At 44.4% G+C, this 57,325-nt stretch carries 41 protein-coding genes and 3 pseudogenes; 17 read left to right on the forward strand and 27 right to left on the reverse strand.

Going from position 1 to position 57,325, the window contains the following annotated elements; translation table 11 throughout:
* The 3 genes from LYNGBM3L_RS37475 to LYNGBM3L_RS30765 all read right to left on the reverse strand — a co-directional run.
* A partial coding sequence (locus tag LYNGBM3L_RS37475; RefSeq protein ID WP_148265623.1) for a helix-turn-helix domain-containing protein occupies window positions 1-221 on the reverse strand: 221 nt, incomplete at its 3' end.
* A 266-nt stretch (window positions 222-487) separates the two neighbouring features.
* Entirely contained in the window at window positions 488-1,027 is a 540-nt protein-coding gene (locus LYNGBM3L_RS30760) for a DUF456 domain-containing protein (RefSeq protein ID WP_008190633.1), read from the reverse strand.
* 720 nt (window positions 1,028-1,747) lie between these two features.
* Entirely contained in the window at window positions 1,748-2,932 is a 1,185-nt protein-coding gene (locus tag LYNGBM3L_RS30765) for an aldo/keto reductase (RefSeq protein ID WP_008190635.1), read from the reverse strand.
* 450 nt (window positions 2,933-3,382) lie between these two features.
* Between LYNGBM3L_RS30765 and LYNGBM3L_RS30770 the strand changes: the two genes are divergently transcribed.
* On the forward strand, window positions 3,383-3,763 hold the full coding sequence (locus LYNGBM3L_RS30770) for a helix-turn-helix domain-containing protein (protein ID WP_008190637.1): 381 nt from the start codon (window positions 3,383-3,385) through the stop codon (window positions 3,761-3,763).
* Between the two features lie 141 nt (window positions 3,764-3,904).
* Here the strand turns inward: LYNGBM3L_RS30770 and LYNGBM3L_RS30775 are convergent, their stop codons facing one another.
* Both LYNGBM3L_RS30775 and LYNGBM3L_RS30780 read right to left on the reverse strand, forming a co-directional pair.
* A complete protein-coding gene (locus LYNGBM3L_RS30775) occupies window positions 3,905-4,783 on the reverse strand; it encodes a hypothetical protein (RefSeq protein WP_008190639.1) in 879 nt (292 codons plus the stop codon).
* 125 nt (window positions 4,784-4,908) lie between these two features.
* Complete coding sequence (locus tag LYNGBM3L_RS30780) at window positions 4,909-6,009, reverse strand: DUF1565 domain-containing protein (protein ID WP_008190641.1); 1,101 nt, start codon at window positions 6,007-6,009, stop codon at window positions 4,909-4,911.
* A 434-nt stretch (window positions 6,010-6,443) separates the two neighbouring features.
* Between LYNGBM3L_RS30780 and LYNGBM3L_RS42235 the strand changes: the two genes are divergently transcribed.
* Window positions 6,444-6,680: a hypothetical protein gene (locus LYNGBM3L_RS42235; protein WP_131827104.1), complete on the forward strand. Its 237-nt coding sequence runs from the start codon at window positions 6,444-6,446 to the stop codon at window positions 6,678-6,680.
* A gap of 87 nt (window positions 6,681-6,767) precedes the next feature.
* Here the strand turns inward: LYNGBM3L_RS42235 and LYNGBM3L_RS30785 are convergent, their stop codons facing one another.
* The 3 genes and pseudogenes from LYNGBM3L_RS30785 to LYNGBM3L_RS30795 form a co-directional block, all read right to left on the reverse strand.
* Window positions 6,768-7,649: a hypothetical protein gene (locus tag LYNGBM3L_RS30785; protein ID WP_008190642.1), complete on the reverse strand. Its 882-nt coding sequence runs from the start codon at window positions 7,647-7,649 to the stop codon at window positions 6,768-6,770.
* A gap of 355 nt (window positions 7,650-8,004) precedes the next feature.
* Window positions 8,005-9,268, reverse strand: a pseudogene (locus LYNGBM3L_RS30790) (RNA-guided endonuclease InsQ/TnpB family protein).
* Between the two features lie 353 nt (window positions 9,269-9,621).
* Window positions 9,622-10,251 carry a L,D-transpeptidase gene (locus LYNGBM3L_RS30795; protein ID WP_008190650.1) on the reverse strand — a complete coding sequence of 210 codons (630 nt, stop codon included), beginning with the start codon at window positions 10,249-10,251 and terminating at the stop codon, window positions 9,622-9,624.
* 222 nt (window positions 10,252-10,473) lie between these two features.
* On the opposite strand from LYNGBM3L_RS30795, the gene LYNGBM3L_RS30800 reads away from it, so the two are divergent.
* Entirely contained in the window at window positions 10,474-10,977 is a 504-nt protein-coding gene (locus LYNGBM3L_RS30800; RefSeq protein WP_131827103.1) for a hypothetical protein, read from the forward strand.
* Window positions 10,978-11,217: 240 nt separating this feature from the next.
* On the opposite strand, the gene LYNGBM3L_RS30805 is transcribed toward LYNGBM3L_RS30800, so the two are convergent.
* The 6 genes from LYNGBM3L_RS30805 to LYNGBM3L_RS30830 form a co-directional block, all read right to left on the reverse strand.
* Complete coding sequence (locus LYNGBM3L_RS30805) at window positions 11,218-12,414, reverse strand: S-layer homology domain-containing protein (RefSeq protein ID WP_081431887.1); 1,197 nt, start codon at window positions 12,412-12,414, stop codon at window positions 11,218-11,220.
* A gap of 103 nt (window positions 12,415-12,517) precedes the next feature.
* Window positions 12,518-13,408 (reverse strand): energy-coupling factor transporter transmembrane component T family protein, encoded by an 891-nt coding sequence (locus LYNGBM3L_RS30815; RefSeq protein WP_008190658.1) that lies wholly within the window; start codon window positions 13,406-13,408, stop codon window positions 12,518-12,520.
* A gap of 46 nt (window positions 13,409-13,454) precedes the next feature.
* Entirely contained in the window at window positions 13,455-14,846 is a 1,392-nt protein-coding gene (gene der, locus LYNGBM3L_RS30820; RefSeq protein WP_008190660.1) for a ribosome biogenesis GTPase Der, read from the reverse strand.
* A 131-nt stretch (window positions 14,847-14,977) separates the two neighbouring features.
* Window positions 14,978-15,112 carry a hypothetical protein gene (locus LYNGBM3L_RS49170; RefSeq protein WP_267872121.1) on the reverse strand — a complete coding sequence of 45 codons (135 nt, stop codon included), beginning with the start codon at window positions 15,110-15,112 and terminating at the stop codon, window positions 14,978-14,980.
* On the reverse strand, window positions 15,084-16,151 hold the full coding sequence (gene ygfZ / locus LYNGBM3L_RS30825; RefSeq protein WP_008190662.1) for a CAF17-like 4Fe-4S cluster assembly/insertion protein YgfZ: 1,068 nt from the start codon (window positions 16,149-16,151) through the stop codon (window positions 15,084-15,086). Before ygfZ ends, LYNGBM3L_RS49170 begins: the two co-directional genes overlap by 29 nt.
* On the reverse strand, window positions 16,141-16,539 hold the full coding sequence (locus LYNGBM3L_RS30830; RefSeq protein WP_008190663.1) for a hypothetical protein: 399 nt from the start codon (window positions 16,537-16,539) through the stop codon (window positions 16,141-16,143). The genes ygfZ and LYNGBM3L_RS30830 overlap by 11 nt, the downstream gene beginning before the upstream one ends.
* A gap of 251 nt (window positions 16,540-16,790) precedes the next feature.
* Here LYNGBM3L_RS30830 and LYNGBM3L_RS46250 point away from each other — a divergent pair.
* From LYNGBM3L_RS46250 to LYNGBM3L_RS44690, 4 genes and pseudogenes are all read left to right on the forward strand, one after another.
* A pseudogene (locus LYNGBM3L_RS46250) lies at window positions 16,791-17,021 on the forward strand (hypothetical protein); the annotation flags it as partial.
* Window positions 17,022-17,351: 330 nt separating this feature from the next.
* Window positions 17,352-19,583, forward strand: a complete 2,232-nt coding sequence (locus LYNGBM3L_RS30840; RefSeq protein ID WP_008190666.1) for a protein kinase domain-containing protein — start codon at window positions 17,352-17,354, stop codon at window positions 19,581-19,583.
* 718 nt (window positions 19,584-20,301) lie between these two features.
* Window positions 20,302-20,541 (forward strand): hypothetical protein, encoded by a 240-nt coding sequence (locus LYNGBM3L_RS30845; RefSeq protein WP_008190671.1) that lies wholly within the window; start codon window positions 20,302-20,304, stop codon window positions 20,539-20,541.
* 347 nt (window positions 20,542-20,888) lie between these two features.
* Entirely contained in the window at window positions 20,889-21,044 is a 156-nt protein-coding gene (locus tag LYNGBM3L_RS44690; protein WP_008190673.1) for a hypothetical protein, read from the forward strand.
* Window positions 21,045-21,314: 270 nt separating this feature from the next.
* On the opposite strand, the pseudogene LYNGBM3L_RS49175 reads toward LYNGBM3L_RS44690, so the two are convergent.
* A pseudogene (locus LYNGBM3L_RS49175) lies at window positions 21,315-22,221 on the reverse strand (IS630 family transposase).
* A 211-nt stretch (window positions 22,222-22,432) separates the two neighbouring features.
* On the opposite strand from LYNGBM3L_RS49175, the gene LYNGBM3L_RS30860 reads away from it, so the two are divergent.
* Window positions 22,433-22,651 carry a hypothetical protein gene (locus tag LYNGBM3L_RS30860; protein WP_202799282.1) on the forward strand — a complete coding sequence of 73 codons (219 nt, stop codon included), beginning with the start codon at window positions 22,433-22,435 and terminating at the stop codon, window positions 22,649-22,651.
* Window positions 22,652-22,834: 183 nt separating this feature from the next.
* Here LYNGBM3L_RS30860 and LYNGBM3L_RS42240 read toward each other — a convergent pair whose 3' ends face one another.
* Window positions 22,835-23,194, reverse strand: a complete 360-nt coding sequence (locus tag LYNGBM3L_RS42240) for a hypothetical protein (protein ID WP_131827102.1) — start codon at window positions 23,192-23,194, stop codon at window positions 22,835-22,837.
* A 1,537-nt stretch (window positions 23,195-24,731) separates the two neighbouring features.
* Here LYNGBM3L_RS42240 and LYNGBM3L_RS30875 point away from each other — a divergent pair.
* Both LYNGBM3L_RS30875 and LYNGBM3L_RS30880 read left to right on the forward strand, forming a co-directional pair.
* A complete protein-coding gene (locus LYNGBM3L_RS30875) occupies window positions 24,732-25,667 on the forward strand; it encodes an iron-containing redox enzyme family protein (protein WP_008190691.1) in 936 nt (311 codons plus the stop codon).
* A gap of 5 nt (window positions 25,668-25,672) precedes the next feature.
* On the forward strand, window positions 25,673-26,800 hold the full coding sequence (locus LYNGBM3L_RS30880; RefSeq protein WP_131827101.1) for an AEC family transporter: 1,128 nt from the start codon (window positions 25,673-25,675) through the stop codon (window positions 26,798-26,800).
* A gap of 92 nt (window positions 26,801-26,892) precedes the next feature.
* Here the strand turns inward: LYNGBM3L_RS30880 and LYNGBM3L_RS30885 are convergent, their stop codons facing one another.
* The 4 genes from LYNGBM3L_RS30885 to proX form a co-directional block, all read right to left on the reverse strand.
* Window positions 26,893-27,345 (reverse strand): helix-turn-helix domain-containing protein, encoded by a 453-nt coding sequence (locus LYNGBM3L_RS30885; RefSeq protein ID WP_008190695.1) that lies wholly within the window; start codon window positions 27,343-27,345, stop codon window positions 26,893-26,895.
* A gap of 147 nt (window positions 27,346-27,492) precedes the next feature.
* Window positions 27,493-28,005 (reverse strand): N-acyl amino acid synthase FeeM domain-containing protein, encoded by a 513-nt coding sequence (locus tag LYNGBM3L_RS30890; RefSeq protein ID WP_008190697.1) that lies wholly within the window; start codon window positions 28,003-28,005, stop codon window positions 27,493-27,495.
* Window positions 28,006-28,188: 183 nt separating this feature from the next.
* Complete coding sequence (locus LYNGBM3L_RS30895; protein ID WP_008190699.1) at window positions 28,189-28,914, reverse strand: class I SAM-dependent methyltransferase; 726 nt, start codon at window positions 28,912-28,914, stop codon at window positions 28,189-28,191.
* A gap of 303 nt (window positions 28,915-29,217) precedes the next feature.
* Window positions 29,218-31,200: a glycine betaine/L-proline ABC transporter substrate-binding protein ProX gene (gene proX / locus LYNGBM3L_RS30900; protein ID WP_229414765.1), complete on the reverse strand. Its 1,983-nt coding sequence runs from the start codon at window positions 31,198-31,200 to the stop codon at window positions 29,218-29,220.
* Window positions 31,201-31,909: 709 nt separating this feature from the next.
* On the opposite strand from proX, the gene iscB reads away from it, so the two are divergent.
* The 3 genes from iscB (at window position 31,910) to LYNGBM3L_RS30915 (ending at window position 35,244) form a co-directional block, all read left to right on the forward strand.
* Entirely contained in the window at window positions 31,910-33,181 is a 1,272-nt protein-coding gene (gene iscB, locus LYNGBM3L_RS30905) for an RNA-guided endonuclease IscB (protein WP_008190703.1), read from the forward strand.
* Window positions 33,182-33,251: 70 nt separating this feature from the next.
* The gene (locus tag LYNGBM3L_RS30910) at window positions 33,252-34,007 is read left to right on the forward strand and encodes a 5'-methylthioadenosine/S-adenosylhomocysteine nucleosidase family protein (RefSeq protein ID WP_008190705.1); all 756 of its coding nucleotides are present in this window, start codon (window positions 33,252-33,254) and stop codon (window positions 34,005-34,007) included.
* An 85-nt stretch (window positions 34,008-34,092) separates the two neighbouring features.
* Window positions 34,093-35,244 carry a SpoIID/LytB domain-containing protein gene (locus LYNGBM3L_RS30915; RefSeq protein WP_008190706.1) on the forward strand — a complete coding sequence of 384 codons (1,152 nt, stop codon included), beginning with the start codon at window positions 34,093-34,095 and terminating at the stop codon, window positions 35,242-35,244.
* On the opposite strand, the gene LYNGBM3L_RS44695 is transcribed toward LYNGBM3L_RS30915, so the two are convergent.
* Window positions 35,216-35,377 (reverse strand): hypothetical protein, encoded by a 162-nt coding sequence (locus LYNGBM3L_RS44695; RefSeq protein WP_154659976.1) that lies wholly within the window; start codon window positions 35,375-35,377, stop codon window positions 35,216-35,218. The genes LYNGBM3L_RS30915 and LYNGBM3L_RS44695 overlap by 29 nt on opposite strands.
* Window positions 35,378-35,558: 181 nt before the next feature.
* On the opposite strand from LYNGBM3L_RS44695, the gene LYNGBM3L_RS35175 reads away from it, so the two are divergent.
* Window positions 35,559-36,656: an endonuclease/exonuclease/phosphatase family protein gene (locus LYNGBM3L_RS35175; protein WP_008190710.1), complete on the forward strand. Its 1,098-nt coding sequence runs from the start codon at window positions 35,559-35,561 to the stop codon at window positions 36,654-36,656.
* A 186-nt stretch (window positions 36,657-36,842) separates the two neighbouring features.
* Here LYNGBM3L_RS35175 and LYNGBM3L_RS30925 read toward each other — a convergent pair whose 3' ends face one another.
* The gene (locus tag LYNGBM3L_RS30925) at window positions 36,843-38,213 is read right to left on the reverse strand and encodes a hypothetical protein (RefSeq protein ID WP_008190711.1); all 1,371 of its coding nucleotides are present in this window, start codon (window positions 38,211-38,213) and stop codon (window positions 36,843-36,845) included.
* Between the two features lie 373 nt (window positions 38,214-38,586).
* Here LYNGBM3L_RS30925 and LYNGBM3L_RS30930 point away from each other — a divergent pair, with 373 nt between their 5' ends.
* The 3 genes from LYNGBM3L_RS30930 (at window position 38,587) to LYNGBM3L_RS30940 (ending at window position 40,390) form a co-directional block, all read left to right on the forward strand.
* A complete protein-coding gene (locus LYNGBM3L_RS30930) occupies window positions 38,587-39,081 on the forward strand; it encodes an NAD(P)H-quinone oxidoreductase subunit N (protein ID WP_008190716.1) in 495 nt (164 codons plus the stop codon).
* A 140-nt stretch (window positions 39,082-39,221) separates the two neighbouring features.
* Window positions 39,222-39,827 carry a vWA domain-containing protein gene (locus LYNGBM3L_RS30935; protein WP_008190718.1) on the forward strand — a complete coding sequence of 202 codons (606 nt, stop codon included), beginning with the start codon at window positions 39,222-39,224 and terminating at the stop codon, window positions 39,825-39,827.
* A 119-nt stretch (window positions 39,828-39,946) separates the two neighbouring features.
* Window positions 39,947-40,390 carry a salt stress protein, Slr1339 family gene (locus tag LYNGBM3L_RS30940; protein ID WP_008190720.1) on the forward strand — a complete coding sequence of 148 codons (444 nt, stop codon included), beginning with the start codon at window positions 39,947-39,949 and terminating at the stop codon, window positions 40,388-40,390.
* A gap of 141 nt (window positions 40,391-40,531) precedes the next feature.
* Here the strand turns inward: LYNGBM3L_RS30940 and LYNGBM3L_RS30945 are convergent, their stop codons facing one another.
* The 5 genes from LYNGBM3L_RS30945 to LYNGBM3L_RS30965 all read right to left on the reverse strand — a co-directional run bounded on the left by LYNGBM3L_RS30945 (window position 40,532) and on the right by LYNGBM3L_RS30965 (window position 57,015).
* Window positions 40,532-41,857, reverse strand: coding sequence for an oligosaccharide flippase family protein (locus LYNGBM3L_RS30945; RefSeq protein ID WP_044495610.1), 1,326 nt, complete (start codon window positions 41,855-41,857; stop codon window positions 40,532-40,534).
* 82 nt (window positions 41,858-41,939) lie between these two features.
* The gene (locus LYNGBM3L_RS30950; RefSeq protein ID WP_008190724.1) at window positions 41,940-42,797 is read right to left on the reverse strand and encodes a sulfotransferase family protein; all 858 of its coding nucleotides are present in this window, start codon (window positions 42,795-42,797) and stop codon (window positions 41,940-41,942) included.
* Between the two features lie 54 nt (window positions 42,798-42,851).
* Window positions 42,852-46,991: a non-ribosomal peptide synthetase gene (locus LYNGBM3L_RS30955; RefSeq protein WP_008190726.1), complete on the reverse strand. Its 4,140-nt coding sequence runs from the start codon at window positions 46,989-46,991 to the stop codon at window positions 42,852-42,854.
* A 201-nt stretch (window positions 46,992-47,192) separates the two neighbouring features.
* Window positions 47,193-50,399, reverse strand: a complete 3,207-nt coding sequence (locus LYNGBM3L_RS30960) for a non-ribosomal peptide synthetase (protein ID WP_008190728.1) — start codon at window positions 50,397-50,399, stop codon at window positions 47,193-47,195.
* Window positions 50,400-50,406: 7 nt separating this feature from the next.
* The gene (locus tag LYNGBM3L_RS30965; protein ID WP_008190729.1) at window positions 50,407-57,015 is read right to left on the reverse strand and encodes a non-ribosomal peptide synthetase; all 6,609 of its coding nucleotides are present in this window, start codon (window positions 57,013-57,015) and stop codon (window positions 50,407-50,409) included.
* Between the last annotated feature and the right edge of the window lie 310 nt (window positions 57,016-57,325).

Raw genomic sequence — 57,325 nt, forward strand, 5'->3', positions numbered from 1 at the left:
GGTAAAGTTTTCTTTTGGCTATAGTAGTTCGGGTTATCTCTTAATTCGGGAAGATGGCAAACAAGGGGGCAAGCGTTAATGGAACAGCGATTATGATCGTACCAGCGAANCCGATCAGCTAACAGATAGTTATATTGAGCGCACAACATTGACAGCCAGTGATCTATCTTGGCTTTTTGCTGTTTTGTAGGTTTTAGTCGGTACTGATCAGCTATTCTCATTTGACTTGCTCTTTAGCTTTATCGACCTATAATATTAACAATAAGTACTGCCAAATGGCAAGTGAAAATGAAAAATAAAAAATTGACAATTAGAGTTACTGAGTTTGAAAGAAGGCAATTGGAACAAGAAGGGAATAGACGTGGAATGACCCAGTCCGAGCTGATCAGAAGTTTAATAGCTCGCTTCCCAGATCCAATAGATCCTGTCCGCGATTCATCCCACACTCATGCTGCGCATTGAGATGTGGGGCTTCTCGCGGAGGAAGCTAAATTCCCATTACCACAGGCCAGGTGGTAAAAACAAAAACAATCACTGTACTCAGAGCCAGCAAGCCTTCAATTAAATTGCCAATCAGCGACCCTACCATAATGCCCACACTTGCTTTTAAGGCTAGCTGAGTTCGTGACGCTAGAGTCCACTCACTGCGATAGAGAAACTCCCCGATAAACGCTCCCAAAACTGGACCGATTATAATACCCAGCAGTGGTCCGCCGAAGGGCAAAGCTGGTAGGAAACCCAAAAATCCCAGTACTAATCCCACAACGGCACCAATTTGACCCCACTTAGATGCTCCCACTTGTTTCGCGCCCCAATAAGTGGCGAGGGGTTCGATGGCTGCGCTTAAGACTAAAATCACAAACAAGATCATCACCGGCCAGCCAATTCCAGCAAAATTCGTGACCATGCACCATACCGCCATCGCCATTAAAATCAAACTTGTGCCAGGTAGACCTGGAAGAGTTGCTCCCAAGACTCCCACAAGCATTAGCCCAATTAGCACCCAGTAGAGAATTGCAAGATTCATCACATTAGTAAATGTTCAGATTAAACACCGATTTCAGCATTGAATGCTCCCCCGCCTAGAGCGATCGCTTAGGTGGAGATTCTGCTCTCCCCTCTCTGCCCACACTACCCCCTCTGGCCACGCTCTTCTAAATTACCCTTAATCATTCCATAATTACCGAAAATTTTGGGTTTAAAGCCCCGTCCTTCCTTCGACGGCTTTCAATGAAAGTTTGTAAGAGATGTGCTATAATGAAAGCATAAACAATAAACTTTAAAAGTAGAGAGATACTATCTAATCATAAGTAGGCAACGTAAAAAATATGTAGAGCGTACATATTGCTCCATTGGGTCTAACGACTTGAACGTCTAGGAAAAAATTAGATCAAAAAAAGTATCTATCTATATAAAAAAAAGGTACGGTGGGGTGGGAAGTTACCTTAGAAGAGTGGAGCCTTTATGGTTAGTCGGCTATGGGTAAAAGAGGTGCGACCCGTGGCGAATTTAATTCGCCGACGGAAAGCGCACCTTTGGTTAAAACTTTATGATTAAGGCTCCACTCTTCTAAGGTTTCGTCTCCGGCACACCGAAACCTAGGTCAAAGACCAACTACGCTTGGGGAGAGGAGACCTCTATTTTTCCTGGCTCCGGCAAGGGATAACAAGTCACCTCGTTGAAACAAGAATCCCCGTCCTTCCAGGGCGGGGAGTGTCAAACAATTAACAATATGCTTCAAACCTATTCATGATTGTTGGGAGAGGCGTTTGACTGGTTCACCCCCTAATAAGTTATGGGCATCTTCCAGAAAAGCTGGTATTTGATCAGCATGAGGACTGTTACGCAAACATTGGCTCAGGTCTAATTCTCTGAGCCGATTGGCTGGGGCACCAGGAAACCAGTGACCCCCATTAGTTAAGAGGTTGTAGCGCATTTTCGCATACTCTACGAGATCGTAAGCGATCGCTAAATTCCTCAACCACAAAATCACTGGAATATTTATACCCCCTGGAGTTTCTGAATGGGTGGGTAAACCAATGTGCCAACTTCGGAACCAGTCTTCTCCCAATTTTGCGATCGCTTCTGACTCCAAACGCTCTAAAATCGGCGGTAATATTTCCTCTGAGCGCTCCAGAAGTTCTACAGCTTTAAGGTGTTCATCAAAATCTGATGGTCGAGATGCCCCTAGACTCAACGTATGCACCTGGGGATGGCTCAAACAAAACAAATCATTAAACACCATTGGGCTAAGGGGAGCACAAAGTTCCACTAACCGTTGTGGTGGTTTATAGAGCATACCCCCTTTATCGGAAGGGCTAATGATGAACACCCCCATATCGTGACGAGTAGCGGCTTCAATGGCAGGCCAATTTAACTGATTAATGTAATACCAGTGCAAGTTAACGTAGTCAAACTGGTCCGTTTCAATGGTTTTAACAATCACATCTGTAGGACCATGAGTCGAGAATCCAATAAACCGTACCTTCCCCTCTGCTTTAAGCTGTCGCGCTACATCTAAATAACCACCAGGACGGATAGTATCATCTAGCAACTCAGGGGTATTAATCCCATGGATTCCCAGTAGGTCAACATAGTCAAGTTGTAATAAAGCTAGGGATTGATTAAACTTACGACGAAATTCTTTGGGGTCAGGCTTAGGATTAACTTTAGTCTGAACAATCAGTTGTTCTCGGGGAAATTTTGGCAAAATCTCTCCTAATTGCATTTCAGAAGTACCGTAGCCACGAGCAGTTTCTATGTGATGAATGCCAAGCTCTAGAGAACGGCGGATTGTTGCTTCCAAATTCTGTTGATGATCTTGGGGAATTTGCTCCTTGGGAACATCCTGCCACTTGAACTGGTATCGCATACCACCACAGGAAAAGACTGGCATCTGTAATTCTGTACGCCCAAATCTTCGATATTGCATCATAAACCTGCTTTGAATCACCCAGCTGCTAGTGTCTGCTCTTTGAGCATCTAACTATTTTTAGATTACTTTACAACGTCAGCATTCAGCCGTTAGCATTCAGCCGTCAGTATTCAGCCGTCAGCTTCAGCCGTCAGCATAGTGTAGCTTACCCATAGCCCATAAGCAGATCAAGTAGTGTGCGCTACTTGATCTGCTACTTGATCTGCTATCAGGTATCAGCCAAAGGCTGTGGCCAAGCTATGGGAATAGTTTATCCCCGTAGTGCATGCTACACCGAACAGCTTTTGAATAAAATAAACTGACAGCTGACAGCTGACGGCACCTCAAATAGCATCTCAAGTAGCGCATATGCTTACCAGGCTCCAATGTTTTGGCATAAAAAAATCTAGCGTTTACCAAGCTAATCAGGTACAATGAGGATAGCTCAGATAATTCTCCTAAAAAACCATGAAAGCCTACTCTGTTGACCTTAGACAAAAAATTATTGATGCTTATAATCAAGGCAATATCTCTCAACGTAAGCTTGCTCAACAGTTTAATGTTGCCTTAAGCTTTGTTCAAAAATTACTCAAACAGTATCGAGAAACCGGAAATATTGCTCCCAAAGTTAGAACTAAACAAACTCCGATAAAACTTACCCCAGAGCAATTAAATATTCTCCGAGATCTTGTCATCAAAAACCAGGATGCTACGTTAGATGAACTCCGGATTTGGTTAGCCGAAGAAACGGGAGTTTTAATTGGTCGTTCCACAGTCGATAGAATGATTAAACGTTTGAATTTAACCCGTAAAAAAAACATTATACGCCACAAAAATAGGCACAAATAAATTCAAAAATAATCTTTATATTTCCTGGATAATGGATACTAGTGCAATGGGGAATCGTGGTCATATTACTGATTCCCCATTACCTCATGCCAATCACCAAAATTTAGGGACTATTTGATAAGTGATTAACCAGACTTAATCTCAAATCTCTTTAGCTGCCTGCTGAATCAGATGACGAGCAACAGTTTGAATCCCAGTATGCTCATAACAATTGGTGCTAGCGTCTAGAAATGCCGCTACATAGTCTAACTTGTCATCAGCAACTTCTATAAAGCCACCCAGACGGTCAAACAGTGACTCAGGGCTTAACCCAGTAGAGGAAATTAAATTATCCATCCAGTCACCAACTGCATCAAACGTGTTACTGATAAATCCCTGTTTATCGGATTCAGGAATTGAGTCACTGATAGCTGCAAAGGCAGGATTGTCTCCTAGAGCGGACTCCCCTCCTTCATCCAGACTATTTCGTACTTTAGACATGAAGTCAGCACCGAGAGGAATTAGACCATCGATGCAAACTAAGGCTACCATCCGCATCAGAGCTTCCTTATGATAGTTTTCTGCCACAGAAGCAGCAAAATCTACCGGATTAAAACCAAGGCCGTGAATCTTGCTATGAGCGATCAGTTCTCCGACTAGTTTTATGCTCAAGTCAACAGATTGAACGGTGTCAGCTTTGGGAGTCAGTCTGTCTAAGAATGGAATCCAGCTGAAGGTATCCCCAACTTTGTCAGCTAAAGCCGCTGCTGCGATCGCTGTGTCAGTCTTGTCAAGAGTTTGGTAAATCCAGATAGCTGTTTGGTATCCCTGATCAGGGTCTTCGTACAGCTCAAGGGCGCGTACGCGAATTGACTCAATCACATCTGGATCTGTTTCCCCTGTAACTGAGCTAATTGTATTGTCAAAACCGACGAGATTTTCCCATTCCCCCGGAACAACAAAATCCAGTACATTCAGGATTTTTACGGTTATATTATCCGTTGGAAGTTCGTCAACTAATTCAATAATTGATTGACCCATTTTCAGTTGTTTTAACTATAAACTTCTCTCAGGAAAACATACACCATTGTAAATGTCAATTGTGAATAAAGTATGAAAACAATCCTAATCTAATCGGCATTGCTTTTGGAGCATACTGAGCCAAACTAATTAACGTCAAAGTCTACAGGAAATTCAGGAGAACTTGGTTCAGCTTCTAGCAGTGCGGCAACTCCATCCCCCTTGAGCTGATTACCAATTACTAATAGCTTTTTGCCAGTAACATTGTAAATGTCATAACGTTCATTGCCTTCAAAAAGGTTATTTCCAGGAGTACTAGCAGTGCCTAAATCTGGCTGAGATTGGCTAATCGCTACCAAGCCATCCCGACTATTGTTGATAATTTGGTTCTCGCGCAGCACAGGACGTGCAGACCCTTCAATCACCACCCCGTCAATGTTGTCACGAATCTGATTATTTACTACCAAGGGTGAACTGTTGCCCCCTATCGCCAAACCATGACCGGTTTGCTCAATAATATTGCCCCGGATTTCTCCTGTTGCTTCCCGAGTTACAGATATACCGTTTCCTTGGTTATTGGCAAAACGATTATTTTCAATCAGAGGGTTTCCTTTACCACTAACAAACACTCCTTCCCGATGGCTATTGATAAAGGTATTGTTGCGAATGATGGGATTGGTGGATTCTACCCACACACCACTCCCTCTGGTATTAGGATTAGTAATAGTTAGTCCCAGAATCTGAGCATCTTGAGCTGCCAATATCGTTACATTCTGACCTGCCCACGTGCGACTGAGGTAAAGACCGCCACCAATTATAACTACTCCTTCACCTCTAGGGGACTTGTTTCCCTGGAGAATCATGCCAGGTTTGAGTTTAAGGGGAAAGGTTTCTCCCTGTTCAACGGTGTACTGACCTGGCGCTAGCTGGATAGTAGCTAAGGGACGAGCTTGCTTTAAGGCATAGGTAATGGTTTTGAAGGGATTAGCAGTGGTTAGACCAGCGTTTTCCGTGTCCGTACCCTGTTGAGAATCCACGTAAAAAACTTGCTTGATCCCTGGTGGCGACTGCCTAGGTTTCGGTCTCGGGAAGGTACGAGTAGGAAAATTGTCTGGTGTTGGTCTACTTATCCGGTCAGATGAATCCCATTGTTCACAGCCTGTTACCGCTAAAGCAATAATTAATCCAGCAGCAACTAATACAAAGTTACGGGACTCAGTTAGCTTAGAAACTTTGTATTGCAGCATTGTCAAGGTCAGTACTCAACTGGATGGAATTAAAATTTTCTTCAAGTATTATTAACTATTATTCTAGTACTATTCTATTGGAGATTTTGTCCCTTTTTGAGTATAGACGTTCCTTGACACTCCCATCACGCTCATCAAAGATTATAGTGTTCGCGTAGCGGCTCCAAAGGAGCTGGGATTCTTAAGAGTAGAAAACCCTTAACGGCTGAGCCAAACAGCCTCTACACCCTCCGACTCAAAAAATCATTGGGCTTACTTTTTCAAGATTACAGTTGGTTTACCCTTTTAGCAGCGATGCAGCGCGGTCTTGGGGAGGCAGCGCGGTCTTGGGGGTCTCCCCCATGACCGCGCTGCCGTGGTTTCCCCCGGAGACGAAACCTGATTACGTTGAGCCTTTATGGTTGGTAGGTTATGCAAAAAAGGGTTAAAACTTATTGATTAAGGCGAGCCTGTCTTACGGTAACTATCGCCAAAGGCGACGCTTGGCCGTAGGCCACGCCAAAGGCGAACGCGAACAAACCACTCGCTATTGCATCAAGACAGAGGCTTTTCAGCTTGCGAATAAACCGGCACTTTTTACGGTGCGATCATACATTTATCTTAGCAAAAACTTTAAGGAAACCCAAGAGATCCAGTCCCCAATTCCCCTCCCGCTAACCCTGCGGGTATAACGGGAGTCCCCTTGGGGTAGATTGATGGAACGTCTATACTGATCTATACTGATCACTGATCATTTAGGGTGAGCAGTTACCACTACCCTAGTCAATTTCTTCAGCGGCACGAAGAATTAAATGACGCGCAACGGTTTGAATGCCAGTATGCTCATAGTAGTTAGTGCTAGCGTCTAGAAATGCCGCCACATAGTCTAACTTGTCATCGGCAATTTCTACAAAGCCCCCCAAACTATCGGACAGTGAATCACGGCTTAATCCAACAGAGGAAACTAAATTATCCATCCAGCCACCAACTGCATCAAAGGTTTGAGTAATGAATCCCTGTTTATCGCCATCTGGGATTGAGTCACTGATGGCTTCAAACTCATCATTGTTGGCAAAGGCTGATTGATCTCCTTCTTCAAGGGTATTTCCTACTTTAGACACAAAGTCTGCACCAAGAGGAATTACCCCATCAATGCAAACTAAAGCTACCATCCGCATCAGAGCAGCTTGATCATAGTTTTCCCGGATAGAACTGGCAAACTCAAAGGGATTCAAGCCAACCTTGTGAATTTTGCTATGGGCAAGTAATTCCCCCACTAATTTCAGACCCAAGTCAACCCCTTGAAGCTTGTCAGCTTTAGGAGTCAGTTTCTCTAAAAACGGGATCCACCTAAAGGTATCCCCGACTTTGTCAGCTAAAGCGGCTGCTGCGATCGCTTTGTCAGTTCTGTCAAACTTTTGATAAATTCCAACGGCTTTTTGGTATCCCTCATTGGGGTCTTCGTAGATGGCGAGGGCGCGATCGCGAATTTTCGTAATCACCTCGTAATCCTCTTCCCCAGTTAGCTTGCGAATGGTGTGGTTAAACCCCACGAGGTTTTCCCACTCCCCTGGGATCACAAAATCCAGTGCGTTCAGTATTTTTACGGTTAGGCTATCTGTTGACAGTTCATCAACTAACTCAATTATTGATTTACTCATAAAAAAACAAGTTTGAAGTTTGGAAACCCCGTTTATGGGGGGCCGGGTCGGAAAAACGAACGTCAAGTGCGGTTTTCACCCTGCTACCTAGCCTCGGAGGCTTGAAGCCCCGTCTAGGCAACAGGGGGGTGCTGACCTTAATATTTTCTCTAGATAGTTTCTCTAGATAGTTTTCGGTTAGTTTAACCTACACCATCATAACTATAACAATCGGATTTGAGTTGTGAAACTCTCCAAGACCGGAAGTGGAGCAACAGACCACAAGTCGAGGTATAGGGGCAATAATTTCACCATTGGTTCTTTGACCCCAAATCAATTGGGAGTGCGCTAAGCGTGGGATCTATTTAACTCATCGCTATCGAAAAATTATTGACACTCCCCGGTCGCGCATACGCGGGGATTCTTCGTTCAACGACCCATCTTGCTCAACCAAACCGGAGTCAGGAAAAGTAGAGGACAGATCTCCGGAAGAGTTCGGATCAATGATCCAGGTTCCGGTGTGCCCCACCGTACCTAAGGCTCTTTCAAGAATATTGATTGCAGCGTTGTGGTCGCGGTCTAATTGACAACCACATTTGCAGGCATGAGTCCTAGTTGATAGAGACTTTTTCACTACCTCGCCACATTGAGAGCAATTCTGGCTAGTATAGGCAGGATTTACTGCTACAGTCACCCTGCCAAACTTCTGACCAAAATGTTCTAGCCATTTTCTGAATTGATACCAACCTGCATCATTAATAGACTTGGCTAGACAGTGATTTTTAACCAAATTCCTGACTCTCAAATCTTGCCTTACGGCACGCTGCGCGAACGTAAGCGACCAAATCGTTAGATTGGACTACGCAACGCGCCAGTCTCTTGGCGTGTTCTTGACGTTGCCTACTTATTTTGAGGTGTGCCCTACCTAGTCTATTAATTGCTTTCTTACGGTTAGCTGAGCCTTTCTTTTTGCGAGATACTCGACGTTGATAAAATTTAAGGTTTTTCTCCCCTTTTCTGTAGAATCGAGGATTAGGTTCGGCATAGCTATTAGAGTCGGTATAGAACTCTTTTAGCCCCACGTCCAAGCCAACAGTATTGCCAGTAGGTCTTAAAGTTTCCGTACAATCAACGGAAACACCAAACTGAACATAATAGCCGTCAGCTCTTTTTACTATCCGAACCCGCTTGATCTGTTTTTTTTCAAAACGCCACAAGTCCCATGTACCCTTTAATCTAAGCCTTCCTATCCCTTTTTTGTCGGTGAATGTAATAGACTTTTTGTCTGGAGATATTTTCCAACCAGATTGCTTATATTCAACAGAACGGCAATGCTTTTGGAATTTGGGAAAGCCTTTTTTGCCAGGTACCTTTTTCTTGCAGTTATCAAAGAAACGAGCAATCGATGACCATGCCCTTTCAGCCGCAGCTTGACGAGCAGTCGAGTTCAGTTCATTGGCAAATGAAAAATTCTTGGCCAAGGTCTTACAATATTTGTTTAAATCATATTTATTTAGACCTTGATTGTCCATCCACAGACGAAGACAGCTATTTCGCACAAACTTGACAGTCCTAATCGCCTCATCAATGGATTGATACTGTCCTTTTTTTCCGTATGCCTTAAACTCAAGTATGATCATCAGAACTCGACCTCTTCTGCTATATTATTATGCTAGCAGACTTAGAACAAAACGACAAGTGGCATTGTTAAGCTGTTCAGCATTTAGATTGGGATACCTAAATCTCTCAAAGGGAACAGCGGATCTGGGAACAGCGGATCTGGGAAAAACCAATTTAAATACGCATCAGCTTACACTTTCTGTAGTGATACAAGATGAAATTCTCCCACTCCTAGAAGGCGCGTCAAGCCGCTATAAGCTTTCATCCCCGCTCGCTTTGTGACGGGGTTTTCAGCTGTTATAATCTTATAATTATGAAGAGCTAAGGGCTCAAGTCTCTAGGTCTCGGGTTTAACCTATTCCCGGAGAGGATGTCAAGGCTGTACGATTACCGGTGTTCCTATAGCCACCTTTTCAAATAAATCTCGGACATCTTTATTGAGCATTCGGATGCAACCGTGAGAAACAGCTTGTCCGACGAGTTCCTCAGCAGTTGTTCCATGAAATCCAATATAATTCTTCCCATTAGTCCAAAAACCAATCCAGCGATCGCCAAGGGGATTATTCGGCCCTGGAGGAATTACTTCACCTGTCCAGGGATGCTCCCAAGCTGGATCCTGAAGCTTTTGGATCACTTCAAAATTGCCTGTTGGTGTTTCCCAACCCGCTTTACCAATGGCAATTGGGTAACTGTTTAGCACTTGAGCCGCTTGATAGACATAAACACGACGTTCACTCAATTTAATCACCAAACGAGTAATTTGAGTAGCCTCTGCTGGGATGTCTTCTTCTAGAGGAAGATATATATCCGGGTCTCCAAGGGGTGGCAATTTTGGGACTTCAATTCCAGGCAATTGATTTTGATGTAAAACCTCTTTGGTAGTAGCGTCAGGACTACTGGTTTTTTCAGAGGCAGCTACCTGCTGTTGCCCATCAAGTATTGGAATTACTATACTCAAGCAGAGTAGCATTAAGCTCCGAGATAGCAATTTACCTCTCACCATTCCTAATGATTTTTTATTTATAACAACTTTATAACATCACTTTAATAGACTTGAAAAGCCACATTACCAAAAACCTTAACACCCAGGTTAGAATTGTTGTTTTTATAAAAAATTAGTAAATTTCCTGATAAATATTCCGGAAAAAATCTATGATTTCCGTAGATTTTACAGTAGATTAGTTAATTTTAAATCCTTCGATTAACATAAATATAAGTTAAGTTGATGATGAAAATTAAAAACTTGAATGTCTGGACAGGGACTACCTTGTCACTGCTGCTGTGTACCCTTGCTATGGCTCCCGCTAAGGCTAATCCAATGGGTGAACAAGCCCAAAACCGGATCCTCAAACAAGATAGGGGGCAAGAGCTTAACAAAGGTACTATCAAGAGTATCGTTGGCAATATGGTAAAGGTTAAGCTTGACAACGGTGAGAGCCAAACTGTTTGGCTACCGACTTCCAAGCTCAGGCAATGGCATTTGATAGAAGGTAAGCAAGTCTTGATGGCTGGGAATCGTATCGTTAATGTTGTTAGTTCAATTGCTTTGGCGAGTTCAGACACTAGGAGGGTTACCAGTAGTGTTAGCGAGGTGTTAGAGTCTCTCCAACAGAGGCGTATCGAACGGATGAACCGTATTCGGAGAACTGTCATTTCCACTCCTGTACAGCCAACAGTGACAACTCCTCCTCGAACCCCAATTGGGATACCTGTCAGAGCACTTTGGTAATGGTTCATGCTTGACAAGGCTTTGTCATAGTAATGAGGTACACAGGATTTTTTTCTTTGTTTCCTACTCCCTGCTCGGAAGCTCCCTATTCCCTGTTTCCTATAACCAATAAGGTAGCCCAATTGAAAATGGCTATCCTACTATTCCCATAAAAAATATTGCCCGGAGTTTTAACTCCGGGCTAATCAATAAAGTTGATTAAAATGGCCTAATCATTACCTGAACGGGTTACCGATAATTCTATTTTGGAGCTACAATATATGGAGAGGAAACCCCTTGAGCCTTATCTGATTTGACCAAAGCCTGATAAAGCATAGAGACCATTTCAGCATGAGTAGCAGGTTCATTGGGTCTGAGCAAGGTTTTGTCACTGTAGTTAACAACTATACCCGCTTCTGTTGCTGCTGCTACTTTATCAATCGCCCACTCAGGAATCTGATTCTTATCTCGGTAAATCTGTAAGGTTTTGGCTGGATTCGATGAAGGTTGAAGATCAAGACCGCTAATCAGGCTAACCAAAACCTGTACACGAGGAACCTTTTGCTCAGGACGGAACTTCTCTCCGGGATATCCTGACATGAAGCCGGTTTCGGTAGCTTCATCAATGGCTTTAGAGGCTGATTTATCAGTAGGTTTATCCTTATAATTTACTCGTTGTCGCTTCTTCTGCTCTTGAAACACTTTTTGAATTTGAGCAGCCAACTCTCCCCTTGTCACGGGTCTGTTCGGTTGAAATTTCTGATCAGGTAAGTTAATTAATAGCTTGTCCTGGGCTAGAGGTATCATGAAAGGACTTGCCCAATGATTATTAGGAATCTCTGCTGGTTGAATGGAGCGGAAATCGCTAACATCTATAGGGATAGTTTGTGATGAGGATTCGGCTTTGTCAGGACCTGTGCTACCGTCAGTAGTGCCATCTGATCCGGCTTTGTCAGAACCTGTGCTACCGTCAGTAGTGCTATCGCCTCGGGCTTTGCCCTTAGCCATGGTGCGGTCGGGATATCCTGTCGATGAGTACCCCGATGAGAATAGCCCCAGGAATTGATTAGTTTCTGAGTCCTCTGGTGAGTTATCTTGTTGAGCTGACCCAAGCATTAAACCGGTAGCTGGATCAGGTGAATATCCCCTAAACAAAGAACGATTTCTTGATTTGGACCATGAGGAACGCGCAGATGATGACTTACCCCCACCCGTGATTGATTTAAGGCTTGGGAATATTGATGATTCCCCCGTTGACTTAGATGATGCTATGGGAGAATCAACGGATTTTAAGCTAAATTTTCCCCGGTTGCCCCTCGTTCCCCAAAACAGAATTAGACCAATAGTAGCGAAGGCTACGATAATTGCCAGTAATTCATCAAGGTCTAGAATTGGTTTACGACTTGGCTGAGGAGCTGTTGGGGGTGATGTCCGCTCGGACGGTGATTGATTTGTCATAGAGATGGCTGAGATACATATCTTTTGACTGTTCCGGTTTTAAAGCCTAGGGATTGCTTTAAGTTACCTAGATTAAACCATAGCTATGTTTTTCACAAAAGATTCAAATTTTCCAACCCCAGGTTAATCTTACTCCCCAAAATACTAGTAAACTTGCCAGTGCTAACCAATCACACCAGCGTAAGCGCAGTTGATGCCACTCCACTTGATGTTCATTGGGACTAGTAAAGCCTCTGACAGTCATGGCACTAGCAATTTGCTCAGCCCGTAACAGCAGATTTTCCAGAAGCTTTTCCGCAACCATTAACCAAACTTGTAGGCTTCGGCTCAGACCGAGTTTTTTCCAGTTGATAGCACGAGTGCGTATGGAACGACCTAAATTCTGTACTTCTTCGAGCACTAGGGGGATAAAGCGCAAGGAAAGGGTTAAGGTCAGCAGAATTTCGGTAACTGGAACATTCAAACGCCGTAAGGGTTTGATTAAGCTTTCTAAACCTGCGGTAATTTCTTCTGGTGCTGTGGTAAGCAGGAAGAGACTTGAACTGTAAACTAGGATAAATAGAGTTGTGCTGATGCGGATCGCTAAATCTATTGAGCGACGAGTAATAGTAACACTAATCATAGTAAAGGCTTTACCACTCCAGATCACATAACGGTAGTCACTAGGTTGAGGTAGGGTGAGTTCTTCAGGTAGTCTGACTTGATGGTCAATGGCCATACCATCTGGAGCGATCGCAGTGATCAGGAAGACAAAACATGCCAGCATCAACAACCAACCCATTTGCTGACGCCACACCCGCCAGGGAATCCTAGCAGATAAGGTGATTAAAATCAGTAACGAGGATAACCCGATCCTAGAGTAGGGATTTGCCAACAGGGGTGCGATCAGAAAACTGGTCAACCAAAACATCTTGACCCTGGAGTCGAGGTGATGCATCCAGGTTACTGGTTGTTCCAAATACAGTCCGATGGGAAGCGATCGCAATAAGTCCATGTTAGTGCTGAGTGCTGAGTGGGGCAGTGGTCGAGGGGGTTAGTTGTCACACACGGGTAGCTCGATTCAGGTTGATTTGAGCTTCTTCTCCATCACGGACTTTTTTACCTCGCCACAGTAAGCGTAGTGGTGTACCGGTGAAATCTAATTGTTGGCGGAACTGACGCTCTATGTAGCGACGGTAGTTTTCTTTGAAGCGTTTGGGGTCGTTAACAAACAGGGCAATAGTGGGGGGTTTAGTTCTTACCTGGGTGCCGTAGTAGATTTTGCCCTGACGCCCTTGGCGATTGGTGGGAGGAGTGTACCAGCTAACGGCTTCTTGTAGGACTTCATTAATTACAGAGGTAGAGACACGACGTCCATGTTGATTGGCAGCGGTGTCAACTAAATCCAAAATTGTTTCGACTCGCTTGCCTGTCATGGCACTAACAAATATGATTTCAGCCCACTCGATAAAACTCAGTCGGTCTTTTACCTGTTTTTGGTAGTCATAGATAGTGTAGGAATCTTTTTCTATGGCATCCCACTTATTGACTACAATTACCGCAGCACGCCCTTCATCCGCAATACGTCCTGCCAGTTTTTGGTCTTGCTCTGTCACGCCATCTATAGCATCAATCACCAGTAGCACTACATCTGAGCGGCGAATGGCTTTGAAGGCACGATTAATACCAAAAAATTCTGGTCCGTAAGTAACGTTTTTCTTTTTGCGAATGCCAGCAGTGTCAATCAAGCGATAGGTTTGGGCTTCAGTACCCTTTTCTGGATCTGCTGACCGTTGTACTACCATATCAATGGCATCACGAGTAGTGCCAGAAATTGGACTGACGATGGAGCGATTTTCCCCAGTGAGGGTGTTCAATAAGCTCGACTTTCCCACATTGGGGCGTCCGACAATAGCGACTTTAATCTCTGGGATTTCTGGGATATTGTCTACATTCGGCAGGTAGGTAACCAGCTTTTCTAGTAATTCTCCTGTACCATTGCCATGAATTGCTGAGACCGGGAAGGGTTCTCCTAAATTCAGTTCCCAAAACTGGGAGGCTAGAATAATTCCTTGCTGGGGAGATTCACATTTATTGACAGCTAGCACAACTGGGGTATTTTGTATACGTAACCATTGTGCGATCGCTTCATCTCCAGCTGTGGGTCCGGCTTGACCATCCACCACCAACACTGCTGCACTAGCTTCAGCCAAAGCTGCCATTGCCTGTTCTCGAATCAAGGGCAAGAACTCGGTATTGTCATCAAAGACTAAGCCGCCAGTATCGACAACCAGGTAGTCTCGGTCTTGCCAGAAAGCAGCGCGATAAGTGCGATCGCGGGTTACTCCTGGTTGGTTGTGGACAATAGCATCGGTCACCCCGGCCAAACGATTGACTAGGGTTGATTTCCCCACATTCGGGCGTCCGATAACTGCAACAATTGGCAGGGCCATAAACTGGATGTCCTCAAAGGAGGAGTGTGAATGCTTTAGTCTTACATTTTATCGCAGTAAGCATTCGCAGGCTCTCAGCCCTCCGCCCTCAGCCCTCAGTCTTGGCCTTTGGGCCACGCTACGGGAATGGCTCAAGCTACGCCCACGCTACGGGAATAGCTGATCGCTGATGGCTGATGGCTGATGGCTGATGGCTGATGGCTGATGGCTGATGGCTGATTGCTGATTGCTGATAACTTACTCAGCACTTGGATCATAATAGTCATGACTCAAGCAAGGTACAGGCACAATTTCCCCTTCGACGTCCCCTAAGAGAACTTTTAACCCTGCACCACCAGCCTTAGTGCGGATATAAGCTAAACCAAACACTCCCTGGTCAGTTTCCGTCAAGCTGGTCAGCTTGCCCACTTTTTCTCCATCTACGGTAATGACACTTCCTAGGTCAGTAGGAGCACTTAAGCGGATACCCCATAGTCGTTGCTTCACTCCTTTGTAGGTATTCAAGCGCGCAATGGTTTCTTGACCAATGTAACAGCCTTTGCTAAAGGAAATGCTTTGCCATAAACCAGCTTCGAGAGGATTGTAATCTTCGGTCAGTTCATGACCTGGCGCAGGGCGTCCCTGTTGGATACGCAACTGTTCCCAAACGCGATCGCCTATGGGGATTGCTCCTGCTGTGGTTAAGGTCTGCCAAACTTGGGCAGCATTCTCGGCAGGGCAAATTACAGTATATCCAGGCATTGCCAAGCAACTCCCGACAGCGATGCGGACTTGATTATCCCCGAGCATCAGTTGCTGGTGACTAGCATCTTCTCCTGATATCTCGACACCCAAGCCTGTTAAGAGGGCATCACTAACCGGTCCAATCAAGGATAAAACAGCATGGTGATCCGATACATCCTGTAATGCCACTTGATCCATGGGAAAGATATAACGATCCAGCCACTCCATGATCTGCTGGCGGCAATTTGGAGAAACTAGTAATAGCACTGAATCTGCTAAGATATAGGCAGTAGCTAAGTCAATAGTCCGAGCTGTAGATGTGACAAAAACCGTCTCACAGCCTTGGCCTGGCCTTCGTGTTTGGAAGTCATTGGTGCTTTGATTGTGTAGATAGCGTAGTCGGTCATCACCAGATACTTTGATCAACCCCCAATGGCAACAATCAACTAAGGCAACTCCCTGACGGGCTGCTTCAATCCCTGCTGCATCATTGCCAAAGCTTACGGGAATCATCCGTGAAGCCACCGACTCAAACTTTGCCCCAGCCAGGCGCTGGGCATCTAGCAATTGGTCATTTGTCATTGGTATCTACCAGTGGCAATCCTGCCACAACTTCTTCTACTAGCTGTTTGGCTTTTGCATCTAGACACTGCCAATCCACCTCACCAGCCTGATCAATCAGCATCGGGTCAATTTCTACTGGCTGAGTGTCTAATTCAGACTGGGTGGGCTTATAGTCACGAAAACAGACTTGGAAACACAAATCCCATAAATTAATGGCTACTGAAGTATCTTGATGTGCCAAACACATCTCATAGCCCGGTATGGGTGTAGTAACGTTTTGATAGGTGACTTTCCAGTTTGTTGGCTCCAACTGTCGCCCAATTTGGTCTATTATACGAATAAACGTAGGTTGCATCAGCAGTTGAGCTTGTTCCCATGCCAGCGTATCCTTAAATAGGGGTTTCATTAATCCACTCCCACACAGCCCTTGAAGGGTGTTATTTTACCAGACATTAACTAAAACAGCAATATTCACCGGCTATCCGTCGCTCTTAATACTATACCGATATCTGCTCTATCCTAATAACCAGTGGACTATCATCTTTGAAAAATTCCTCTTCCGGTAGAGTATTCTAAGTTGAGCCAGATAATCGTAAGCATTCAGCGGTCAGCGGTCAGCTATCAGCGGTCAGCGGTCAGCGGTCAGCGGTCAGCGGTCAGCGGTCAGCGGTCAGCGGTCAGCGGTCAGCGGTCAGCGGTCAGCGGTCAGCGGTCAGCGGTCAGCGGTCAGCGGTCAGCGGTCAGCGGTCAGCGGTCAGCGGTCAGCGGTCAGCGGTCAGCGGTCAGCGGTCAGCGGTCAGCGGTCAGCGGTCAGCGGTCAGCGGTCAGCGGTCAGCGGTCAGCGGTCAGCGGTCAGCGGTCAGCCTAATGCAGATAGCTGATAGCTGATAGCCTAATGCTGATAGCCTTTAGCCTAATGCTGATAGCTGATAGCCTTTAGCCTAATGCTGATAGCTGATAGCCTTTAGCCTAATGCTGATAGCTGATAGCTGATAGCTGATAGCCTAATGCTGATAGCTGATAGCCTTTAGCCTAATGCTGATAGCTGATAGCTGATAGCTGATAGCTGATAGCATACATATAATCAGAAGATAAATTGTCACAGTCCTGGTCAATAATACCGATCAGCGTATGTTAAACATGAGACAGTTAGCAACCCGCCCCCTTGGTGCGGAGTTTTAAACTTCCTTTTTGTGAAATCTTAGGCACATCAATCCTATGTTAGGCAAGTTACTGGACGGGCGTTACCAAGTGACTCAAGTCCTCGGTTCCGGGGGATTTGGCAAAACCTATTTAGCCAAGGACACGAAGCGTCCAGGTAACCCAAGCTGTGTTGTTAAGCAACTTCAGCCTCCCAATGGCTCTCAGACATTTTTAGAAACTGCTCGACGCCTATTTAGTAGGGAAGCTGAAACCCTTGAAAAGCTGGGAAATCATGACCAAATTCCTCGGCTTCTTGCCTACTTTGAAGAAGACCATGAGTTTTACTTGGTGCAACAGTTGATCGAAGGGCATCTCTTGAGCCAAGAGTTGTCCCCTGGTCACCGATGGCAGGAAAAACAGGTGATTGCGCTATTGCAGGAAGTCTTAGGTATTTTGGAATTTGTCCACCGTCACGGTGTGATTCATCGCGATATTAAGCCCGATAACCTGATCCGACGCACGGCAGATCAAAAGTTAGTCTTGGTGGACTTTGGTGCAGTTAAGCAAGTTCAAACTGATTTGGTTAGTGCCTATAGACAAACTCACCATACTGTGGTAGTAGGCACTCCAGGCTATATGTCCAGTGAGCAGGCTTTGGGTCAGCCCTGTCCTAGCAGTGATATTTATGCCCTAGGGATTATTGGGATTCAGGCATTAACTGGAATGTTACCAGATCAGTTTCAGGAAGACCTCAAAACTGGTGAAGTTAACTGGCAATCCCTGGTGTCAGTGAGTTTAGGATTGGCGAATGTCCTTACTAAAATGGTTCGCTACCAAGTCAAAGACCGTTACCAGTCGGCATCGCAGGTTTTACGAGACTTACAGAAACTGACTAGTAATTCAAAACCGTACTCCATCAATTCCCCGACCTACTACTCAATTCACAATATCCCCACAGTTGAAGAAAACTTCCCACCGGAGCAATTATCAAAGCCGTTCTCAGAGCAAAAAACTTGGGATGCAAATGCCGATAGAGGTTCTACTCCAAATAAACCAGCACCAACTCCCTTGCCTCCAACTAAGGCGGATAGATCGGATAATTTGTCTCTGATCATTGGCACTGGCATTGCCTTAGTTACTTCCTCGATAGCTGGTATGATCTACTCGATGCGTTCTAGCTCTTGGTCACCACCTAAAATAGTAAAACCAATTGCTCCTAGGAGTACACCCAATCACCGTTCAGATCCGGTGGTATATGAGCCACCAGCCCCAGCTGCCCCAGGTAATTGCCAGGTGACAGGTAATCCGTTCGCGAATGTGCGCTCCGAGCCTAACGGGTCAAAAGTTGGTCAGCTGAATCAGGGAACCAGTCTAGTTCTAACTGGTAGTGGACAACCTGGCTGGGTAGAAATTAGTTCACCGGTTACCGGGTGGGTGTTTACAAATTTGACTGACTGCGCACCAACGGTTGATCCAGTGGTGGCAACTGCTCCCAAGAGAAATGTTCCTAAGAGAAACGTTCCTAAGCAAAAAGTTTACCCAAAACCAAAACCTGTCGTCAGGAGGGCTCCATCGCCACCACAGACCCGTCAGCCAATACCAGCACAACCGGTAGATAATGGCTCACTAATTTTGGCAAGGGCAGTGGACAAGTATCAGGCAGGAAATATCAAGGGGGCAATTGCGATCGCACAAGAGGTTCTGCCTAGTAGTCCCGCTTTCAATGGTGCCCAAACCAAAATTGACCAATGGCATAATGAATGGGTATCCTTTGAACGCAAATTTGATCAGATTCAACAAGCCTATGAACAGGGTCGATGGGTTGATGTGTTGAACTATGCTCAGAACAGCAATTTGCCAGCACGAGGCCATTGGCGTCTGAAGTTAAATCGAATCGTTGATCAAGCTCGGCAGCAACAAGCCGCATTAGAAGCAAAAAGAAAGCAACTGGCGGTACAGAATCAAATTGGCTCTAGAGCAAACCAGAGAATTCAAAACAATTCACAGCCTGCTCCAAGACCGGTTTCTATTGCCGCCCCATTGCCTAAACAGCCAGTGGTTACCGGTCAGAAAACTACTGCAACACCACCGTCTCAATCTACTAAAATCAAATATTACGTGATACTCAACGACGGCAGTGCTAGTGGTTTAGCAAAAGCCAGGAAAATTGTACCTGGTGCTTTTTTGGGTCGATTCCCACAAGGTACTCGCATTCAGATGGGAGCATTCAAAAATGAAGCCAAGGCCAATGCTTTTGCTAACCAACTACGTCAACAAGGAATGTCTGCTTCGATCTATAGACCTTAATCTTTTTGTTGAACGCGCAGTGTGGCCTTTTGGCCAAGGTTAACCGGTTACCCTCGATGGGTTGATTTAGTATGGGTCGGGACTAGGGAACCTACAACTCTAGTTTGCTGACGAATTAGCACCGGCGAGATTCGACTGGAACGAGCTTCGCAACCCAGACAAGCACCCCCATCTTCTCATTCTGAGCGAGACGGGTGCTGGAAAGACTTGGCTCGGCGCATGGGTGGCTGACTGGATTGGGCTTGGATAAGACCTGAAAGTGATTTATACGAAGCGCAAGGGCGACCAATGGCAGGGAATGCCAGTGGTGGGTGGGGATCGGAAGTGATTTTGAGGCGATTGAGGATTAATTTCAGTCCCAGCTCGCAACCATGATCGAGCGGTGTAAAAATTTGGATGAGGTTGAGGAGCTGCCCCATTTGGTTAGATGCGTGGATGAATTGCGTGCGATCGCAGAAAAAATCGAAGGCGAGACAGGATACCAAAGGTTGATTTAAGGGGCTATTCACCTACACCAAGCCGATCATATAGGATGCATGAGAAACAAGCATGAGATTGATTCTTCATGCCCTTTGGAAAGCAAGTCAGGATGCAGGGGTTTGAGGGCATTAGAGACTGCTGAGATAACCTCACTATTATTCGACTTGGAAAGAAGGCAGTTGACCATGCTAAGGGGCTGTTAAAAAATGGGGTAATCACTGAGCCAGACTTCCAATGGTTGCATAATCAATATCGTCCCGTTACGGTAAATGATACCCTAGCTGAGTACCCGCGTCCTGAGAATTGGCAGCCTACAGGTAATTATATTTCTGTCAGCAACTCTGCAAAGAATGACAGCTTCAACGACATTTTTGGACAATTCAGCAACTCTTCCGGTGGTGGGGGTGCGGAAGACTCGGATGGCAATCCGGAAGACTCTGACCCGGAAGCGGAAGACAGCCGGAAGACCTATGGGTAGGGAGCGGAAGACGATTTCGCCCGGTTTGAGGCTTTGCTGGATAACCCCCCGGATGAGCCGCTATTTGATACCCTCGATCGCAACGGAAGACTCTTCCTGCTGAGGGTGATGTTATACCAAATCCTGTTCCCATACCCCCCTTATCTGCATAGACCTAGATTTCTGGCATAAACTGGCATAAAAAGATTTGGTCGATTTTTATCAAGGGGTTTTGACAACCGGATTTGGTATTATACCGAAATCTGGGCATCCAGGAAACTATTCGTGGGTGCATCTCAAAGTTGTAAATCTATCACTGAGGGAACTGTAGAAGTTTTTTAGCCTTCAATGGTCGTATTTTTGCAAAAGTGAGATGCACCCCTATTCGTTTAGCTTGGGGGCATAAAGCTGGTGGTAGGAATTATATCAAGTATAAAGCGGCGAGAGAAATGCTAGAGCGGATGATAGAAGAGTTAAATGAGCAGGGATTTAATGCTGAGAATAATTTGGGGTTTGATTCTTAATTTTACTTTAGACAAAATCAAGGAAACATTAACACCGAGCCAGAGAAAAGAAGTAGTCTAAGGTGTGATCAGACGATCGAACGGGAGTTACCCCGTGGGGGTAACTCCCGGTAGAAAAGAATAAGGGAATTTCCGCACTTTTGGAATTAATCGAAGATTTCCGCGACTAACCATCTCAATCTCCCGATTCATCTCCTTGATGGCAGCGGTGGCGAGACTTTGATAAGGAGTTAAAGGAAATAGGATTTTATATAGCAACAGCCAGGTTGGTTAGGACGCTAAAGTGAGGACGTGCTCCATAGCCTCTCGCAGTGTTTCAAAATGCTCTAGTTGCAAGCGAGGTGCGGCTTTTTAGCCATGACCAGCATTTTTCAATCCGGTTCAAGTCTGGTGAATAGGGTGGGTTTGTACCACACCTGACAACCTGCAGCCCGAACCAGTTGCTCAATACGTCCACCTTTATCAAAGGTGGCATTGTCAATCACCAGTTTCTGCCCTGGTCTCAAGGTGGGAATCAAGCACGTTTCGTTCCCAAGTTTCAAATACCTCTCGATTACAATAGCATTCAATAGTGAAAGGTGCTAACAACTGTTGGCCACAAAGTGCAGCAATCATGTTGACTCGACCTTTTCTGCGACCGGACTTCAGGTCATGAAAGCGCTCTCCTTTAGGACTGTAACCATAGCCATAATCGTCTCGATGATCCATACCTGACTCATCGGCATAAACAATCTGTTCATATCTTTTGGGTGGCTAGCTGTTCAACAAAGGCTTGGCGTAATTGTTCATCTCTTTCACGGTAGCCGTAAGTCTTTTTTTTCGCGTAAACCCAATTTTCTTCAAGGCACGTGATATTGTGCGTTCGCGAAGCGTCGGGCAAAGCCCGAATCGCTGATCTCTCCATCCCATAACTCAGCCATCTCCACCTGGGTTTTGTCACCATGGGTTTCGGCATTGGCTCGAAACTTCTCCGAGTCAGTGATCTTGTTATTCAAGCCTCGGTGCTCCCTGACTTTGGTTCGTTTGTCCCCCGTCTGTTGCTTTACGCCGTAACCACAAATTAATGGTGTTGCGGCTAATGTTAAAATACTCACTGGCTACGAGAGCGCTTCATGCCATTGAGTTCGATCGCCTGAATTACTTTTTGGCGCAGGTCGTAGCTGTAAGGTTTGGGCATGACAGAAATCGGACGATAAGTGGAAGGGCTTTTCTATTCTATGTCCTAACTATGATGGCGACTGCTATAATTTGTAGGCGTAGGTGTTTTTGGAGCCAAGTTCGGGAAACCCATCCTCACGAAGATGAAATTTAAATTTACAAAGATGAAAACAATCGATAAGATTTAAACATAAAGCGTTTTACTATTTGACCGCATGGCTAGCATATTTGTGGGAGCTAGAATCCCTCCATGCCTTCATGAAAAGTTTTCAGACTACATAACTAAAGTTGATGTTACTAAGTCTGAGGTGTTGACCGCTGCACTGGCGCAGTATTTAGGCGCAACAGCCGATGTGCCTTTGAGTCAAAGGGTGGCCGGGGTAGAGTTGAAGGTCGAGGAGCTTCAAAGGAAGTTTGCGGTATTTGAAGCAAGGGTGTGTGCCAAGTAAACATTACAATTTTTGAGTCTTATGCATTTTAGAGATACACTGGATATTCTGCTTGAGAGGAAGTGGTACGATGAAATGAGGGAATCTAAACCAGAACTAAGAACAAGGGAATCTAAACCAGAACTAAGAACAAAAGAAACTAAGTTTGGAATGAAGTTGGATTCAACTGAAATTTCTCTTAGTTTAGGTATCTTTGGTATTAAGTGGAAGTTCTCTCACAAGAAATGATAGGTAAAACACCTGGTTGACTGACAAAAGTTCTCCCCGGAAGTCTTCAAACCTAGATGGGGTAGCCGAAGGGGGGAATTGACAACAGGCAGAGGGAGCCAGCATTCTCAAGATAGATACCACTAATAGCTGGTGTTCTAAATCGCACTGGCCTTGAGTGAGGATGGAGGCGATAGTAATGAGCATCGAACGAACGTTGCCTTGAGAACTAGGACTCAGAGAGTTGAGGCAGCTCCAGACAGGATTATTCGCCATTGGAAGAGGCTGTTTGAGCCGGAGGTCGGAAGGTGTAAAGAGTTGATGTGAGGGAGTCATTTTTCTTTTGAGGATCGATTCAAGCTAGGGAAGGTCTCACTAATGTGATTAGGACGGGTTAGGGTAACTGCGTCGGCGATCGCAAGGGTCAGTTCCCCGGCGCACGGCTAGTACAAACATGAGCGATGCCGGGGTCTACTGCCAGGGATTCATAAAATTTTAGGTCATTTTCGATGGCAGTGCGCCCATCCATCTTGGGTTCGTGTCACCGGACGCCACCTCACCTTAAAACCCAAGCATGTCTTGACTTACAGCCAATTAATCCCCTCTTTAAGGCGTGCTTTCAAATATATGTTACGCTTACGTCCAAAGGTTTCAGGAATAACGCCCCAATTAGGGGACAAATAGGGCATCCTTTGGAGATGCCCTCAGTTAGATCTAGATAGTTACCCCCATCCGACACATAGCGACGCAAATAACCCCATAACAAACACAATACCGCATCATCACAGACATATTTCCCCACAATGTCCATCAAAAAAGAATGATTGATACTCGCGTAATAGCTCTCCGTTTTGCTGCGACACATCACTTACACAGTTAATCCACCTGTAGGGGCACATGACATGTGCCCCTACTATTTATAGCGTTTGCTAGGCTTTGGTAAGCAATTGTGCGTAAGTGCGTCAGAGAAATTGACTAGGTACGTAGCAAAAACGGGAACCAATAGAAGGACAAAGCAAACGGCGTTGCTGAATCAAGGAATGAATGCGCGGACATCTGGTTTTGGTCAAGCCTCCGTTGGTCCCCCAAGGGAGGGCGTGTTTACCAAAGGTTAGCGCCAGATGATGATCCCCCCCAGCCCCCCGCGCGGAAGGGGGGAGCCATTCTCACAGTCCCCCTTTTTTAAGGGGGATTTAGGGGGATCTCCCTTAATAAGGGGGGAGCCATTCTCACAGTCCCCCTTTTTTAAGGATTTAGGGGGTATCCCATGTTTTCCGCCAGATGATGATCCCCCCCAGCCCCCCGCGCGGAAGGGGGGAGCCATTCTCACAGTCCCCCTTTTTTAAGGATTTAGGGGGTATCCCATGTTTTCCGCCAGATGATGATCCCCCCCAGCCCCCCGCGCGGAAGGGGGGAGCCATTCTCACAGTCCCCCTTTTTTAAGGATTTAGGCGTGTTTACCAAAGGTTAGCGCCAGATGATGATCCCCCCCAGCCCCCCGCGCGGAAGGGGGGAGCCATTCTCACAGTCCTTAATCAGGTGGGAGGCTTCTCAAAGTCCCCCTTTTTTAAGGGGGATTTAGGGGGATCTCCAAGTTTGAAGACAGGCCGGGTGGGGGGCGAAACCATAGCCAGAATCACCAAGCCCTATTTATCAGTGCTTAATCGGTATAGTAAAACCGTTGATCTGACTTAACAGCCATGAAATCATAATTCGAGCTTGCTGTATAAGTGTGGAAGCCCAAAGTAAGCGCCAGAGTTTGACTTCAGACTTCTGACTTCAGACTTCTGACTTCTGTAACTTCTTCCTGTTGGGACTAAGCTTTCATTGTAGAAAACAGTAAAAACACTATTACTACTAGTGAAATTAGGTCATGCAAGACTTTCTAGAATATATGCGGACTCTACAGGTCTCGCAGGAGTTAGATAGACCCACCCAAGCCGAATCAGCCAACAGCTTTTCCATCGCTACCATCCAAAGTCTGGGTTCTCCCCAGCAAATTCCCCATTATGCCCGAAATCATGCTCTACTCCAGCATCCCTGGTTGCTGAGCTTCCAAAATCCACCGTTAAGGCACACTCACCTAGAGGATTTACCCACTACTGATCAAAAATTAGGAGTCTTAGTTGCTGATCATCCCCGATTATCCTGTTTAATCAGGGAAACTGGCGTAAGTCGTAACCTAGAAACTTGGCTCAAGCAGCGTTATCTGATTAGTTGGTGTTTTCCCAATTGGCTCACTGCTGTTGCTTCTAAGTTACCTACACCCCAAACCCGAATCCCTTTATTAAAGAATCTCTATGAAGAACACGGATTATCGGGGAAACCTGGCCATAGCAAACCCCATCCTCAAATGTGGCAGCAGTTATTTGAAGAATTATCAGCGATCGCACCAGGTCAGTCCATACCTCTACCAAAGTCATCACAAGAATTATTACCAGGAACCCAACGCTACCTGCAAATCTACACAACTGCTTGCTTCCAATACCCCGCTGCCTTTGGATTGGGGATACTGGCTTTCACGGAATCTATCCTACCCTATGAAAACCAACTGATTTTAGCAGGTCTGAAAAAACTGGGTATTTCCACAAAAGGACAAGAATTCTTTGCCGTTCACTGCGACTGTGATCAAGACCATGCTGAGGAAATCTTAGATGTGATTGAGCAGACCGCTAATTCTCCCCAAACCCTTTGGCAAGTATGGCAGGGCGTGGCCATGGCAGTAAGAGCTCGTCAGGGATTTTACGATGATTTGGATCGAGAATTGGTACTGCTGCGTCAAGACACTGTTAAATCCAGTAAAGGTTGAGGACTTTGGCTATTGATAAAGTCATCCCCCTGGTGCTTTTCATTGCTATTGGTTATGCGCTGAAAGGGAAATTTCAAAAACCTGTAGCAGTTGGTGCCATTAAAACCTTAATTATCAATGCCTTACTTCCTGCTGCTCTATTCCTATCCACGATCAAAATTGATATAAGTCAAGGTTTACTTTCTCTACCGGCTTTCGGACTTGCTATCAATATCTTCTTGTTAGGAATTGGATGGTTATTGACAGGTTTGGTAATTCCTAGCCAAGAAAAAGCCAAAGCCCGATCCTTGATATTGATGTTTGCGTCTTTGGCTCCTGGCTTAACAGTTTATCCGTTTACTCAAGAATTTTTAGGTGAGCAAGGACTAGCTCTAGCTGGGTTGATGGATGTAGGGAATAAATGTTTTGTGCTAATCGGTCTTTATGCTTTAGCTATCTATCTACACCAACGCAGTGTTGATAATTTCCACATCAATTTCAGCAAATTTAAAAGGATTGGATTGACACTGATCCAAGAACCAGCAAATTTAGCGTTGTTACTGGGTTTGTCCATAGGAGCATTAAATCTAGGTAAAACACTTATCCCAGAAATAGTGTTGCAGGCCCTGCAACGGTTAGCGGCTTGCACTACTCCCATGATTCTGTTTTTTGTAGGGATTTCTCTGAAGCCGAAAACCTTACAATTACGGAAAATTTTACTAATTTTACTCGTCCGCTCAGCAGTAGGCTTCTGGTTTAGTGCAGCAGTACTGATTTTGTTTAAACCAGATACATTAGCAGAAACTTTACTAGCTGTAGTTTTACCCCAAAGCGGATGCAGTTTGTGGCCGTTGTTGTATGCTTCCCAGATTAATATGCTCGACCAAGAGCAACATCGGCGTACTCACCCAACATTTGATACGGAATTTGCTCTAGGATTACTGACCACTTCTATTCCGATATCGATTGCTGTGAATTTAATTATTTTTTCTAATAGCGAGTTTTTTATCTCTCCATCCCATCTCGGATTAGTCGGAACTATCCTTTTGCTCCTGTTCAGGATAGCAAAGGGAATCGGGAATCGGGAATCGGGAATCGGGAATCGGGAATCGGGAATCGGGAAGAGAGAATCGGGAAGAGAGAATCGGGAATAGCGATGGGTTGCATCAAGACACAGAATCAACGTCACAGAAGACTGTACCTCATAACTGCGAGAAACGCTATGATTTAATTTTGGTAGTGACCATTAGGCAGTAGCAGGAAAACTGCCACCAATGAAATGGATATCACTAAAGGTTTCGATCCACAGACGAGCGCCACAACCCAGTGGCTTATCGGGCTGATAGACAATCCGACAAGGACCGAGGATTTCGACTTGATTGCCGTAGAGATTGTTGCCGCTTCGTTTTACTGAAATGACTGGCTGACGCTCTTCGGGACTTTTGTGATTGTTGCTGCCAATCCGATTGCGGTTGACATTGATTTTGGCCAGAGCAGGAGGACGAGTGGTACGCCATTTGCCCTTTGGTCCACGCTTCTTCTCAATGATTTGAGGCAGATGGTTGAACAGGGGAATAATCCAGAATTTTCCGCTTTTATAAGCACCCCGGACGCGACCATCATTGAGGAGTTGACGCAAGCGTCGAGAAGAAATACCTAACAGAGAAGCGGCTTCAGTAGTACAAACGGACTTGTTCATGAGTGCTTTTCCTTTACTCTTCCGATATCACTATTATAAATCAAAAAGTTAGCTGAGGAGGTGTTTGTCAATTATTGTTAATATTTATTTACAAACACCTCCTCAGCTCAAGGGGAATCTAAATTGAAGTTTTCGACATCATTGTGATCAAATATGGATTTGCATGGGGATGATGCTCGGGTCTTTGGTGTAGGTAGACTTAACAGAGGGATCATATAGTGGTGGTCCCACCTGTGAGAAGCCATACCTTTTAAACAGGGGAAGATTATGAGGTAAAAGCGCAACCAGCATAATCGAGGCATTATGCTGGTTGGCTACCCTAACAGCTGAAGAAATAATCTGATTAAAGGGGATTTTTCCTCGCTTTTCTTTGAGGACGACCAGACGTGACATTTCACAGACTTTTTTTTGATCAAACTGCTTGAGGTCAAACCCACTTTCCTCTATCGGTAGTCCAAGAGAGTTGTTAGGGAAGACAATTCGGTAAGTTCCCACAACAGCGTTGGAATCAAGAATTTGTATATACACTGAGACAGGATCGTAGTCATCAGGTATCTGCATCCCGAACAACTCTAACTCCTGGTGAAAGATGGAGACCTGCATTTGATGGCACAAGTCTAATTCCTCAGAGATGCTAACCTGTCGAATCGAAATGGTCATGGATAGTCGTTTTGTTCTAGTCTGTTAAAACAGGGAATTTTTTAACCACTTCCCCTCGATAAAGCCATGGTAAATAGGACTGAATCACTGTTAACGTAATTCTGTCATCCTGATGAGTAATAGCCAAGAAAAACCCAGAGGGCTGAGATGCTTAATTTTAATTTTATAAACCGTCATTGAAGATTACCGCTTTTTGTAAATTGCAAAGCGATCGCCATTGTTCGTGCCTTGAAAATCAAATCCCGCTTCTGTTAAGAGTTGACGAGTAGTTTCCGGTTTAAAAACGGTAATTGTGATTTGTTCTTGAGCTACAATTTCTCCATCTTTTTTAAATAAATACCTTTTTTCAAAGGTATAATATTTTGGTGTATCTTCCCCTTCTGTAATACACTGGGAATAAACAATCCCTTCACCTAGGTATTTGTCAAAGTCATCATGGGGTTTTTGCAGGTGTAGCAATAATAATCCCCCTTCTTTTAAGTGGCGAGCTACATTTGCTAACCCTTGACGATTGGCTTCAAGACCGGGAACGTGACCCCCAAATTGCCATTGAGCTTGATCTCCCTGATCAAGAATTCCCCAAACTCCTCCATTGGAGATCCCTACATCGAATTTGGCGTTTAAGTCCATTGTTACGGCATCAGCTTCAATCAATTTAACCTGATTTCCCAAACGTTGTTTGGCAATTTCAAGCATGGATGCGGTAAAGTCAATTCCCGTAAACTCGCAGGTTGGATCGAGTTCGATGTACTTTTGAGCTAGTAGTCCTGTTCCTACACCCAACTCTAGAACTTGACGACCATCACCCACTATCGAGTGGGCTTCTTTAGCTAGGCTCTGAAAATCGTAGTAACCAGATGTCACCCACAAATCGTAATATTTGGTAATTTCTGTATATTGATTGACCATTTTTTTCTAGAAATGGAATGAATGAACAACCGAAAATTTTGTACGTTATCTCGTTGAGGGTTAGTCTCTACGGATAAGCATGGAAAAAAGTTCCGACTTCTATTTGGAGTCAGCACTTAGCCAAAATTACGGGTTTTATTTTACAGTAAAATGGTTATTGTCTCGCAATAATCTACAAAAAACCCGACACAACGGCTCATTGCTGTGCCAGGTCTTGCGGACTCGCCTTACTTTCTTGATAGTCCCGATGGCTAGTTCGAGCTTGCCACAAGACCGATCTTTACTAGATTGATATTAATCGCTCTAAGCATTTCTAGCGTCTTCGACCCAGCTATCAAACAGGTCTTGATGGTTGTTAATCCATTCTTCGGCATGGTGACGGATATCTTTTGAGCTATCTTCACCCTGGTTGAGTAATTCATTTTGGGTATTGATATCCTGAACGGGAATATGAATCAGTTCAAACAAGCGCTTGGCGGCTGGGTTAGCAGATACAAATTTCTTATTAGCTACGATTCGGATCCGATCGATGGCAAATCCCAGATTTTTACCATTTACTGAGGTATCTTTTGCGGTCAAGTCTTTTTGCGATTCTGGTAGATCAGTGAAGGGAACTTCTAGCCAAACTACATCTTGATCTGGTTTTAACACTGCTGCCATCCACATGGGAGTCCAGGTGTAGTATAGGATTGGTTGTCCTTGGTTGTAGCGAGTAATGGCATCTACAATTAAGGCTGAGTAGGTTCCTTGGTCTTGCTCAACCGTGTCTTCAAGTCCGTAAGCTTTAAGATGATGCTCAATCATAATTTCACAAAACCAACCGGAATTACAGCCAATCAAATTTGCTTTACCATCACCATCTGAGTCAAAGAGTTTAGCAATTTTTGGGTCTTTGAGTTGCTCTAGGTTAGTGATGTTGTATTTATCAGCAGTTTTTTTATCAATCTGATAACCTTGCCAGAGATCAGAGGTGATTACTCCGAGTCGTTCTAACTTCTGTTCACCACCACTTTTTTCAACAAAGGGTCTATGACCGATGTCCCAATTGACAGCAGTGTAATCTAGGTCGCCGTTGCCCAAAGCCAGGTAAGCGGTGACGTATTCAATTTGTTTTGGCTGTTTGATGGTGTAACCAAGTTTTTCCAGACCGATGTTGACAATTTCGGTTTGGAATTGTTCTTCTTGCAAGCTGCTATAGACCGATTGTACGCTGACGCCTTTACCAGGCATGGCTAAAGTAGAGTCTGTGCTTACTTGGGCTTGGGAGGGTTGTTGCCAAGTCATAAAACCCAGGAGTGCCAGTAAAATGGTTGCTCCAACAGTAGCCCAAGCCAGTTGTTGACCTGTGGAAGAGCGCACCAAACCAATTGGTCCTCGTTTCAACCAAGGGATTTGGTTGTTGCCTTGACTGACTATCTGAGTGATCCGATCCAGCATTACTGCGATTAGAACGATGCTTAATCCTCCGACAGCAGCTAGTCCCACATTCACCCGACCTAGTCCTTGCAATACCATCTGTCCAAGTCCTCCTACACCAATCATGGAGGTTACCACTGACATGGATAACGCTAAGAGGATGGCTTGGTTGACTCCAGCTAAAATAGTTGGCATGGCTAGGGGAATTTGGACTTCAAATAACATTTGTGTCGGGGTTGAGCCAAATGCGATCGCAGCTTCGACAACTTCTGTAGACACTTGCCGAATCCCTAGGTTAGTCAACCGAATCAGGGGGGGTATGGCAAAGACACAGGTTGCCATTACTCCAGGCACTGCACCAATCCCAAACAACATCACTACTGGGACAAGATAGACGAAGGACGGTAGGGTTTGCATGGCATCAAGCAGGGGTCGCAGCACTTTCTCAATGCGATCGCTACTGGCACAGGCAATACCGAAGGTGATGCCTATCACCATGCAAAACACTACAGCGGTCACCACTAGGGAAAGAGATACCATGGCTTGGGTCCAGGCTCCCAAAAAGCCAATCAAGCTCAAAGCAGCAACACTATAAATGGCAATTCTTCCACCAGCCAGTTGCCATGCTATCAAGGCAATCAGAATCAGTAAAATTAATGGAGGAATCGATAGCAACAGCCATTCTATACTCTCCAGGGTGATGCTAATGGGGAGACTAATCCCTTGAAAGAAAGGACGAAAATTGTCAACCAGGAAATTCACTGCAGCAGTAATCCACTGCTGGAGGGGTAAGGTATAAAGCTCAAAGGGGTTCAGTACAATATCTAGACCTCCTTGGCTCTTGGCGGTCAGGAAAACAGATAGAGTCAAGGATTTCAACACAACAATACCAGTATTTTTTTTAATATTATCATACCGGGGAGCATTTATTTTGTCAGGGGTTGGTAATGGGTAATATCAACTCCGCTGGCATCAGATTGATGAGCAAATTGATTGACTAGTCAGCGTTTTCTTTTCCTTTATTAGTTATCTTGTCAGCCGTCAGCTGTCAGCCGTCAGCTGTTCGCGTAGCGTGCGCGTAGCGCTTTAGCTGATAGCTCTATAGCACCCTAAAAAAAGTGATAAATGTTATAAATGTCATAATTTTCTACTGGTTTACGATCACTAATTCGGCTCAAATCTAGAAGTTATCCCCAAACTTTCCACACTCCCTACTCCCTGCTGCCTAGAAAATTTGTAACAAAAATTATAAAAATATGTTATAATATAAATTTATTTTTATGTTATAATAAAATCACGTCATCAAACACTAGCAATGTTCCGTCAATAACTCACCGCTAACTCACCCACGAGTATAGCGGGAGCTTGTGAAAGCTCTTAGTTGACCAGTCTGAGTTCTTAGAGAACTACGTTATTTTCAAGCGTTTAAATTCCTACCTGGGGATGCGTAGCTAGTCCCCAGCTCTAGAACCCAATTATTAAACAGGCGTAGTTGAGTTAGGCCAGTGTAATTGGGAAAGTACCGAGAAATAACATTGACGAAGCTAACCTTACCCTAGCAATAGGAGAATGCACAATTATGCGTGTATTTGTACTCAATAAGAACCTACAACCTTTAGACCCCTGTAAACCTGCAAGAGCAAGAATTTTGCTTTCAACGGGTAAAGCAAAGGTCTATCGTCGTTACCCATTCACCATAGTTTTGAGGGAGGAAATAAAGGAACCAATCACTCACGAGCATCAATTAAAAATAGACCCTGGCGCAAAAACAAGCGGTCTAGCTATTGTCCATGGGGAACGAGTAATCTGGGGAGCCGAACTTACCCATAGGGGCTTTCAAATACGAGATGCGTTGAACTTTCGTAGGCAATTAAGGAGCAGTAGACGGAATCGAAAAACTCGATACCGCAAGCCCAGATTTCTTAATAGAACCAGACCAGAAGGTTGGCTACCCCCTAGTCTGATGTCTAGAGTTCAAAATATTTTAACTTGGGTTAAAAAACTGACTCGACTATGTCCTGTTGCAGGCATATCTCAAGAGTTAGTCAGATTTGACACTCAAAAACTGCAAAATCCTGAAATCTCTGGGATTGAGTATCAGCAGGGTACACTTTACGGTTACGAACTTCGGGAATATTTACTTGAAAAATGGAATCGCAAATGTGCTTATTGTGGAGCAACAGGTATTCAGCTAGAAATTGAACACATTAAACCATTATCTAAAGGTGGTTCCGATCGGGCTTCTAATTTGACCATTGCGTGTCATCCATGTAACCAGGCTAAATCTAACCAAGACATTGAGCTTTTCTTGTCTTTGAAGCCTAGTATCTTGAAACGCATACTGAGTCAAGCTAAACGCCCCCTGGTTGATGCGGCTTCTGTCAATTCAACTCGCTGGAAGTTGTACCACGAATTGAAATCAATAGGATTGCCTGTTGAAGTGGGTAGCGGCGGATTAACAAAATTCAATAGGTGCCGCCAAAATCTTCCCAAAACTCATTGGTTGGATGCGGCCAATGTTGGAAAAGTTGAAACATTGATTGTTGAAGTAACCCATCCTTTGATAATAACTGCCAAGGGACACGGTACTCGTCAGCTCTGTAGAACCAACAAGTATGGCTTTCCTATTCGTCATTGCTCCAGAATCAAGTTTCACAAAGGTTTTCAGACAGGAGATATTGTCCGCGCCGTGGTAACTAAAGGAAAGAAGGTCGGTACTTACGTTGGGCGAGTAGCCACTCGAAAATCAGGATCTTTCAACATCTCAACTAAATTAGGGCTGGTACAAGGAATTAGTCACAAATATTGCCAATTTATTCACAGGAAGGATGGTTATGCTTATACAAACTAGACCCTGTCCTCCCTTTCCTCTCACCGCGTGGGTCAAAGATTATAGCGGGAGTCTCCAGAAAGGCGGATAGATGAACCTTTCCCAACTAACTATTCCGGTCACGATCATTCTTGTTCCCCAAGGAGCAGAATACCAAGCAATTTGTCGAGGAATCAAGCAGATTACTGGTCGTCCATTACCTCGGATTCTATCTATTCCGATAGGGGCAGAGCCTGTAACTCAGTATCTAGAAACATGGTTACAAACTACAACAAATTTGCCCCAACACTCCCAACCTCAAGTACTGCTAATGGGATTGTGTGGCAGCTTATCTCCTAACTATTCCGTTGGTGATATTGTTGTGTATAACGATTGTGTTGCTATCCAGCGAAACCAAGATAGACCTCAAGCACTGGTGCAACAGTGCTGTAGCCAACTGACTAACTTAGTTCAGCAGCAACTGGGCAACAAGGCTAATTTAGTCAGAGGATTGAGTAGCGATCGCATAATTTGGTCTAGTTTAGAAAAGCGTCAACTCGGTCAGAGCTACCAAGCTGATGTAGTTGATATGGAAGGATTTGCTACCCTATCGGTACTTAATGCCAAAGGATTTGCTGTAGCAATGGTAAGAGTAATTAGTGATGATAGCTATTACAATATCCCAGACCTCACCCCAGCTATTAGTGCTGATGGGTCACTGAAACCCTTGCCCTTTGCTATCGGTATGGTAAAGCAACCAATAGCTGCTACCAGACTAATTCGAGGTTCCCTACGAGGGTTGAAAGTCTTAGAGGAATTAAGTATTAGACTTTTCTCTAACCGTCAAGCCTCAACAACAGAAGCCTGATTGGAACAACTGGGAGTAAGATTGAATCGCTGTTAATCAGGAAAATAAGATTCGTCTTCGTATAAGTAATCAGTAATTAGTGAATATGGCATCAAAAGGCTTTCCCATCTTTATTGTATCTATGCTCAAGTCAATCATTGTTCTAGGAGGGCGTCATTGGTGGCTCTCTTTTTTAGTCTGGATGGTTCTAATCGCACCAGTTCAGGCAGCGCTAGAACTGCGGGTAGCGGTTGAGCAAGGTGTGAAACAGGTAACCTTGGGGAGTTCCACCACAGCCATTGTCCGAGATGGGACAGGTCAAGCCGTGGGAAACTTAAACGCCATGGCGGGTATGACTGCGGAAACTAACGGTAGTGGAATTAAGTTAGGTCAGTGGCAAGGGAAATCCCTCTGGATTGAACCGAAAGACAATGGTTATGTTTGGATAGGCGATCGCTGGTACCGGGGACGCACTCGACTGGTTAGTTCTGACAATAAGTTAACAGCAGTCAACCATGTTGATTTAGAACACTATCTCTATAGTGTGATTGGTGCAGAAATGAGTCCCAGTTGGCCGATAGAAGCCTTGAAAGCCCAAGCAGTAGCGGCTCGTTCCTATGTGCTCCATCAGCGGAGCAAATCCAAGAGTGATATCTATGATGTAGGGGATACCCAGCGTTGGCAAGTTTACAAAGGTCTAAATAGCGAAACAGTAACCACCCATCAAGCGGTTAATGCCACAGCGGGACAGATAATGACGTATGGTAATAAAGTGATTCTGGCTGTTTTCCATGCTGCCTCTGGAGGACATACAGAAAATGTAGAAGATATTTGGTGGAGTGAACCCATTCCTTACCTACAGGGTGTACCTGATTACGATCAGGGCACACCAGTCTACCAGTGGACAAAAACTTTTTCTGCTAGTCAACTGAGCCAGAAGATTCCTGGTGTTGGTAATATTATCGCCATGACCCCAGTGGAGAGGACACCCCGAGGCAGGGTGATCACTCTTAAAGTAGAAGGCAGTAGGAATACAAAGACTATTAAGGGCAAGGAATTACGCAAAATCCTAGGTCTGAAAAGTAGGCTGTTTACGGTGTCTAAAACCGAAAATGGTTTCCAATTCAACGGTCGTGGTTATGGTCACGGATTGGGGTTAAGTCAGTGGGGAGCCTACAACTTATCCCGTCGGGGATTGAATTACCTACAAATTTTGAGTCACTATTATTCTAGTGCTCAACTATCCCAGATGGATTGATATCAAATAGCAAAGGGAACAGCGGATCTGGGAATAGGGAATAGGGAGTAGGGAGTAGGGAGTAGGGAGTAGATAACTTCAGATCACGAAACTTCTGAGAGGTTGTCTGAGAAGTCTCATTTGCTACATCCAAGCCCCCGTTGGTCCCCCAATTCTGGGGGACTTTTAGAAGCAAATTGACTCTTCCCCCAAAGTTGGGGGGTCAGGGGGGCAAAATTCAGTATCAAAAAACTTGGGAGATATCCTCTGAGTTCCCTGTTCCCTACAATCCACAACTTTCGTAACTCACCCTATTTAAAACGGCTATCTACTTTATGACTACCTCAAATTATAATCCATTAGTTAAGGTATTAAACAACTGGATTTTATCACTATTCATAATCTTAACTATTGTTGTTACCTTACTCTCCATAACTAGCTATTTTTTTAGAGATAACATCTACTTAGAATTCACTACTAATTTTAAACATCAATATCTGGGATTAGGGGCGTTACCATTAAGTTATTTTGCCCTAACTCGCCGCAAACGTTGGTTGATAGTCACGTTATTTTGCTTATTGATTAACTTGACAGAAATCATTCCTTGGTATATACCTAAACTAAGCTTTGGCGCTTCCGGTGAACCCATGGGTCTGTTTCTGTTCAATGTCTCGTTTTCCAATACCCAGTATGGTGATGCTATTGCTCTGGTGAAAGAAGAAAAGCCGACTATTGCTGCTTTTTTAGAAGCTAAAGACCCTTGGCCTAAACAATTAGAAGCTTTAAGAGAGGTTTTACCCTATAATATCAGTATTCCAGAACTTCAGATTGAAGTATACAGTCGTTTACCATTACAAGAATCAGAAATTCTGGAATACGGAAAATCTCGTGGTCTGGTCAAATTAGATTTAAGCATTGCTGGGGCAGACGCTTCAGTCATTGTTACTCACTCCTATCCACAATTTTATTTTGGAAAGCAAGAGGATTTTGGAAACCAAGGGGATTTTGGTAAGCAAGGGGATTTGGAAAAGCAAGGTTGGCAGTGGCGCAATCAAGATTTAGAAGAGGAGATTGGGAATTATATCAGACAAATTGAAAAACCAGTGGTGCTAATTGGTGATTTAAACGTTACGATGTGGTCACCCTACTATAAAAGTCTAATTGAAAGTTCGGGATTGCGTGACGCTCGTGCTGGGTTTGGGATTCTACCAACTTTATCAAAATTTTCACCAGCCAACCCTTGGTTAGCTATTCCTGTAGACCACTGTTTAGTCAGTCGAGATGTTAAGGTGATCAAGATGAGAACTGGCCCTGATCTTGGTTCCGATCATCTCCCGGTAATTACTGATATAGCGCTACGGGCAAGTCAGAAGTCAGAAGTCAGAAGTCAGAAGTCAGAAGTTAGAAGTCAGAAGTTAGAAGTTAGAAGTTAGAAGTTAGAAGTTAGAAGTCAGATTTTGAATCAAATCTGAGTTACGTCACCGCCTCGTTCGCACAGCGTGGCCGTTCGCGTAGCGTGGCCAAAAGGCCAAAAGGCCAAGGCCAAAGCCTGTGCCACAAAGCTGACCACTGACAGCTGACCACTGACAGCTGACGGCTGACGGCTGTCTGCTTAGTAATTAGTGATTTATATCAAGATTCTGAGTAGCTCCTAACTCTAAACGCTGTTCCCACTCCCCATCAATTTGATCTTTCCTTTCGATATCCTGATCCAATAAATCCTTCTCACTGCTATAAACCAAATCTTCTTCCCGAATCACATTTTGAGCGGCAAACTGTTCCGCATAGGCAATCTTGTTCTGTAAAGCAACATCCGCCTGATTAAGTGCGATCGCATTTTCCTGCCGTTCTCGATTCTGAGTTCTAATCTGCTCCTTTTTCCACTGAACCCAGAAATATCGAAGCAACGGTATGGCCAAGAATCCTACGCCATAAGCCAATAACAGAGGGTAAATTAGCTCCACAAATAGTACAAATCCCCCTAGCTGTGCAGCAATCTCACCCCCCTGCAACAGGGAACCGAGGACTAATGCTAGAACAAAGTTTACACTCCCTAACCCAATTGCCAGCATAATCTGCTCACTCCTTGCCTGAGAAAACTCCCATATCTTGGCACGAAGATAAGCTGGCACCGGTTGTTGATTCTGTTTGGCAGCAGTTGTCTGCAATTTAGGGAAGTGATAGACAATATCCCCTGACGGGCTAACTTCTGGGCGTCCGTCGAATCGGATTAGTACCGGTAACATATAGTCTTCAGACTCCCGCTGGTAGCTTTCTCCAAGGTCATCAAGATAGGGAGCAATCTGTTCAGCTGCCACAGCCCCCCCGGAATTGCGAATCACAGCACCAATGGTTTGCCAGCGACGTTCTTCTAAATCACTATTGGGATTGCCATCACCAAACAGAAAGGAGAAGACAGCTTCTAAAAAATTCATCTCATAGTCGTCATCCTGGTTATAACGGGAATTTCGCCGTCTCGAGCGATAATTACTGTGGGAGTAAGATGGGTTGAACCACCTATACAGATCCGGTCCAATCCAGAAACGAGGCAAAAACAGGATTCCGCCGCCACCACCAGAACGTCTATTTCCTCCTCCGCCTCCTCCGCCAGAATCATTGTCACTGCCAGCTTTGAGGCTCAGAACAATAAATGCGATCGCAACAATCATCAACACAATCGAAAGCACTAGGAAAATCCCGAAAGAAATCCGAATCAGGTAAAACAGAACACCCCAAACCTTTTCCCACCATGCTTGCAACCGTAGCTTTAAGAACTTGTTGCGGAGAATAGCGCGAAAGTTTTTGGGAAACAGATAAGCAATATCCCCTGACTCTGCTACTTGTAAATGTCCACCTACTTCCGAGGCCAAGACAAGTAAACCTTGCTCGGCTTGATGGATGTTTAAACCCACTTGGGCAGCAACATCCCCAACAGTGACGCGGTAGTCTAGCTGCTCAACAGCTTTCATGATGCTGGGTAAGGGAGCCATAATTATGTTTTCTAATACTTAGTTGCGATCAAAGATAATAGCTTTATCAAACAGAACCGTCGGACAGGTCGGACATCACCGGACCGGAAAACATACTATGTATCCATGGGATACTATCAATGCCATCTGCTAGATCTATGTAAATTTCCCTACTATCTCTAGTATAGTTTTTTTTGAATTTGGCAATTTTGAGCAGGTTTTTTTATACTGAAATCCTTATTGATTCTTGAAAAGCGGTCAGATTTGTGCTGCTGTTGCCCCACTTCCAATACCTTGCCCTCTTGCCATCACCTTGGAGGTAATTTGCCAACAGTCCCTTATAATAGGAGGCTGACAGGAGTTAACAAAACTTAAGGGAGAAGCAGAGGTAGCAATGGCACTGATCACCACCGGCAAGTCATTCATCCGGGCACTAGAAAAGTCTGGTGCATTAGCAGTTTATGCACCATTAGAAGGTGGGTTTGAAGGTCGTTATCAGCGGCGTTTGCGGGCTGCTGGCTATACCACCGTTTCCATTACTGCCAAAGGACTAGGGGATCCAGCTGCTTATCTCACTGGAATTCACGGTGTTCGCCCTCCTCATCTGGGCAAGAAAAATATGGGTAAATCAGCTGCAGTCGGTGATGTTTACTACCTGCCGCCCTTGGTAAACTACCAACTGTCAGCCCTATCTCCCAACTCTAAAGGGTTGGTGCTGTGGATTATTGAAGGAATTATTCTATCTAGTCAAGAAGTTGAGTATTTAACGACATTGCCCCAGCAAGAACCACGAGTAAAAGTAATCCTAGAGATGGGAGGGGATCGTGCTTTCCGTTGGCAACCCCTCAAAGAGACAATGCCCGGACTAATTTCTGTAGCCAATTTCTAGTATCAGTATCAATGATGTCAGCTATCAGCTATCAGCTGATAGCTGAATGCTGATATTTCTCGATACCCAACCCCGTGAGTAGTCAAAAATGATAAGTTTGATACCCTAGAGGTGTAGGATGATAGTGGGTAAGACTAGCAATGCTCGAACAACGTGACTACACCTTAATCATCGATAAAAGTGGCAGCATGTCGATTAGGGATCAACTGGCTGGCAAAAGCCGTTGGCAAATGATGCAGGAGTCTACCCTTGCTTTAGCCAGTAAATGTGAAGAATTAGATCCAGATGGCATCACGGTTTATGTATTTGCTGGTCGCTTTAAACGCTACGACAATGTAACCGCAGATAAAGTCCTACAGATATTCCAGGAAAATGAACCATCGGGACGCACGGATTTAGCTGGTGTTTTACTCGATGCCACCAACGACTATTTTAAACGTAAGGCTAGTGGCCAAACCAAAGAAAATGGAGAAACTATCTTAGTCGTCACTGATGGGGAGCCTGATGAACGGAAAGCTGTGATGAAGGTGATCATAGAAGCATCACGGCGTATTGATGTCGATGAAGAACTAGGAATTTCCTTCATCCAAATCGGGAATGATCTCCAGGCAACTAAATTCTTAAAAATATTAGATGATGAGCTGCAAAATGCTGGGGCTAAGTTCGATATCGTAGATACCGTAACTATTGATCAGATGGAGGATATGACTCTCACTGAAGTTTTGATCAATGCTATTATTGACTAAAGGATTAGCATAGGTTAGTGGGATTTCTCCCGTCAGGGTTCGAGGTGCTTTAAGTTAACTGTTTCAAAAATATCCCTCAACAGTTAACAAGGTAATAGGAGACCAAAGTCGTGGAATCAATGGATGACTTGTTAGCCCAACTCAAAGCTGAGTATCAACAAAAAGATGCTGGTGTTCAACCGCAAGAAAAACCTCTTTTTCAGGAACAACTAGTTGATTTGCCACTAACTGATCCACCAACCAGTGAATCACCAGCGAAAATACCTGATTGGGTATCTACTGCTCAGGATCGGGAGCTGGCTGAGATGAGAACAGAGTTTGAGAACAAAGACCAAGAAGAGGCTCTCAAACAACAGCAGGAACTAGAAGCTGAACAAAAACGAGTTCAGCAGCAAAAACAAAAAGAACGAGAAGCCCTGACTCAGCAAGCGACTGAGTGGCTAAAAAACTTAAGTCCAAACTCAGCTGAAGGCTTATGGTTTGAAGAATTTTCTGATTCCTATCCCTCCAAACTGGAGGCAGCAATTGATTATTTGCAAGCCTTAAAAGAAACTCAGTCTTGAGTGCAAGACTCCTCAAGTATCATCTGCAGGTGCCTAAGAGCAAATTTTTTTAATTATAATGATTATCTTAATCGATGTTATTAGTTCTGTTACATTTTGAAGTGCGGAATGTGGCCAGTAATGCTTAATTCTCCATGGTTTTCACAGGTCAGGGTGCGGAATGAAGAATATAGGACTGAGTTCTAAGTACCTCACCACAAGAACACTTAACCAAATATTCCACAAGGCAAACGTTATTGCAGTAGATAGTGCTGCCCCAATCATACCAAATAAAAGAATACCAATTCCATTCAAAACAACATTTAAACCCGCAGCTGTCCCATATACAATCAGGGCTTGATTTTGATGTCCCGTCATGATCATCAGGAAAGCAGCTGAGCCACACAGAGAATTAACTAACTGCCCCATAACCAGAATCAAGAGCGTCCCATTTCCACTGGCAAACTCTGGTCCAAAAAGACTCAAGATTGCTGGGGCAAATAGGATGAGGAAAACAGCGATAAGGAGGGAAGGCCAGAAAATCCAAACACTGGCGGTGGAAATAGCCTGTTTTAATCCAAGGCGATCGTTCTGTTTATATAATCGAGCAAATTCAGGGGCGACGACCATAGTGACCGTTTGTAGCACAAAGCCTACCCAAAGGGATGTCTTAGTTGCTACCTCATAAACTCCCGCCTGTTGAGGCCCCAATAGGGAACCGACCATAATCACATCAGTTTGCTGTAGGATAATGCCAAAGCCATTCATTAACCACAGTACAACACCGACCTTCAGCCAATCTCTGTAGGCATAAATTGGTTCGGCTTGCTCTACACTCTGGTTTAATCTCTCCCCAATTAGCCACAGTTGACCTAGTACAACAACGAGGATGACCAGTAGATTAATATCAATAATGCGAACACCAGACAGGTCACCAAATTCCTCGAAAACAACAAAACCACTGACTAAAATCAACACAGGGACAAAAATATAATATGGGGTATAGGCGAGGTTAATGTCTCCTAAAGCTGTAGCTGTTTCCCTTTGTAGCAAAGTCAAAGCAAACAGAGGAACGAGCCAAATCCCGATTGTTAATGGGTTAGCGTAGATAAAACGGTGATAGGAGTTAAGTCCAAAAATTAATCCTGTCCCCACCAAAGCAATGGCAATTCCTAACAGCAAATTTATCACCCAACTGAATCTAATAATTCCTCGCAGTAAACCCCAAGACTGAGTAACATTATACTCAGAAACAAACCGCAAAACAGTATGAGGCAAGCCCAAACACGCCAATATACTGAGTAAAAAAGTTAGAGAAAAAACATAAGCGTAAATTCCATATTGAGTCTCTCCCATCCAACGAGCTAGGCAGATTTGTAACAGATAAGTTAGGATAAATCCTGTCACTCTGATCACAATTGCAATAACTGTGCTTTGGCCTAGGGATTGTAATTGTAGACCTTTAGAATCAGAAAACGTTTTGGACATTAAGTTAACAAAGGGTTTGAGCGCAACTATGACCATAAAATCCTTTGCGTAGTCTACCGTAGGGACGTAACTACGAACTATTCTAACTAGATTTTAGCCAAAAAGAAAGTTTATCGTATTTCTCAAATAAATCAGGGGGTAAAACTGTATTACGAGGCACAAACTCAACTTTTTTACGCACTTTATGGAGACCTGGTAATCCTAACTTGGAATCAAATTCTGGTTCGTCATATTCAACATGTTTAAAATTATGCTCAAAGGGTGCTTCTCCTAAAAAATTATAAATTTTATGAAGGGTTTCTGTTGGTTGGTTCGTTAGTAAATCATATTCTACCAACAACAACTTATCTGAATATTCGCCATAGTAGGCTTCTTTGAGAGCGTTATAAGCCATACCAACCATATACTGATTTTGCCCTAGTTTTTGGGTACGGTCGTAGACAGTAGCAGATTCACTAAAGTCTGCAAATAATCCTGAAATAACCCAAGGATTGCTTCGCACTAAACGTTCTAAGCTATCCATAATCCAAGCCACATTACGGACGCAACAAATGACTTTAGCTTGGGGGAAAAGTTGATCGATTAGGGGTAACTGGGCGCACCACATACGGCTGGTATCAATAACCAGTTGCCCTTGCTGAATTTGAGGTTGATAATAAGCAGCAAAGACTCCCAGTAACAAGTCTTTTTTTTGTTGTTGTGAAATGAAACTGGCCAGTTCATTTCGACTCATGCCTTCTAATAACCGTTGAATCAGACCAAACACTGGGGTACTCATGGTGGCATGAAACCGAGGATTTTGTCGAAGAATAGCTGAGAGTAAGGTTGAGCCAGATCTCGGCAGCCCAGAAATAAAATGGATCTCAGTGGGGAATTGTAAACCATCGAAAGATTCAGAATGTCCGGTCTGAGAAATATTGTTATCTACAGAAATACTCATCGGTTTAAATCACAATTTCTCTTGCAATCCCCACCTGTATTGCAATGGGGTGCTTCAATTTAATAATGTCGTTCGTAGTGTTTGGGCAAGCACTTCAACATTAGGCTCTTGAAACATAGTGGTATGATTCCCAGGAACCCAGTGGAGTTCGGTGCCTCCAGTTACTAAGTCTGCCCAGCCTAGACTAGCATCTTGGGCGTTGGCTGCTTCTCCTTCGGTTGCCTGGAAAAGAATCCCTGTGCCATTGTAAGGCTTAGGGGTGTAAGACATTAAACCTTTAAGATGCCCTCTGAACACTTCCAGTAACCGTTTAACCTGTGCTACACCAAAATCAGGGGGAATTTTTTGGGCTGTTTTTACCTGTTCAATTAAATGGCACAGTTCCTCCTCCTGACTCAGATTGTCCAAGGTTTTCAGGGTCTCTGGTAAATCAGGGAGATGTCTTTTAAATAAGCGAACCAAGAAGATAACATCATCATCCATGGTGTGAGCCTCTTCTCGATCGATGGGGTCAGCAATGTTCATATCAATCAGGATGAGTTTAGACACTTCATGTCCCTGACTTTGCAGTTGTTGTGCCATCTCAAAGGCAACTACTGCACCAAAACACCACCCTCCAATCTGATAAGGTCCTTGGGGCTGAACGGTCTGCATCCCTTGTATGTAATGGGCGGCCATGTCTTCAACTCGATCGTAGGGTTTTTGATCCCCATCCAATCCCAAGGACTCTAGAGCATAAAAGGGGAACTCTGGGGCAAGATAGCGGGCTAATTCTCGATACCAAACCACAGTTCCAGCCCCTGGATGAACGCAGAAAAAGGGAGGCTGGACTCCTTTGGGCTGTAAAGGGACTACCGTGGATCTTGACCACTGGGACGAATTCCCTTCCTTACTCAAAAGCGCGGCTAGATGTTCCACTGTCCCTTCCTCAAAGAGGACCGATACCGGTAGTTTTTGACCAAACTGTTGCTGAATACGACTGATCAAACTAACCGATAGGAGTGAATGCCCCCCAAGGTCAAAAAAGTTATCTTGAAGTCCAATAGGAGCCACATTAAACAGGGATTCCCAAAGTTGCACCAACTCTAACTCTAAAGCAGTACGAGGCGGGATTTTCCCCCCGTTATCCTCAAGACTTAGGCTTGGTACAGGTAAAGCACGACGGTCTAGCTTCCCGTTGGCACTCACGGGTAAAGAGTCCAAGGTCACAAAAACACTGGGAACCATGTAATCCGGCAGTTTTTCTTTCAGGAATTGCCGTATTTTTGAGGGGGTCACGGTTGTGCCTTGGGGATGGGTGACATAGGCAACCAATTGGGGATTCCCTGGGCTATCTTCCCGTACAACCACCACCCCTTCTTGCACTTGGGGATGTTGACCTAAAACAGATTCAATCTCACCCAACTCAATGCGAAAGCCTCGTAGCTTCACTTGATGATCTATGCGTCCGAGATACTCCAAATTCCCATCAGGTCGCCATCTGGCCAAGTCCCCCGTTTTGTAAACTTGCTCCGTTTTATCCCAGAGGTCGATGGTGATGAATCGCTCTTTTGTTAAGTCAGGTCGATTCAAATAGCCTTGGGCTAACCCCACCCCAGCAATACACAGTTCCCCTGGTATGCCCACAGCCACAGGTTGATTGTGACAATCGAGGATATAAATGCGGTTGTTGGCAATGGGTTGACCAATACTTGGTAAATCTTCCCACGCCTCCACTGATTTCGGTAAACTCAAAGCTGTCACTACATGACTTTCGCTCGGTCCATAGTGATTGTGTAACCGACAATCGGGTAAAGCCTTAAAGAAAGCCCGAATTGATGGGGTAATGCGCAGTTGTTCTCCAGCAGTAATGACGTGCTTTAAGGACAAGGGTAGCCCTTGGGTGCCATAGTCTGCCAAATGTTGTAAAGCCACAAAGGGCAGATAGAGGCGATCGATCTGGTGTACTGATAAATAATCCAGTAATGCAGAAACATCTCGGCGGGTTTCATCCCCAATCAACACCAATTCACCACCGGTCGAGAATGTACTAAAAATTTCTTGGAATGAAACATCAAAGCTTAGGGTTGTAAACTGTAAAGTCTTGGCAGGTTGATCTAAACCCGGTACACTACGTTGCCAATTGATTAAGTTAATCAAAGCCCCTTGAGGCATGGCAACCCCTTTGGGTTTCCCCGTGGAACCAGACGTATAAATGACATAGGCCAAGTCATGGGGTGTCCTTGCTAAAGTGGGGTTTTCCATCCCACAGTGAGCACTTCCAGGCTCAATCCAGGCTTCGGTAAAAGATAAGGTATCCAGACAAAGAACTTGACAGGAATGCTTCAACTCAGTCAGGGGTAAATGCTTGGTTAGTGTAGTTTGAGTTAATAAGACTGGAGTAGCTGCATCTTCGATGATCAAGCGAATTCGCTCTTGGGGATAATTGGGGTCAATGGGAACATAAGCCCCACCTGCTTTGATTACCCCTAACACACCAATAATCATGTCCAAAGACCGTTCCAGGCAGATTCCGACCAAAGTATTAGGCCCAATAGCTTGGTTTTGGCGTAGATAATGGGCTAGTTGATTGGCTTTTTGATTCAGTTGTTGATAACTTAAGCGATCGCTGCCAAAACTTACTGCAATTCCGTTAGGGGTTTTAAGGACCTGTTGCTCAAATAAATCAGCGAGTGTTTGTGGGGGATAATCACAGTCTGTGGAATTCCAAGTTTTTAGTTGTTGAATTTCTTCTGGACTCATCAACGAAAAGCTATGAATACCCTGTTCAGGATTCTCTACAATCCCATTGAGTAACACGCTAAAATGTCTTGCCATCCGTTGAATGGTCTCTGGTTCAAACAAGTCGCTATTATAATCCCATTCTCCTTTTAAACCCTGCTGGGTTTCTTTCATCAATAGGGTCAGATCGAATTGAGTAGTAACATCTTCCCATGGCCAAGGACGAATGGTCAATCCCTTAAGGGTTAACTCTTCCATTGGTGCATTGTTTAAGGTAAACATCACTTGAAATAAGGGATTATGACTCAAAGAACGGTCTAACTGCAATTCCTCCACTAACTTCTCGAAGGGTAAATCTTGATGAGAATAAGCCTCTAAAGCCGTTTGTCTAACCCTGCTCAAAAGCTCTTTAAAAGTAGGTTTTTTTTCTAGGTTAATTCGGAAGACAATAGTGTTAACAAAAAAGCCAATAAGCGCTTCTAATTCATGATGATTACGATTGGCAATGGGAGAACCAATCGCTAAATCCTCTTGATTACTATACCGTGATAGTAACACTGAAAAAGCTGCCAAAAGGGTCATAAATAAGGTTGTTCCTGACGATTGGCTTAAGGTTTTTAGCTTCTCAGTTAAATCTCGATCAATTTCAAAAGATTCAGAGCTTCCTCGAAAATGCTGGACAGCTGGACGAGTTTTATCGGTAGGGATTTCTAAAACTGGAGGTATTCCTGCTAATTTGTCCTGCCAATAATTCAGTTGTTGATCTAGGTTGGTTCCCTGGAGCCATTGACGTTGCCAGTGAGCAAAATCGGCGTACTGAATCGCTAATTTGGGTAAAGAGGGAAGTGTTCCTGTACAATAACTTTCGTACAATGTGGATAATTCACGAGTAAAAATACCCATCGACCAGGCATCACCAACAATGTGGTGCATCACCAATAATAAGATATGATATTGGTGATTCAACCGTATAATTTTACCTCTTAATAAACTATCGTGTTCGAGGTTAAAAGACTCTTGTAATTCTTCTTTAGCTAACTGTTTTACTTTTTTTATCTGTTCTGAAAATGGTTGATAGTCTAGATCAATAATCGGCAAGTTTATATGTGCATTTTGCGTTATGATCTGCACAGGTTGGTCATCAATGATACGAAAATTGGTTCGTAGAACTTCATGGCGTTGTATAATCTCTGTAATGGCTTTCGTCAAAGCATCAGGATTAAGATCTCCTTTCAATTCTAAATATAAAGGAACATTGTAATGAGAACTTTGTTCTTCCAGTCGATCGAGAAACCATAATCGAGTTTGAGCAAAAGATAGGGAAATAGGTTGTTCCCTTGAGACGGGTTTAATTGAGGGGTTCTGTTTTCCCTTTTCTATAACTGATTTTTTTTGTTTCTGCCTCAGTTTTTGCAACACCAGCTCGCGCTTATCTAATGGGAGATTTTCCAGCCGTTTTAGTAAGTCACTCATCAGTTTTTTTGATTAATTAAATTAATATAAACAAGTTTTATGATTATTAATTACTGATTTAGTTTTAGCGGTTTATAGTCTACTAAGGTACAGATTATTTTCTATCTGTTCCCTGTTCCCTCTTCCCTGCTCCCTGCTCCCTGCTCCCTACTCCCTATAAAAAAGTACCTCACCTAATTTAAAACCGCTGTAATATAATTACTAATTATTCATTAGTAATTGTTCATCCACTTCATCATCTGACAATTCATTAACCTCATTTAAAATCTGCTCTAGGTCATCCAGTTCTGATACTTCAAATTGCTTCTCAATCACTTTCTCTCCCAGTTCGAGAATAGTTGGATATTCAAACAAGCAACTCACAGGTAACTCAATAGAATAGGCTTCTCGAACTCTTGAAATTACTTGAGTTGCTAACAGAGAATGTCCTCCCAATTCAAAAAAGTTATCGTTGATACTAACCTGTTCTATCTTTAAAACTTCACGCCAAATGGTTGCCAATTCAGTTTGAGTAGCGGTGCGGGGCGCGACAAAATTTCCTCCAAGATATCTCTGGGATAAGTCGGGGGTGGGTAAAGCGCGACGATCGATTTTACCATTAGGAGTAAGGGGTAATTTTTCTAAAAATACAAACCCTGAAGGAATTTTGTATAGAGGGAGTTGCTGTTTACAGAAGTTGCGGACTTGAGTCCGATCGAGTTCCGATTTTTGAGTAACAAGATAAGCCACAAGGCTGTGATTACCAGGAGGCTTTTCATAAGCCATTATCACTGCCTCTTTTACCTCTGGATGTTGAGTTAAAACTGCTTTAATCTCTCCAGGTTCAATGCGAAAGCCACGAATTTTAAGCTGGTGATCAACTCGCCCTAAAAACTCGATCGTTCCATCTGGCAAATAATAACCTAAATCTCCTGTTTTGTACAAACGTCCTTCTATTTCTGGACTAAAAGGATTAGAAATAAATTTCTCTTGAGTTAACTCAGGACGGTTTAAATAGCCTTGGGCTAACCCCACCCCACCAATGTAAATCTCTCCTGCTACACCAATAGGAACCGGTTCCAAATGAGAATCAAGGATGTAAGTCGTTACATTGGGAATGGGACGACCAATAGAAGGTTTCTCTTCATCTCCACTCACCACGGCAACGGTGGCGCAAACGGTTCCTTCAGTAGGGCCATAAGCATTCAAAAAACGACGACCTTTACCCCACTCTTTGACCAGTTGACTTGTACAAGCCTCTCCAGCCACAATCAGAGTTTTCAAAGCTGATAAATCATCGGGTGGTAAAACAGCTAACGCTGACGGTGGTAGGGTAACATGGGTAATCTTGTGCCGATTCAAGGTTTGCACTAGGTCTGCCCCTGGCAACAAAGACGTTGAATGCTCTAAAACGAGAGTTGCCCCAGCCACCAAGGTCACGAAAATTTCTGAGACGGAAGCATCAAAACTCAAGGAAGCAAATTGCAGGACTCGACTGTGAGGCTGTATCTCGAAGAGGTGTTTCTGTCCATGGGCTAAGTTACATAATCCTTGGTGTGTAACTAAGACTCCTTTGGGTTTTCCTGTGGAACCGGATGTATAAATGACATAAGCTAAATGATTAGCATCAATGCTGGAAGTCAGGTTGTCTTGACCATGGGTGCGAATTAAGTCTCGCTCTGTATCCAAACAGATAATCTGTGCTTTGTGGTCTGGCAAATTCTTGACTAAAGTCTGTTGAGTCAGTAACACACAGAAGTCAGAATCATTAAATAGATAATCTAAGTGTTCCTTTGGATAGGTTGGGTCTAGAGGGACATAAGCACCCCCAGCTTTGAGAATTCCCAAAATCCCAATGATCGCTTCCACTGATTTATCAACACAAATTCCTACTAACTCCCCTGGTTTTACTCCCAAAGATTGCAAGTAGTGCGCTAGTTGATTGGCCTCATGATTCAATTCAAAATAAGTTAATTGTTGCCCTTCATACACCACTGCAACTGCATTAGGGGCTTTATTCACCTGCTCTTCAAAGAGGTGATGAATACATCGATCCCATGGATAATCTTTTTCTGTTTTATTCCATTCAACTAATAGTTTGAGCCTTTCTTCTGCCGTCAATATGGATACTTGATCAAGTTGCCGTTGGTGGTTTTGTCCTATCTCCACCAATAAAGTATGAAAATGTTCCATAAGGCGGTTAAGGGTATTGGCACTAAAGCGATCAGTATCGTAGAGTACTTTGATTGATAACTCTACACCAGGAACTGCCACCACCGTCAGAGGATAATTGGTATGTCCAAACCCCCGAAACTCCCCAACGTCCAAACTTCCTTTCTGTTGGGACTCTTTCATGGGGTAGTTTTCAAACACCAAAATGCTTTCAAATAAAGGCGTTCCCTGGGGGACATCACTCAGGGTTTGAATGTCAGCCAGGGGATAGTAGGCATATTGCTCTTGTTCAATTTGTTGGGCTTGTAATTCCTTGAGCCATGGTAATAGCTCAGTTTCCCTGGCAACCTCAACCCTGGTTGGCAAGGTATTGATCAATACCCCCACCATGGATTCCACCTCCGGTAGAGTTGTAGACCTACCAGAAACCGTTGCACCAAAGATAATATCGGACTCTCCACTATAACGGGATAGTAAAATTGCCCAGGCTCCTTGCACCACAGTATTGAGGGTTAAATGATGCTGTCGAACTAACGATTGTAGTTGGTCGGTATTCTCTGGAGATAAGGAGAAGCGTTGTTCTTGGTGGCCTTTGGTTTGTTGTTTCCCTTGATTAACCCTGATGACTGTGGGAGATTCAAATCCTTGGAGTTTTTGCTGCCAAAAGGTCTTGGCTTGTTCTAGGTCTTGTTGTTTTAACCAACTGATATAGTCTCGGTAGGGACGTGGAGACTTTAGGTGTAAGGCTTCTCCTTTAATTGTGGCTTCATAGAAGGCAAAGGCTTCTTGAAGAACGATCGCCATCGACCAGCCATCGAAGAGGATGTGGTGGTGACTCCAAAGCAATTGATAGGTTTGATCACCCAGTTGGATCAAATTCAACCGCATGAGGGGGGCTTGTTCTAAATCAAACCCAAGGCGACGATCACTGTCTAATAAGCCTTCTAAACGATACTGTTGCTCTTGTGCTGTCAAATCTTGCCAGTGGTGGTATGTCCAAGGGAGTTCCACCTGTTTGTGTACGACTTGTAAAGGGTCATCCACTTCTTCCCAATAAAAGGAACTCCTTAACACAGGATGGCGTGCCACCACTTGCTGCCAGGCTTGTTCTAACACTGCACCTTTCAATGTTCCTTTGATTGTGCAGAGTAATTGCTCGAAATACACCTCCGACTCCGGCTCATACACCGTATGAAAGAGCATTCCCTGCTGCATGGAAGACAGTTCGTAAATCTCTTCAATGTTTTTGTTCTCCATGATGAGACTACCTCCGCTTCCGCTTATTCATTCTGGACATCAGTTTGTCAAGCTGTTTTTGATTAAGATTACTGGCTGAAAAGTCCGAAGGCGTATAGCCCCCAGTATCGGGACTTTGACAGTGTGTAATCAGGGTTTCCAAGGCTTGGATAAAGCCATGGGCTAACCCTTCAATGGTGGATTTTTTATGAATGCGATCGCTATAGGCAAAGGTCATCTCTAGCTTCCCTTCACTGACAAACCCACTCACCCCTAATAAATGACTCCGGTAGCTCCTGGGACTCTGCTCAGATTTTAATTCTTTAATCACGCCCAACCCAGTGGAGGTGGAAAGCATTCTCTCCAGCTGACCTAAGTAATTAAAGCTGACAGGGGCTGGCTTTAAGGCTGCTAATTCTTGCTTTATCCCCGAATCCTGATGCAGGTATCGCAACACCCCATAACCGATGCCTCCTTTTGGAATACGACGGAGTTGCTCTTTAATGGATTTCAAAGCTTCTCCAGGATCTTCTAAAGATTCTAGAGTTAACTGTACCGGAAACAGGGTGGTAAACCAACCCACTGTCCGAGATAAATCTACATCCTCAAATAAGTCTTCCCGTCCGTGTCCTTCAAGGTCAATTAGGAGGGAAGGCTCCCCTGTCCATCCACCGAAACTCTGCACCAAAGCAGTCAGTAGCACATCATTAATGCGGGTGTTATAGACCGATGGCACATCCTGTAACAGGGCGCGGGTTAGTTCCTCAGCCAAAGCAATGGACACCTTAGCGGTGGATGCGATCGCTTTATTCTCTTGCTCTGCTGGGTCACCCGGATAATCCACAGGTAATTCAGGCTGGTTAACCTGACCCTGAGATAACCAGTAACTGAGTTCTGTTGCCAGTTTTTGGGAAGCTGCATAATTTACCAATTGGTTTGACCAGTCTTGAAAAGCAGTGGTCTTAAGGGGTAATTGAATCTCTTCCCCCCGATCGATCTGTTGGTAAAGGGTTCCGAGATCTTCCAGTAAAATCCGCCAGGAAATCCCATCTACAGCTAAGTGATGAATCACCAATAACAAATAGTCAGAGTGGTCTTGCCCACATTGAAACCAAGTCACCCCAAGGAGTAAACCAGAAGACAGATCTAAACTGGCTTGTTGTTCGGCTTCTTTCTCCTTCAGTGCTGTAACTTGTTCTTCTGCTGTTAACTTAGATAAGTCAACAATCTCAACGGGAGTGGGTTGATCGGGTTTAGTGTTCCTTTGCTGCCAATGTTCTTTTTCTTTGACAAACTGTAAGCGTAAACTGTCATGATGGACCAGTAGATGACCAACAGCCTTTTCCAAAACCTCAGCTTTGAGGTCTAAAGTCACGTGCAAGAGGATGGACTGATTGAAGTAATGGGGATCAGGCAAATTCTCTTGGAAAAACCACTGTTGGATGGGAGTCAAAGGCACCATCCCTGTGACCACGCCTTGATTGGCTTCAACTTTACGGGTGGTTCCCACCACTTCTGCTAACTCAGCAATGGTTTGATGTTGGAATAACTGTTTAGGGGTAAACTGTAACCCTGACCGTGCAGCACGGGCAATCATCTGGATACTGACGATGGAATCTCCCCCCAGTTCAAAGAAGTTATCGTGAATCCCCACTTGTGCTATTCCCAACACTTCCGCCCAAATCTTCCTTAAGTGCCCCTCAATCCAGGTAAGAGGTTCCTCAAGGTCTCCCAGGCTCCCCAAATTCAGGCGTTCTGGTACTGGTAAAGCCCGATGGTTGACTTTCCCGCTAGGGGTTAGGGGCAAGGCATCTAAGATCACCAGGCTAGAAGGAACCATGTAAGGTGGAAGTGTCTGTTTGAGCATCTGACTCACTGCATTGATCTCAATCTGACCCTTGTCGTGGGGCACAACATAACCCACCAAACGTTTATTCCCTGGGGTTTCTTCCCGGGCAACCACCACAGATTGAAAGACTTGGGAATGTTGGTTGAGGACTGCCTCAATTTCTCCCAACTCAACTCGGAAGCCCCGAATTTTAACTTGATTATCCAGGCGACCCAGAAACTCTAGGTTTCCGTCTGCTCGGTAACGCACCTTATCCCCAGTTTTATACAGACGACTGTTTGAGTCTTGATTGAAAGGGTCTGAAATGAATTTTTCTTGAGTCAAGTCTGGACGATTGAGATACCCTCTAGCCACCCCTGCACCGCCAATGTGCAATTCTCCTGGTACACCCACAGGAACTGGCTGTAAGGATTCATCCAGCACGTAAGTCTTGGCATTGGGAATTGGTCGTCCAATGGCAATGGGTTGTCCTTGCTGTGGTTGGTTGACCAACTGACTAACGGTTGCGATCACTGTTCCTTCTGTGGGTCCATAACTGTTGACAAGGGTTACAGAATCCCCAACAAACTCTAGCCAGAGTGAGACTTTTTCCGGTAAGGCACGTTCTCCACCGATAATGACTAACCGTAATGATTCTGGCAATACCAGACGCTCCTGGGTTAGTTCGCTACATAGTAAATGCCAGTAGGCTGTGGGAAAATTCCACACTGTCAACTGTAATCTTTGGGACTGATCCACGAACTCAGGGATGGATTGAATCATCTCTTCTGTCCGTAAAATCAAGGTTGCCCCCTGAGTCAGACAAGGATAAATCTCTTCGGCTGCGGTGTCGAAGCTAATGGAGGCAAATTGGAGAATGCGATCGCTTTTGGTGATTTTGTAGGTAATCACCGCAGCTTGGGTAAAATTCACCAACGATCGATGTTCAATCATCACCCCTTTGGGTTGTCCCGTCGAGCCAGAGGTATACATCACATAAGCTAAATCTTCTGGAGTGACTGTACTTTCTGGGTTTTGTGTGCTGTATTGGCTAATAACATCCTGTTGAGTATCAAGACAAACCACTGCCATTGGATGTTCTGATTTTAGGGTTGACCACTGCTTTTTGGTCACTAAAACTGACACCTGTGCATCATTGACCATATAACTCAAGCGCTCTGATGGATAGGCTGGATCCAGGGGAACATAAGCCGCCCCTGCTTTGAGAATGCCTAACAATCCAACAATTAAGTCTAAGGAGCGATCGATACACAATCCCACCAAAGTTTCTGGTTTAACTCCCAAGGTTTGCAGGTGTCGCGCCAGTTGGTTGGCTTTAGCATTTAATTCCCCATAGGTTAAATGCTGCCCTGCAAAGCTGACAGCAACAGCTTCTGGGCTATTTTGGACTTGGGCTTCAAACAGGTGGTGAATACATCCGTTAATAGAATATTCAGCCTGGGTTTGATTCCACTCCACTAATAGCTGATGTTCTTGCTCTGGGGACAAGATTGGCACTTGAGACAGTTTCTGACTCGGATTAGCCACAATCCCTTCTAACAAGATTTGGTAATGTCCCATCATCCGTTCAATGGTTGTACCATCAAACAGGTCGCTGTTGTATTCCCAGATCATGGTAATTCCTTCTTCTCCCTCGGCTGTGGAACCTTGTCCCACTCGTTGTTCAGACCTAGGAATCGTCACCACATCAAGGTCGAATTTGGCAGACTGATTACTCAGTGCCTCATACAAACTCATCTCCAGCCCTGGCAGTTTCAAGTCTGATAAGGGAGAGTCATGGAAGCTAAACATGACCTGGAATAAGGGATTATGACTCAGATCTCGCACTGGATTGAGAGCGTCTACCACCTTGTCGAAGGGCAGGTCTTCATTAGCGTAACCTTCTAGGGTCACTTGACGAACCCGATGGAGTAACGTTCTGAAACTGGGGTCTCCTGATAAATCAGTGCGCAATACCAAATTATTGACAATCATGCCAATTAACCCTTCCGTGCCAGGGATGCGTCGATTGGCCACTGCCGTACCCACGTTGAGGTCGTCCCTTCCGGTGTAGCGGTGCAATAGGGTCAGGAAGGCTGCAAACATGGTCATAAATAAGGTCGAACCTTCTTGACGACCCAGACATCTGAGGTCTTGACACAGGTGCAAAGGTAAATCAGTTCTAATGGACGTTCCTTGATAAGTCTGCTCTGCTGGTCTAGGTCGATCGTAGGGTAATTCCAGAAGGGGGGCACTCCCTGATAAAGTTTGTTGCCAATAAGCCAGTTGTCGTTGGGCAGCTTCTCCTTTGACCCACTCCCTCTGCCAGTGGGCAAAGTCCACAAATTGGAGGGTGGGTTCGGGAAGGGGGGATAGATCACCGGTGGAGAAGGCTTTGTATAGTTCCACCAATTCACGAAGGAAGATATTAAACGACCAACCATCATGAACCATGTGATGTTCCACGTGAAGCAGAATATGGTCTTGAGGACTCAACCTTAAGAGGGTCCACCGGACGAGGGGCAGTTGAGTGAGGTCGAAGGGTTTTTGAAGTTCGACATCCAGATGTCCTTGGATTTCTGAGTCTTGATCGCTTTCTGGCAATGCCTGGAGGTCAACGACTGGTAATTGGATGGAGGGAGCAGGGTGAATAACTTGAAAAGGTCGCCCCTCCACAGCAGGCAGAGTGGTGCGGAAGATTTCATGGCGTCTGACTATCTCCGTGAGGGTCTTTTCTAAAACACTCACATCAAGTTGGCCTTTAAATCTTAGGGTTGACTGAAATTGGTAAGCTCGATTGGGTGCTAATTGTTCGATGAAGTAAACCCGTTCTTGGGCAAAAGAGACGGGCAAATTGCCTTCCCTTACCATCGGTTGAATGGCAAGCAGTTGGGACTCTTCTTGTGAGGTCTGTGCTTGTTGAATGAGTTGGCTCAATTGAGCGATTGTGTTTGCTTCAAAAAGGTTATGAAGCAGTAACTTCACCTGGAAAATATCCCAGATTCGGGTGATAATCTGGGTGGCGATTAGAGAATGTCCTCCTAAATCAAATAAGTTGTCATGGATCCCGATCTCCTCAAACCCTAATATCTCAGACCAAATGGAAACTAATTTTTCTTCCACGCCGTTACGAGGGGCAACCCAAGGGACATCCAAATCTGGGCGAGTTTTTGGAGGGGCAGGAAGCACTTTGCGATCGACTTTCCCGTTAGGAGTTAGGGGTAATTTCTCCAATACTACGAAGGCTGAGGGGAGCATGTAGTCTGGTAATTTTTCCTTTATCCATTCCCGAATTTCACTGAGGACGGGTCGTTGATCACTGGGAACAAGATAGGCGACTAAACGCTGATCCCCAGGGAGCTCTTCACGAACGACTAGGACGGCTTCTCCTATAGTGGGATGTTGGGTCAGAAGTGCTTCAATTTCCCCCAATTCAATCCGAAACCCACGAATTTTGACCTGATTATCAATTCGCCCCAAAAATTCGATGTTGCCATCGGGCAAGTAACGAACCAAATCTCCAGTTTTGTATAAGCGTTGTTGTTCAGGTTTCTGAGGAGCTTCTTCCAGTGCTGTGGTGAAAGGATTAGGAATAAACTTAGCTTCCGTTAACGCCTGACGATTAAGATATCCTCTGGCTAGACCCTCTCCTCCTAGGTATAGTTCTCCAGGAACTCCTACAGGAACTAACTGACGAGCCTGATCTAGCACGTAAAACTGTGTGTTGGAGAGAGGTCTTCCAATGGGAATATTGGTGGCTCCTTCTGGGACTTCTTTGACAAGATACCAGGAAGAGAAAGTCGTATTTTCTGTCGGCCCGTAAACGTGGAGTAAACGTTGGGGAGGATTGTTTCTGAGGACTTCTTTAACTGACTGAGGATCCACAGCTTCTCCACCAAATAAAAGAGTCTCCAGATTCTGGAAGACCTGGGGAACTGTTCTAGCTACTTGATTGAATAAGGCGGTAGTTAAGAATAATACGCTAATGTTTTGTGTCTGGATTTGTGCTGCTAGGTCTTGGGGTGAAAGAAGAATATCCTTTGGAAGTCCCACCAGTTGAGCCCCTTGAAGGAGAGCTCCCCAAATTTCAAAAGTGGCTGCATCAAAGGAAATATTAGAGGCTTGGGCAACTCGGTCCCTTGGGCTTAACTGAATATAGTTTGTGTTAATCACGAGGCGATTAACTGCCCGGTGAGGCACGGCAACCCCTTTTGGTTGACCTGTGGATCCAGATGTATAAATGACGTAAGCCAGATTCTCTGAGGTGGTGGTGTTGGAGAGATTCTCCTGACTGTGCAGGTTAATGGCATCTCTTTGAGCCTCTAAACAAACCACTCTTACTTCTTGCTGCTGAGTTTGCCCGAGTCTTTCAATTAATTGCTGTTGAGTCAATAGGACTTTGATCTGAGCATCTTTAATCATGTAGCTCAGACGCTCTGTTGGATAGGTGGGATCTAGAGGAACATAAGCTCCCCCTGCTTTAAGAATGGCCAAAAGTCCCATGACTATTTCAGGCGATCGTCCCACACAAATCCCCACCAACACTTCTGGACCAACCCCCAGAGATTTCAAGTGGTGGGCTAATTGGTTAGCTTGGGCATTTAATTCTCGATAGGTTAACTGCTGATGTTCAAAGCTGAGTGCGATCGCATCAGGAGATTTCGCAACTTGCTCTTCAAACAATTGATGAATACACCGAGCCTTTGGATAATCTGTCTGGGTATCATTCCATTCAACCAGTAACTTATGCTGCGCATCGGTTGTTATAATCGGCAGATTTTGTCCTTTACTATAGTTTTTTTCAGACATAACTTTTAAATCCAGGGTAAACGCATCTAACTTAAGTAAGTTTTACCAAAAAAACATTAGCTATATTTTTTAATTTTAGCTAGTCATCATCAAGCTATTGCAGCTGACTAAAAATTTTCCTAGCCTCCTCCATTAGTTACCGAAATAAATTTTAACTCGTCAATGTAGACGGCTAGTCTGGACTATTATGCTTATTTCCTTCGACAAAAATTGACTGATAATTCTCTAGTTAGTTACTGGTAGATTATAAAATTATGGCTCTTCCGTACTTGTTATGCTAAATTAACACTTTGCCAAAGGGAGCAGGGAG

The organism is Moorena producens 3L (assembly GCF_000211815.1).
GTDB classification, from domain to species: Bacteria; Cyanobacteriota; Cyanobacteriia; order Cyanobacteriales; family Coleofasciculaceae; genus Moorena; species Moorena producens.

Bases quoted from the DNA above. Each gene is read 5' to 3' on its own strand.
- LYNGBM3L_RS30760 (WP_008190633.1), bottom strand. From the start codon at position 1,027: ATGAATCTTGCAATTCTCTACTGGGTGCTAATTGGGCTAATGCTTGTG.
- LYNGBM3L_RS30765 (WP_008190635.1), bottom strand. From the start codon at position 2,932: ATGCAATATCGAAGATTTGGGCGTACAGAATTACAGATGCCAGTCTTT.
- LYNGBM3L_RS30770 (WP_008190637.1), top strand. From the start codon at position 3,383: ATGAAAGCCTACTCTGTTGACCTTAGACAAAAAATTATTGATGCTTAT.
- LYNGBM3L_RS30775 (WP_008190639.1), bottom strand. From the start codon at position 4,783: ATGGGTCAATCAATTATTGAATTAGTTGACGAACTTCCAACGGATAAT.
- LYNGBM3L_RS30780 (WP_008190641.1), bottom strand. From the start codon at position 6,009: ATGCTGCAATACAAAGTTTCTAAGCTAACTGAGTCCCGTAACTTTGTA.
- LYNGBM3L_RS30785 (WP_008190642.1), bottom strand. From the start codon at position 7,649: ATGAGTAAATCAATAATTGAGTTAGTTGATGAACTGTCAACAGATAGC.
- LYNGBM3L_RS30795 (WP_008190650.1), bottom strand. From the start codon at position 10,251: ATGGTGAGAGGTAAATTGCTATCTCGGAGCTTAATGCTACTCTGCTTG.
- LYNGBM3L_RS30800 (WP_131827103.1), top strand. From the start codon at position 10,474: ATGATGAAAATTAAAAACTTGAATGTCTGGACAGGGACTACCTTGTCA.
- LYNGBM3L_RS30805 (WP_081431887.1), bottom strand. From the start codon at position 12,414: ATGACAAATCAATCACCGTCCGAGCGGACATCACCCCCAACAGCTCCT.
- LYNGBM3L_RS30815 (WP_008190658.1), bottom strand. From the start codon at position 13,408: ATGGACTTATTGCGATCGCTTCCCATCGGACTGTATTTGGAACAACCA.
- der (WP_008190660.1), bottom strand. From the start codon at position 14,846: ATGGCCCTGCCAATTGTTGCAGTTATCGGACGCCCGAATGTGGGGAAA.
- LYNGBM3L_RS49170 (WP_267872121.1), bottom strand. From the start codon at position 15,112: ATGACTATTATGATCCAAGTGCTGAGTAAGTTATCAGCAATCAGCAAT.
- ygfZ (WP_008190662.1), bottom strand. From the start codon at position 16,151: ATGACAAATGACCAATTGCTAGATGCCCAGCGCCTGGCTGGGGCAAAG.
- LYNGBM3L_RS30830 (WP_008190663.1), bottom strand. From the start codon at position 16,539: ATGAAACCCCTATTTAAGGATACGCTGGCATGGGAACAAGCTCAACTG.
- LYNGBM3L_RS30840 (WP_008190666.1), top strand. From the start codon at position 17,352: ATGTTAGGCAAGTTACTGGACGGGCGTTACCAAGTGACTCAAGTCCTC.
- LYNGBM3L_RS42240 (WP_131827102.1), bottom strand. From the start codon at position 23,194: ATGACTCCCTCACATCAACTCTTTACACCTTCCGACCTCCGGCTCAAA.
- LYNGBM3L_RS30875 (WP_008190691.1), top strand. From the start codon at position 24,732: ATGCAAGACTTTCTAGAATATATGCGGACTCTACAGGTCTCGCAGGAG.
- LYNGBM3L_RS30885 (WP_008190695.1), bottom strand. From the start codon at position 27,345: ATGAACAAGTCCGTTTGTACTACTGAAGCCGCTTCTCTGTTAGGTATT.
- LYNGBM3L_RS30890 (WP_008190697.1), bottom strand. From the start codon at position 28,005: ATGACCATTTCGATTCGACAGGTTAGCATCTCTGAGGAATTAGACTTG.
- LYNGBM3L_RS30895 (WP_008190699.1), bottom strand. From the start codon at position 28,914: ATGGTCAATCAATATACAGAAATTACCAAATATTACGATTTGTGGGTG.
- iscB (WP_008190703.1), top strand. From the start codon at position 31,910: ATGCGTGTATTTGTACTCAATAAGAACCTACAACCTTTAGACCCCTGT.
- LYNGBM3L_RS30910 (WP_008190705.1), top strand. From the start codon at position 33,252: ATGAACCTTTCCCAACTAACTATTCCGGTCACGATCATTCTTGTTCCC.
- LYNGBM3L_RS30915 (WP_008190706.1), top strand. From the start codon at position 34,093: ATGGCATCAAAAGGCTTTCCCATCTTTATTGTATCTATGCTCAAGTCA.
- LYNGBM3L_RS35175 (WP_008190710.1), top strand. From the start codon at position 35,559: ATGACTACCTCAAATTATAATCCATTAGTTAAGGTATTAAACAACTGG.
- LYNGBM3L_RS30925 (WP_008190711.1), bottom strand. From the start codon at position 38,213: ATGGCTCCCTTACCCAGCATCATGAAAGCTGTTGAGCAGCTAGACTAC.
- LYNGBM3L_RS30930 (WP_008190716.1), top strand. From the start codon at position 38,587: ATGGCACTGATCACCACCGGCAAGTCATTCATCCGGGCACTAGAAAAG.
- LYNGBM3L_RS30935 (WP_008190718.1), top strand. From the start codon at position 39,222: ATGCTCGAACAACGTGACTACACCTTAATCATCGATAAAAGTGGCAGC.
- LYNGBM3L_RS30940 (WP_008190720.1), top strand. From the start codon at position 39,947: ATGGATGACTTGTTAGCCCAACTCAAAGCTGAGTATCAACAAAAAGAT.
- LYNGBM3L_RS30945 (WP_044495610.1), bottom strand. From the start codon at position 41,857: ATGTCCAAAACGTTTTCTGATTCTAAAGGTCTACAATTACAATCCCTA.
- LYNGBM3L_RS30950 (WP_008190724.1), bottom strand. From the start codon at position 42,797: ATGAGTATTTCTGTAGATAACAATATTTCTCAGACCGGACATTCTGAA.
- LYNGBM3L_RS30955 (WP_008190726.1), bottom strand. From the start codon at position 46,991: ATGAGTGACTTACTAAAACGGCTGGAAAATCTCCCATTAGATAAGCGC.
- LYNGBM3L_RS30960 (WP_008190728.1), bottom strand. From the start codon at position 50,399: ATGGAGAACAAAAACATTGAAGAGATTTACGAACTGTCTTCCATGCAG.
- LYNGBM3L_RS30965 (WP_008190729.1), bottom strand. From the start codon at position 57,015: ATGTCTGAAAAAAACTATAGTAAAGGACAAAATCTGCCGATTATAACA.